Source organism: Viridibacillus soli (assembly GCF_016612995.1).
Lineage (GTDB): Bacteria > Bacillota > Bacilli > Bacillales_A > Planococcaceae > Viridibacillus > Viridibacillus soli.
The window spans coordinates 1-57,671 of sequence record NZ_JAEOAH010000042.1 but is presented as its reverse complement, the minus strand read 5'-3'; the positions used below and the strand labels follow the sequence as shown (position 1 = coordinate 57,671).

Below are 57,671 nucleotides of genomic sequence, written 5' to 3'. Positions count from 1 at the left end.
ACATTTTCATGGGTAATTCAATTTGACCAGATAAATAAGGGGTGATTTCGTAAATCTGGAAAATGCGATTGATTCCTAACCCCGCATTTGTCCAATAATATGGAGTCGAATTTATTTTCGTATTTTTATCAGCAAAGGGATATTTCTCTTTATCCGATTCTATTTCTTTTAATGTGCAAACAACCGCTGGAGTATAGGCAGCCGTAGATGGTGCTCTAAAATCGTTGGATATCGTTCTTATTTTTTCCGTTCGTACTTATACTATTGGCATTTTATTTTTCCCTACATCTATTCCTCTTATAATATATAAAAATGCTTAAAACAATCTATCTCTAGTAATATTTCCAATTAAAAATATCTCTTCTCCCATCTAAGTGCAACTCCAACAAGTGCAATTAATACGGGCACTTCAACAAGTGGACCAATGACCGCTGCAAATGCTACCCCGCTATGGATGCCAAATACGGCTACTGCAACTGCAATTGCTAATTCGAAGTTGTTACTAGCTGCGGTGAATGATAAAGCGGCTGTGACAGGATAATTTGCGCCTGCTTTACGAGAAGAAAAAAAAGATACAACAAACATGATTAAGAAATAAATGAGTAGTGGAATGGCAATTCGTACGACATCTAATGGCAATTCTATAATTTTATCACCTTTTAAAGAGAACATCATGACAATCGTGAAGAGTAATGCGATTAATGTAAATGGTGTTAATTTAGGAATTAGTACGGTTTCATACCACTCTTTTCCTTTTAATCGGATTCCAATACACCGTGTTAATATGCCTGCAGCAAATGGTATACCTAAATAGATCATGACGCTCTTAGTAATTTCCCACATGGAAATGGAGATTGATAGATTTTCTAATCCGAACCAACCTGGCATAATGTTCAAGAAGAAATAAGCAAAAACCGAATAGAATAGAATCTGGAACACGGAGTTAAAAGCAACTAATCCTGCTACATATTCATTATCACCACGTGCTAAATCATTCCATACGATGACCATTGCAATACATCGTGCAAGACCGATCATGATTAAGCCTGCCATATATTCTGGATAGTCACGCAAGAAAATGATAGCTAAGAAAAACATCAAAAATGGCCCTAACAACCAGTTTTGAACCAATGATAGTAAAAGTACTTTCCAATCTTTGAATACACGCCACATTTCTTCATATTTCACTTTTGCAAGTGGTGGATACAACATGACGATTAGCCCAATGGCAATGGGAATCGATGTTGTACCTATTGATAAAGCGTCTAATGTTTCTTTATAATTGGGTGCAACGACGCTCAGTAAAATCCCTATTCCCATTGCTACAAAAATCCACAGAGTTAAATAACGGTCTAGAAAAGATAATTGCTTTGTTAATGGTTTATTCATATTTAATTGTCTCCTTCATTTGAAGTACAAGTCGAACCACATTGTTGAAGTGTGATCGGTTCTAATGCATCAAGTACCGCCTGAATATATGGAGACTGCTTCTCATTTAATCGATAATGCTTCCATGTGCCCTTTTTTCTTTCTAAAATAATACCCGCTTCTTTTAGTTTTCGAAGTTGCTGACTAACTGCTGGTTGGGAGACTTGCAATACATCGACTAAATCGCATACACAGACTTCCCCTCTTTTTAAACAAGCGAGCAGTTTCAAACGATTTGCATCACTGATGGCCTTTAATTGTTTTTCCATTTGTGTGAGTGAACCCATATTATCACCTCATATATAATTATTCACTTATATAATCGTACTCTTATATATTATATTATGCAAGAAATAAAATAAAGATTACTACTTAGAATAAACGCATCCAAATTTCGGAACTATTTACCTTCCTAGCTCGTCCTATTAATTACATACTCTTATAGAAAGAATCCTTTGCTTTAACTTGTCTACTTGTTTTACAATAGTTAGGAATGATCTGATTTTATATTTTTTTAAATATTTGGAGGGAGGAAGGTATTGCAAATTTGCAATACCGTCAAATAAATGAAATTACTAGCAAAGCTACTGATAGGCATGGTTGTACTATTCGCTCTGATTGGTATATCTATTTATGTTTTCGTGCAAAAATTTGAAAATTCATATAACCAAACTGACAGTTCTGATCCAGCATACGTAGAGAAAAATCAAAGTGTTGAAGAGTTCATCGGCACCATAGCTGAAACAGCACGTCAACTCTCTGCTGAAAATGATCTATACGCCTCTGTTATGATTGCACAAGCTACGTTAGAAAGCGAATATGGACAAAGCGGCCTCGGTTCCTCACCGAACAATAATTTATTTGGCATTAAGGGCAAGTATAAAAACGACTCGGTGAAGCTTGAAACGTCCGAAGATGATGGCACTGGTAAAATGACAACCGTTATGGCTGATTTCCGCAAATACCCTTCCTACGAAGATTCATTAAAAGATTATGTACGTTTACTTCGTAACGGTCTTTCATGGAACAAACAGTATTATACAGGCGTTTTCAAAAGCAACACAAAAACCTTTAAGGATGCGACCAAACATTTAACAGGGTCCTATGCAACCGATTCAAAATACAATAAAAAGCTCAACAAACTCATCGCTGAATATGACTTAACGCAATACGACAAACCAGTAAAAAGTAAAAAAACCATCAAAGTAGAAGATGGCGACTCTCTTATGCTGATTGCAAAAGCCTATGATGTCAAAGTCACATCAATCAAGCAATGGAATCAACTAAACTCCGACAATATTGAAGCGGGTCAACAGCTGAACATTTATCAATAAATTAAGAGGATACCCACGAATAGTATGGGACATCCTCTTTTTTTACGTTTATAGCCAAACTTTTATAACTACATTCACTATATTACATTACCAATTAAATACATTACCAAGTTATTAAAGGTATTATTAACATATAACCATAAAGAATAAGTAGAAAAATTTTAGAATTAATAAAAAATTTTGTAAAATACATCACATTCTTCCTTAAAATAGGTTATGATAAATAAGTCCCAAAGTAATTCAGCCTTTCCCGTTACTATTGGTAAACCTTATTGAAAGTAGTGATTTCATTGAAAATAGGAAGAAAATTATTAATAGGATTTTCACTGATGGTTATTCTTATTGGTATTTCCTCAGTATTTAATGTAAAACATACGCGGGAGATTAATCACACGCTCGAAGAATTGGTGGATAACCGCTTTGTTCAAATGAAGTTAGTGGATGATATTCAAAATGAGATGGCTCTGCAAGGTTCTTATTTGCGCGGATATTTATTACAAGATCAAGGTGATTCTTTACATTCATTACGAGAGCATCAAGTCATTTTTGATGACAAATTAGCCGAATTAAAAACAATGGTAAAATCGGGTACGATGAAGAAATTAGTCGAAGATTCAATCGCTAATAAAATGGTGTTCGATCGCTATGCAAAACTAACAATAGCCGCACATCAATCCGACAATGATAAAAAAGCCATCGAGTTGATGAATGATTTTGTACAGACTACAAATGACAAAATTTTAACGAATGTACAGGATATGCTGGTATATCAACATGAGCAACTAGATAAAATACAAACAGATGCTAAAGACCAAACAGACTATGCAACTGTTGCATCAAGTGTCAATTTCATAGTGAATTTAATTGTAGCTACTATTATTTGCACTATTATTACTAAATTGATAGCTACACCTGTTCGTATGCTAACTGAAGCTGTTAAAATGGTAGCGAATGGTGATTTATCACAACCGAAAATTACAATACGTACGAAAGATGAGCTGCGTGAATTAGCAGATTCATTTAATGATATGAAAGAAAATTTACACCATTTAATTAAAGCAACGAATGATAGTGCTGAGCATTTGTCAACTTCTGCAGCTGAATTATCCTCAAGTACCGAAGAAGTATCACGAGCTACCGAAAATGTTTCGACTCGCATTGAGACGACTTCACAAAATGCTCAAATGTCTTCTGTAGCTGCCAAAGAAAGTACTGTGGCTATGAGTGAAACAGCGGTTGGCGTTCAGCGTATTGCCGAATCAAGTCAAACTTTGCATAGTACGGCTATCAATACATTAACTATTGCGGAAGAAGGACAAGCCAAACTTAGTAACGCGAAAGAGCAAATGCAGAGTATCTATGATGCAACTGTTCTTGTTACCGAATTAACAAAAAAGCTTGGGTTACAAACTGTTGAAATAGAAAATATTACAAAAGTAATTACAGATATTACGGAGCAAACGAATTTACTTGCCTTAAATGCTGCAATCGAAGCCGCTCGTGCTGGTGAACATGGTAAAGGCTTCGCTGTTGTTGCCGATGAAGTCCGAAAACTAGCAGAGGAATCAAAAACATCTGCCAACAAAATAGTCCATCTAACGGCCACTATTCAACGAGATACAAAAAATGTTGAAAATGGTGTCACACAAGGCTTGTTAACTGTTGAAGAAGGTGTCAAAATCATCGAGCAAGCGGATGTTTCATTCTGCTCGATCACAGGTGCAGTGCGTTCGATGTCCTCACAAATCGAAGACATTTCTGCTGCTTCCGAGGAAATTTCAGCAAGTGCTGAAGAAGTGGCCGCTTCTATATCAGAGATCGCCAACCATTCAGATGGTACTTCTGTGCAAATTGAAGCGGTATCTGGATCAATTGAAGAACAAGTGGCTACAATGCAGGATGTCCATAATATAGCCCAAGATTTAAATGCAAAATCGGCTTCACTACAAGAAGAAATCCATAAATTTAAGCTTTAATAGACTGGCCAAATGGAAGTTTTACTTTCATTTGGCTTTTTGTGGGGAATTATTGGTGTTTGTTGCTCAAAGTGTCATGTTTGTTGCGGAAGTCTGTGTGTTTATTGCGCAAAGTACGTTGTTTGTTGCGCAAGTTGGCTTGATTGTTATTTATCTGAATTTTCACTTCATTAAATCCCTCTATTTATTACTATCTGGAAACTTTCTGATATAAACATCTCATTATCTCAATCATTTCCTTTTACATTTCCTTTCAATCTATTTACACTAAATATCAACTACATATAATTGGGGGCGTTTGGGATGGGAAAGATTGAACAGATTAGCGAAAGTTTGTTTTGTATTGATAGTTATGATTTGGGACAGCCAAATCGAACGAGTTCATATTTACTCTTAGATGATAAGATTGCATTGATTGAAACATCTGCAAGCCCTTCTGTACCTTATATTATCAAGGGACTTCAGAAACTAGGGGTGGCACCTGAAGATGTGGATTATTTGATTTTGACGCATATACATTTGGATCATGCGGGTGGTGCTGGATTATTTATGGAGCAATGCAAAAATGCGAAGCTGCTCGTGCATCCTAAGGGCGCAAGGCATTTGGTAGATCCAAGTCGCTTAATCGCGAGTGCGAAGTCTGTTTATGGAGACAATTTCGATACATTATTTGATCCAATTTTGCCTGTTTCCGAAGAGCGTATGCGGACAGTTGAAGATGGAGAGAAACTTGAGCTTGGGGAGACGACTTTAACTTTTTATCATACGAAAGGTCATGCCAATCACCATATTTCCATACATGAGAGTGCAACAAATGGAATTTTCGTTGGCGATACGACAGGGGTTTATTATCCTGAGCTTACGGGTGAGGAGTTTGACTTAATCATCCCTTCTACTTCACCGAATCAATTCGATCCAGAAGCGATGGAACAATCGATTCAGTTATATGAGAAACTCAATGCAGACCAGTTATACTTTGGACATTATGGCGTTTACCGAAATCCTGGAGTGGCCTACCAGCAAGTACGTGAATGGTTGCCCATTTTCTTAAAGGAAGGTAAAAAGGCGATGGCTACTAAAGAGGAGTTTTCCGAGCGTACCAGAGATTTAGAATGTCGTCTGAACGCAGTAGTAAATGACTATGTATTACAGCATGGTTTATTGCTTGGTCACCCTGTTTTCAAAGTTATTCCGTTAGATACTGCAGTTTCAGCTATGGGAATTATTGATTATTTAGTGAAGATTGAAGAGTAAAAATACTAAAAGCAGGGATGCCATTGATGGAGGCACCCCTGCTTTTTCATTTCTTTTAATTTTCTTACTTTCATAACAAAGTCTTTTATATCATGCAAATTCCCATCTAAAACTCTACTTTGAATTTTGCTATTTGTTTACCTAGCTGCTCGAACCACTCTCTGTCATCCGTTTCAAGTGCTAATTCTTGTAGTTCTAGTAAATCTTGAATTTGTAAGTTGGTTTTGTTGTTTGCTTGGACCTCTTCGAATTGCGCGGTGCGGTCATATTGATGTCCGTCAACGAAAAATCTGACGACTGCCGCTGTTTTGTCTTCGTCAACAGACAAAATATAGCCATTAAGATTTTGAACAATTACCCATCTGCCAACATCTTTTTGTAATAATTTCATCTGCTCATTCCTTTCACTAGCTCGAATTTATAAAGATTCAGTGGCTGGTTACTTGAAAATATACAAAAACCCGCTAACCTATTTATGACTCCACATTCAGAATGATTTCCTTCTAAAATGATTTCAATTAAGCTAGCGGATAATTTCAGTTTTTATCGTTACTATATTCTATCATTTATTTTTTCAATAGTAAAATAATTAGCTGTTAGTATAATTACTTTATATTTATGATTACTAAAGATCGAATATTCCATTAATTACAATTGAGCTAATTGTAGTTTTAGACACCCAGTCCTATCAAGGGGATTAGTGCTTCATTCTTTCTTTATTCTCCACCAACTGTTGTAAGTGTACTTTTTATTTGGTCAGCTGATGTCTTGATTTGATCTCTACCATTTTCCTTTGCCATATATAAATTTCTATCCGCCTGTTTAACTGCTTCTAGTAATGACATATCATTTTCCAACTTTGCTACACCAATAGAGATAGTTACATGGGTCGCGATATCCTGATCAATACAAAATAGTGTCGTTCGTATCTCTTTTTGGATTGCCTCTAAATACAAAACAGCCTGCTCAAAACTAGGTTGTCCTTGATATATGATAAATTCTTCGCCACCATATCTTCCAACTTTTACAAGATCACATTCATACTTTCTAAATATGTCTGATATTTCGATTAAAATATGATCGCCTGCTACATGTCCATATGTATCATTTAACTTCTTAAAGTGATCCAAATCAGCCATCGCTAAATAATGATTTACATCTGATTTTTCCCGTTTTACTTCCACTACCTCGAAGAATTTATTTCTATTCAAAAGTTTTGTTAGTGAATCATGCCATGCAACAAATTCTAATTGATTTTTTAAATGTTCTCGTTTAATTTCAAATAAAACTAAAGCATACCAAACTGATGCTGCTCCAATAAGGGCAGCATATCGCCATATAAAAATCCTTTGAAAAATATCAAGCCCATTTGGAACAATAAAAACAATAGGGAAATCTGAAATAAACCAACAAATCGTAATAAGTAAGATTTTGTCAAAATAACAACTATCGTATTTATTTTTTTTATACACTGCTAATGTTAAAAGGGTTGGTCCAATCATCCCAAAGATAATCCCAGGAGTAGTACCAATTCCTCCTTCAAAAGAATACCAAATAGAGGAAATAACTAATACAGGAAGCGTTAATTTCCAATTACTAAAATAAGCCAAAAAAACAAGGGGAATCATTCGTAAATCTACCCGATATCCGTCAAATTCGATTGGTAAATAAAACATAGTGATAACTGCTACTGAAAAAGTCAGTACAATTAATAAGAAAAAATAATAATTCCGTAAACTTTTTCTATAATTCATTATCCTATGCACGACTAAATGTAGTAATAATATAATGGCAAGATTTGATAATATCGATTGAAGCATAAATGATACTCCTTCTATAGATAAATAGCTTCTAAAACATGAATAGAAGGCTCTTTTATATTTGTTTAGAATTACCATTTCTACATGTATGAAATAAAATAGATAGCACGTTTTTCGAGCTAGCAATAATTTGAATTAGCAACTTATTTCTTGAGAAGTTATTTTGCTAAGAAGTCATCTAGTTCGTTAATTAATTATTTAATAATACCATATAATACACTCCTCGTATATCTAAATGATAGTTATTTCGAATCATACAACCTTATAACACTACTAATTTTCATTAATTTTCATGACTTATGAACTTATTTTCAATCTGTAATCGTCGTAGAATTTATTGTGTATGCTTTTTGAATCACATAGCATATACACGATTATCTACATATGAGATACATGCATGACAAACGTCTTATTTGTCTACCTTGGAAGCATTCACCTCTCACCAATAGCTGATGCATTATTCCTAGACTTACTCGAGAAAGTTAATCTGCGTGATAAAGTGGAAGTGGATTCCGCTGCCACAAGGTCATGGTATTCTACTAGGCTTAACTATCCATAAATAAGGTGTGTTGGCCCCTTACTACACAAGTGATTTCCAGGACACATTTGACCTTTTCACAGACAGTTGTCAAGCATTTCTTGAGAAAACGCTTATAGAACATAACTTTATAAAACAATAAAAAGATCCCGCCAAAACGTTTTGGCGGGATTTTCTTTCTCAATAAATTCAGCTATTTTCCTTTTTCCTTAAATCAGAAATAACCTTTACTCTGTCCATGATTTTAAATGTTTACGCTTCGTTCCCCCATGACAATAGGTGTTAACAGAACTCCGAAGAAGATAAGTAATATTGTAGAATTTAAACATGCCTTTTTCTCGATCTTTAGTAGCTAAAATATCTGAAACTATACTTACAACAATGAATATAAAATCCGATATGACAAGAGCAATAATAATATTTTTATCCATTGATGTCGGCGTATCTACAATTGTATAACTTACCATTAGCCATAGTATCTTTGCGTACAAACGGCCCATACATATAAATCTATTGCTATAATAGCTTTATATGTTTTAACCTAGGAGGACTTTACATGGACTTTATAGCCATTGATATTGAAACAGCCAACCAATGGCGAGATAGTATTTGTTCGATTGGATTAGTAAAAGTGGTGGATGGAGAAATACAGGATACCCTGTTTACTTATATAAACCCAGAGCAACCATTTGATGAATATCATACGCATCATCATGGCTTAACAGCTGAAAACGTTCAGCATGCGCCAACGTTTAAGGAATTTTACCCAACATTATGTCAGTGGCTAAACAATCAATTCGTCGTTGCTCACTATGTTAAATATGATGAAAATGTCATTCAAGAATCATGCGAAAGTATTCAGCAGCTTCCCCCCTATTGTCAATATGGATGTACACTTGAATTAGCGCAAAAAGCATGCCCAGAGTTACCGAATTTTAAATTGGCCTCAGTTGCTTCAAAATTGTCTATTCCCCTTACTTTGGAGAATGCTGAAATTATTGCTAGAATCGTACTTGAACTTGGGAAAACAAAAAATATAACTCATGTAAAATCATTATTTGATATAAATATGACCGTCATACAAAATGCGAAACAAACCAGTAATGAACCATTTTTCAAAGGAAAAACTATTGTCTTTACAGGTGGCTTACATGGCATGACTCGAACGACCGCTGCGCAAAAGGTACGACAAGCTGGTGGCATTTTTAGTAATGTCATTTCTAAACAGACCGACTACTTGGTCATTAGTCGCAATAGTATTGAAAGATCTGAAACTGGTCACAAAAGTAGTAAATTTCAAAAAGCGGAGCAACTGATCTCTATGGGGCACTCGATTCAACTTATACATGAAGAGCTTTTTATTAAAAAATTGAAATAGAGCTAGGAATAAGTACTGAAGAAAGATTCCAATCAAACGAACATCTTATAGCGTTATTTTTCAAATATAAAAGAGCCTATTTAAAAACAGGCTCTTAATATTTTCTATGATAATTTTGCACGGATACCGTAACCAACTTTTTAACGCTGAACATTATCTAATTTTTTTAAGGATTTATTTCAGAAAAATCTCCAAAAGTATAAGTCTTCAGTCTCCTTATAGATTTCTGCTCCTGTTTTTTCTAATACCTTATGCGATGCAATATTGGCTTTATCGGTATCAGCTATAACATACATAACATCTGGCTGATTTAACAGCCAACTTTTAATATTAGAAACGGCTTCCGTCATATAACCATTTCCTTGATACTCGGGACTCGTGTAGTAGCCAATTATTACTTCACCATTTTCATTTGGGCGGCCTTTTAACATTATGCCACCAACTATACAGTTTTCTTCTCTCAATACAATTAACCAATTGGTGTACCATAAAAAATTTTGCTGATCTTCCATTACTTTTGAAAGCCTAAATTCCATAGCATGTTTAAGTTCTTTACTAAGAACTCCTTCTGATTTATTTAAAGATAACTTTATTTCCATCTCATTTTGATTATCAATTAGCAACTTCAAGCTTTCTGCATTTAATGGGATTAATCTTAATCTTTCTGTGTTTAATTCTATCATCGTTACACCCCTATCATAATTTTAACGTCACCTAAATAGACAAAAACAAAATTAAAAATAGGTATTTAATATTGGCAGCGACCCCCATGATATTTACTTCAAAATAAAGAATGCAACACACTGTGCAATCCTTTATTTAAAGTTAATTAATTCTATCATCACAAGAAGTATCTGTAAATATTTCCAAAATAAAAACGTCAGCTTGAACAATTTGTTCAAACTAACGTTTTTAAATGTCCTACTCCACTTCAACAGCAATATGCTGGAAGTTCACGACATCAAATAATCCGGTGTCTGTCAATTTAATATCTGGAATAACAGGTAAGCTGATGAATGAAAGCGTTAAGAATAGATGAAAATCTAAATCTGGGTTGAGCTGAAGTAATGCTTCATGTAATTCATTTAGTTGTTTTTCAGCAATTGGCGCTGGTTGATCGGTCATCAGTCCAGCAATTGGTAGTGGCAAAGCACTTAAAATTTCTCCATCTGCTACGACAACATAACCACCTTGCATATTTTGCAATGCTTCAACGGCTAAGAGCATATCCGCATCATTTGTTCCTAACACAAGTGCATTGTGTGAATCGTGAGCAACAGTAGTCGCAACAGCACCCTTTTGAAGTCCAAAGCCATGAGTGATACCAAGACCAATATTACCAAGTTGATGATGACGTTCAATGACAGCTAATTTTAACAGATCATCCTTCACAGATGATACGAAAACACCATTTTCAACAGTGACATCAGCTACACGCTTACTAGTCATTAACTGATTTGGCTGAATGTCGATAATATTCGCTTTTGTACCTTTATTAAAAGGGATAGTCAAATCTGCAGCTGTCAGCGCTGGAATATTCACGGATTGTAAAATAGTAGTTGGGATATGGGTTTCTCCCTCTTTTTGTTGTAGCATATGCCCATTTTTTGCAACCTTCTCGCCATTTTTCCATACGGCTTGTGGCTTACAAGTTTGGATATCTTCAAGCAGTATGAAGTCTGCTAAAAACCCTTCTGCTAATGCACCTTTATGTTGTAGCTGATAGCAAGTTGCTGCATTTAGAGTGGCTAATTGAATTGCCTGAAGTGGTTCCATCCCCTCTTTAATCGCCAGTGCAATGTCATAATTTATACTACCTTCGTGCATAAGCTCATCTAAATGTTTATCATCTGTACAAAATAGGAAGCGATGTGCATTAGTTGGCGTTACAGCTGGTAATAAGGCACGGAGATTTTTGGCTGCTGAGCCTTCACGAATTAGCACATACATACCTTGCTGCACTCGATTTCTCGCTTCTTCTGCCGTTACACATTCATGATCTGTTTGGATACCCGCTGCACGATATCCTCGAATTTGCTGTGCTGATAGTCCAGCACCATGTCCATCAACTATTCGTTTAATAGATTCAGTTTGTTCGATTTTAGCAAGCATTTTTTCATTACCTTCTAGTACAGCAGGAAAATCCATTACTTCGGCTAAGCCAAGGACATCTGGATGTGTGAGGAAAGGAGCCAAATCCTCAGCTTCCAGCACTGCTCCTGCGTTTTCAAACGCCGTAGAAGGCACACTTGATGGCAGCATCACATGAATATCCATCACCGCATTTTTAGCATCATCTAACATGTACTGAATCCCTTTTGCACCTGAAACGTTTGCAATCTCATGTGGATCCGTTATAACCGTTGTAATTCCGTGCGGCAATAATATACGGCTAAATTCCGATGGCGTTAACATGGATGATTCAATATGAATATGCCCATCTATAAGACCAGGAATGACATAACGTCCTGCTGCATCCTCTTCATGCTCTGCCTCATATTGACTATTCGAATCAATGGCCACAATATACCCTGCTGATACAACTATATCAGCCTGTCTCCATTGCAAGTTAAAGACATCTGCCACCTGTGCATTTCGTAATATAAAATCAGCCTTCACCTTCTGTTGAGAGCTTAAAATTCGGCGTTGTTTGTTCGTTAAATGTAGGTTCATCATGTTGCCTCCTTATTTATCTGTAAATACCTTTCTATATTTATACCATAATGAAAGGACTTTTGCGTAGAAATTGAAATAGAGTAGGGATTGCTGCTTTAATTTGGGTGTTTGTTGCGCAAGTGAGCTCGTTTGTTGCGCAAATCCGCCTGTTTGTTGCGCAAGTGAGCTCGTTTGTTGCGCAAGTCCGCCTGTTTGTTGCGCAAGTGAGCTCGTTTGTTGCGCAAACTCTATGGACTGTTATTTACAAGAATATTCACCTTCTAAATACCTTTTCCAACAGGCCATTTTTATTCCTAACAAAAAGGATAATTACTTTGTATTCAAAAAAAGGTAATATAGTGTAATAAAGGAGGATTTTCATGAAGAAATTATTCAAGTATTTGTTATCATTTATTATTGCTCTTACTATCTTTTCACCTACATTGCTGATAACTGAGGCCGCTTCTAAAAAAGCGCCAATTACATCTCTTCGTTATGTAAAAGTGTCTGGTAGTAAAGCCATTGCGATTAAATCCCAGGCAAAGTCATCTTCATTTAGCTATACAAAAGTACAAAATGGTGATGCAGTTATGATTACAGGAAAGAAAAAGGGACAATGGACGGAGCTTTACACGACAAACTTGCATGGCTATATCCAAACAAAGTATTTAGAAAAATCAAAACCACAGCCAAATAAAAAGTACACAAGCTACACAATGAATACATCAAAAAAATATACGTATAAAGATCTAACACCTAGCAGCTATGATCACCGAGATACGATTACAACCAATTTCGTTAAGAAAAATTACGGCATCATCAATACTTGGGTTTTCACTCAAGACCCAACGCCTTGGGGATACTTTGAATTTGAAACGAGTAGAGGTCTATATACAGGAATTGGTGAAGAATTTACATTACATTTAACAGTAAAATATCCAGTTAAGAAAAAACAGGAATTCGGAAGAGGTTATAAAGTTGTGAATACGAAAGCTACTATTTACACTAATGCCGGTACGTTTGATAATGTTATTGCTATTAAAAAAGGTAAAACAACTAACTTTTATTCACCGATTGTCGGCCGTATCCAAAGTATCAACCCTGATTATGGCTTTACACTTGTAAAATTGAAATAGTCCATTTCATAAATAAGTTCTACAATTATTTAAGACCCGTATCCATGATGGACTACGGGTCTTTCGTTGAGATTCCAATATAGATGCATTAACTTACTCGATTGTGTTTTAGCTAAATATCCACACCCTAAAAGATCCAAATTAATTCAATCGAAACCTTTTCCTCTATTGCCCGTATACAGAATAAGGAGGTTATCATATGTTAAATCAACCCAAACTACATTTCCCTCGATCTGCACTGCAAAAGACATTGGATGTTCTTGCAATCGGGGCATTTGTTGCAGCAATTATTTATGGCATTACACAATGGTCTAGTCTGCCGGTGCAGGTACCGATTCATTATAATGCATTGGGAGAGCCTGATGGATGGGGTTCTAAGTGGGTATTTTTTATTGTCCCTGCGCTTGCTGTGGCGTTATGGATTTTCTGCCATGTATTAGAGCTAAAGCCACATTTACATAATTATAGTAAATTAACAGTTGAAAATACTGAGCGGCTTTATAAGAATTCTATGCTGCTTTGTAATGTTATAAAAAATGAAATTCTACTATTTTTCGCTTATATTTCATGGGATATCATGCACATGGCCCATGGTGGTAAAAGTATACTTGGGATTTATGAGATGTTACTTTTCCTTTTAGTCTTATTTGGAACGATGGCTTTTTTTATTGTACGTTTCTATAAGCTTAGATAAATAAAAAATGTTCAACTTCCATTTATGGAGATTGAACATTTTTTTGATCCATTTTTATTTTGTATATTCCGCCAATTGAAACTTTTTCTCGCCATTTAATTTCCACATAATAATACCTTTACCAGGTGCTATATAGTAATGGGAATACGTGTTATATGCTGTATGATCCATGCGCACGATGACAACATTTTTGAACGTGCCTGCTGCTATTTTTACTGTTGCATTGACATTTTGAATTTGTAACTTATCTTGTTCACCTCCCCATTTCATGCCCTTTTTTAATGGATAGTTCAGTTGGAAATCAGTATGCCCGAGAGGCGAAAGATATGTGAAGAACTTACTATTTTCAAAATACGAAGTATACACCCCAGTGTTAGACTTTGTTTTGACACCTTCTTTTATTTTTATGAATATGTCTGTGCTTTTACCTTGATAGACACCCTCTTCATAGTAATTGTATGTATACTTACCTACTTTCGGTGCCAGTTTACCTGTCACATTTTGTACTGCTTTTGATGCAAAATAATCTGATGAAACATAGGCAGTACCCTCTTTATATTGAATTTTTGACCAGCCTTTTGATGTGCTAATCACCGCCACTCGCACATTTTTCTTTAATTGACCCAACTTTTTTGAGCTAATCGTAGCTTTTTCACGGACATTTAACACTTCAACTTTCACATATTCTATCGTTATATCTGCTTTTGCCTCAACTTTTGGTAGATTACTAAAACCTAAACTACTCATTAATAGTACAATCGTGATTACATATTTTAATCGTTTCACCATGTTACACCTCTTCTAATTTATATTTTAAGATTCTATTTATTCCACAAGCACCATTATACCCTATTTACTTCCATGAAAATCCCAATAACTTGCTTTTCTATAGTAGAGATCCTCTCGAACAAAATAATAAACCACCTACATTTCTGTTTAGTAGGTAGTTTTTGCTTGATTGAATCATACATATTTTTAAATAGTATTGATTCAAGTGACTATTATCTTATTCAATTTTATATTTAATCATTATCGTCATTGTTAACTAGTGAAAATTCTCAAATTTCCAATTATCTATTAAATAACAAAGTTAGTTGGTATATTTTCAGCTTCGCACTCCATATATTAGGTTTAATAGTTATATCAATTTGATTGAGAGGGGGAGAAAAAGTTGAAAAAGAGTTTACTAGTTATTCTATTGGTGATGAGTATTGTCTTGTCAGCATGTGGAGGTGGTGACAGTGATGCGACTGGAAACATAGGAGAGTCGACAATTGATCGCGTACGAAAAGCAGGTAAATTGGTTGTTGGTACCGCTACAGGTTATGCACCTTTTGAGATGGTAAATACGAAGGACGAATTTGTAGGCTATGATATTGACACCGCGAAAGCTATAGGAAAGGCGTTAGATGTCAAGGTAGAATTTAAAGAGTATTCATTTGATGGATTAATCGCTGCGTTGCAAGTTGGAGAAATTGATATGATCGTTTCTGGTATGACGATCACTGGTCCTCGTGCTTTATCTGTGAGTTTCCCAAATCCGTATTATCAAACAAGACAGGTAGTGCTATTGCCAGACACTAACAAAACAACGAAGTCTTGGAAGGAACTTGATAAAAAAGGAAACAAAATTGCCACTATTATTGGAACAACTGGTCAAATTTTAGCGAAATCAAATTTCAAGAATGCAGAGTTCAAAGATTATAGAGAAATGCCCGCTGCTGCTTTAGCTATGCTGACAGGTCAGTTAGATGCCGTGATTTATGACGAATCTTCTGTCCGTATATGGCAAAAGGAAAATGGAAAGTCTCGTATTTTAGATGAAGACATTTCGGCAGAAAACTTAGGGATTGCCGTTGCTCACAACGATTTAGTAACTGTACAGTGGCTTAATTCATTTCTTTATAATTATTTAGGTGGCCCTGAAGAGCTAGCTTCTCGTACTTATTGGTTTGAAAGTGATGATTGGTATGGGGATATTAATACTAAAGTGGTAGAAGAATAATAGTATTTGTCTTGTGGTGACATTGAAAGCCTTACACGCTAATTCGTTCCGTTCGTAAGGCTTTTAATCGTTTTTACGCCCTTATTTGAAGTCAGATCAATGGAGGAGATCCTGCATTATGAAATACCAACTTGATTGGAGCGTCATCACGAATAATCTCGATATCTTTTTTAAAGGTATCTATTTGACACTCGAAATTTCTGCTTTATCTTTACTATTTGCCATACCGATTGGGATTGTTTTTGGCGTTGGGCGAATTTCGAAAAATCCCATCATCCGATTTATCTCTTCTGTATATGTTGAAGTTATGCGCGGGGTGCCCCTACTTGTTATTTTAATTTGGATTCATCTCGTTTTAGGCCAATTTTTGAAACTTGGCGCTTTTTGGGGCTCAATCATTTCACTCGCTATTTTTTCGGGTTCATTTATAGCGGAAATTGTACGTGGTGGTATTCAATCCCTTCCGAAAGGTCAAATGGAGGCTGCACGTTCATCTGGTATGTCCAATTATCAGGCTATGCGCTTAATCATTCTGCCACAAGCATTCCGAAAAACATTACCACCTATGGCATCGCAATTTATCATTCTTATTAAAGATTCATCACTCGTTTCAACTATTTCAGCAGTAGATTTAACGTTAAAAGCGACAAATTTGGCAGCTCTCTCCTATCGTTATATTGAAATTTGGTCATTTGTTGCCCTGTTATATTTCACCATGACGTTTACATTATCACTAATCATCCGCCAGTTTGAAAAACGCTGGCTAAAAAGTGAGTATTAAGAAAGGAATGAGTCCATGATTTCTATTAAAGATGTCAATAAAAGCTTTGGTACTAATCAAGTTTTAGTAGATATTAATTTAGAAATAAAAAAATCAAATGTCATTGCCTTAATTGGACCTAGTGGAGCAGGAAAATCTACGCTTATCCGCGTCATCAATGCTCTTGAAGAAATTGATAGCGGAGAAATTATTGTAGATGGCACATCCATTCATGATAAAAAAACAGATATTAATAAAGCCCGCACGAATATTGGATTCGTATTTCAGAGCTTTAACTTATATCCATTTTTAACGGCACTTGAAAATGTCACAATTGCCCCTATTAAAGTAAAAGGCATTCCAAAGTCAGCGGCAGAAAAAATGGGCAAAGAGTTACTTAGTTCTCTCGGCTTAGCTGATAAAATGAATGTTCATCCGTCCCATCTGTCAGGGGGGCAACAACAACGAGTCGCTATTGCAAGAGCATTGGCTATGGATCCACAAATAATGCTTTTTGATGAGCCTACCTCCGCTCTCGATCCGGAGATGATAAAAGAAGTATTAGATGCCATTCGTAAACTTGCCAAGGAAGGGATGACGATGATTGTTGTGACACATGAAATGGGCTTTGCACGAGAAATTTGCGACAACATCGTCTTCATGGCAGAGGGACGAGTCGTGGAAGTCAATCCACCTGATATATTTTTTACAAATCCTGAATCAGAACGCGCCCAAATTTTCTTATCAAAGGTTTTAAATCATTAATGAAAAAAAGAGCAACCACTGCTCTTTTTTATGTTCTATTACTTTTTATCAACGAGTACTAATATCAGTGTTGCTATTGGGCCTAAAATTAATGTTAGTAGAAACCAGTTTAATCCTGACCGATTTTTGCCTTGTGCAATGCCGGCATTTATGAGTGTGAGTGTGCCCCATCCGACAAAAAATTCATTTTTCATTGTTTATCCCGTCCTTCTTTCATTTTATGTCCATCGTTCACGTTGGGGCTATATCTCCTCCTAAATAACACGAATATCTTCCACTCCGCTATGTTTTAATAATTGCTGCGCATTTGAGCGTACAGTATCGTTTGTAAAGCAGTTCTCATAGAAAATAATACATCTTGGTTTTTCATTCGACAAAATGTCTATTTGTTCAAGCGTCAATTCCTTTTCAAGACAAATAAATAAGGAACCCCCGTCCACTGAATAAACTATACGATCCGCTAGTAGTAGTCGTTCAACTGGCAGTGATAAATCCATGCCATACTTGATGAGAATTTCATATACGGCATCTTCTTCACTTCGTCCTTTTTTCACTGGTCCAATTTTATCTAATGGAGGTTTTTCCATATTGGATGCTACTTCATCCCACAGTACTAAATTAGTCGTATCTAATTTGAAACTTTTAAATCCTAAATCATCATTGGTATTATTTTTTAATTCCTTATTTACTCGAGTCATCCTCTCTTTGCCAAGTTCTGATAATAACGGTTTTCTACCAACACTTTTTAAATAGCTTATAAGATTTTCGGCATCCTTTTTAGCGACACCCATAAATTTTTCATGTGATTGAATGAGATCTTCATCGATTTGCACGAGTATGTAGCGAATCGATTGGTTGTTCTCTAAATTGTATCGAACAACTGCTTCACCAAATGTACCTGAACCAGAGAAGAAATCCATTACAATATCATTGTCGTTTAGAGCGACCATACTTAATAATCGATTGATCAATTTTAAAGGTTTCTTTCCATTTCGATAGTCGACAAAACCTTCATTGTCTAGTCCTGTAGTTTTAATATCTGTCCAAAGATCGCATGGGTGTACTGTTAAATAATCATCTGCAAAAAGTATTTTAATACGAGGGTAATCTACTTCTGAATTATAATGATTATTTATAAAATATAATTTTTTATTCGGCGTAGTTATAACAAATGCTCGATTTTTGTTCGCCCTCTTCTTTTCGTCGGCAATGTTCTTTCCGTTGCCTGTCATTGAAACGGTTCTAATAATTCTCCAAGCATTCGTAAATAAAAATGACTCGAATTCTGTTTTATTAACATTTTTCTTGTGAGCGTATTCGGAAACGGAGACCATTTGAAGATTTGCTAAAATAGCATCACTTCTTTTTATGTCTTCTTCAGTTCTCTCTTCATTATCACGAATTGACTTTAACTCTTCTATTTCTTCTTTGCTAACATTCGTGATGATTGTTTTATATTCATTGTCCCAAGTATGTTTTGGGATGCATATTTTCTCAAAAGTAATATTCCTTTTTTTATAGCAGAGCACATATTCTTTTAATTTCGGGATATTCTTTTTGACGTGCGTCATTTTAACGCCAGTTGGTTCGGACATTTTGACGACGATTGTTGTGACAAAATTCTCTTCCCCGAAAATTTCATTGCAAATGCGTTTTAAATTATCAATCTCATTGTCATCAATCGAGATAAAAATAATCCCATCCTCAGACAATAAATTGCGCGCAATTTTCAGTCTAGGATACATCATATTTAACCATTCTGTATGGTATCTTGCACTAGTCGATACATTCGATTTTAAGCTCTCATTCATTTTTTCTTTGTAATTTTTAATATTGTTACGGAAGTTATCCTTATAAACAAAATCATTTCCGGTATTATATGGTGGATCGATATAAATCATTTTCACTTGATTGCGGTAACTATTTTGAAGGATTCGTAACACTTCCAAATTATCTCCTTCTATATAAAGGTTTTTCGTTTTCTCCCAGTCCAAGCTACTTTCAATATTCGGACGCAAAGTTGCCGTTGTTTGTTGCTCTGCCAATTGGATTGCTGCTGCTTTACCTTTCCACGTAAAATCATAGCATTCCTTTTCAATTTCTATTTGTTCACCTAGTAACAATTGAAGCTTAGTAAAATTTATTTTATTCTCTATACAAATTTCCGGGAAAAGTTCTTTCATTTTTTCAATATTATTTTGTATATTATGAAATGATTGGCCATTTAGTTTGTCCATTTTACAGCACTCCTTTATATAGGTGAAGCTGATTTAATTGAAAATGAATGAATTTTTTCATTATATTACCACCACTATTACTGATTATACCAACTATTCAGTCAATTACCATTATTAAAGTTACTCCCCTATGAATTATCCCCGTCCCATGAATTATGCTTGAGAACAATGTAAAATATATACCATTTTAATATAATTATAGTATCAGATGACATTTTTCAAACTTATGAGTTAAGATGGTTCGTAAGTAGTTATACCTAACAATTTTTGTGCTATTGTTTGAACTGACTTGAAATAAAGGTGGTTACGCATATGATAACGACAATTGAAAACTTAAAAAACACAACACACACTACTTATTTAACGGGCAACTTTCAAGAAACACTTTCACTTGGTCATGAGTTAGTCTCCCAGGCAACGATTCAACAGGATCATGTTGGCATTCGTTATGGCTATATGTATCTCTCTGTTTCATACCACGCATTAGGTGACTTAAAAAATGCTTTCCATTATACTTTTTTATATGATGAATATTGTCAACAAAACAAAGAAGAACTGGATGATAAAGCGCAGGAAAACCTTTATTTACTATTTTTTTCTATATGAATATAATGAAAACTGGGGAAAAGCACGGGAAACAATTTTGCAAAATATCGAACTCGCAAATAAAACACATGCCACAAATACGATTAGCAATTGCTATTGTAATTTAAGCAAGGTGGCCATTGCGGAGAAAAAGTACGTTGAAGCACATGATTATGCATTGCGCAGTTTAGATATATCATTATTAGAACATGCTGATATGCCACAACTTACTTTTCAAGCTCTAGCCAACCTTGTTGAGGCTTCTCTTAATTTAGATCGCCTAAATGATGCGGCCAAGTATTTAGGGACATTATCTGCTTGTTTAGCGGATTCAAACTCTATTAAATGGCAAATCCTCTATTATCAATATGCTGGGGAATTATATTATTTAAAAGAACAATAAGAAATAAGTTTCAAAGCATTAGTTACATGCAAAGAGCTGGCTACAAAAGCAAGGAATTTAACAGCTAGGAAAAAAGTTATTTCACTTTTAATAAATCTTTGTGAGTGTTTACATCGCTATGAAGAAGGTTTTTTCTACTATAAAGAATACGTAGATATTTTACATGAGATTAAACAAGCTGCCATATATAAAACAACATTACAGTTAGAAATTCAACATCGTGTGACAGCTATTCAAGAACGAACAAACTTAGATGGTTTAACCGATATTTACAATCGCTATCATTTAGAGGAAGTAGCAGATAAATGGCTATTAGAAGCGGCTCATGAAAAGACAAACGTTACATGTCTAGTATTCGATATTGATAAATTTAAATCAATAAACGATAAATACGGTCATCTAATCGGTGATGATGTCATCAAACTAGTAGCAAAAACTTGCAAAGAATTAGCAGATCTAGAAACGACTTTTGTAGCACGTTTTGGCGGTGATGAATTTGTCATTTTACTCCGTCATTTAACTTCTACTGAAGTGATGGCATTTGCAAATACAATTAATCAAACGTTGGCTGCTTTAGAAATTCCAATTGAAGATTCCCTTCTTTCCTTTACAGTCAGTATAGGCATAGCTACAAATCGTAATGGTGAATTAAATTCATTCCGTGAACTCTTCAAACATGCTGATTCGGCTTTATACAATGCTAAAGAAAATGGACGCAATCAGATTAGGCTATATGAATGATTTCTTAGGGTAAAATATAGCATTGGTACTATTCCCCATTTTAAGATATGCTAAAAATAAACTTCTGATTCTTAATCGGATTAGGGGTTTATTTATTCATATCATGACTACATCAAAAGGAGCTAACTGAAGAATGGCTGAACTTCTAAAACACGTTTATAATGAAGCGCTTTTCAAGCAATTTTGTGAAAAATTAAAACAGGTCTATCCGTTATTTGATGAACAATATTTCATGACTCAATTATTTGACGAAGAATGGGCACAACGGGAGTTGAAACAACGAACCCGGCATATTTCCCATACATTAGGAGCTACTTTACCACAGTCGTATGCCAAAGCTATTGACATATTAAGTAACATGGTACCCGAATGCAAAGGCTTTGAATATTTATTTTTACCTGATTTTATTGAAGTTTATGGTTTATCTGACTGGGAGACGTCCATACCAGCATTAAAGCTATTTACTATCTCAATCAGCGCTGAATTTGCTGTACGTCCATTCATTGAACAAAATCCAGAAAGAATGATGGCGATTATGGAAGAATGGGCAGTAGATGACAGTGAGCATGTGCGGAGGTTAGCGAGCGAAGGGTGTCGTCCTCGTCTTCCATGGGCCGCTCCTCTAACAATATTTAAAGTAGACCCTTCTCCAATCATTCCGATTTTACAACGTTTAAAAGCAGATGATAGTGAGTATGTTCGTAAAAGCGTCGCGAATAATTTAAATGATATAACAAAGGATCATCCAGAGTTAGTTAAGGCTATCTGTAAAGAATGGATTGGGCAAAATTCTAAAACAGACTGGATTGTCAAACACGCTTCCAGAACATTACTTAGAAAAGCCGATCCAGAAACACTTTCATTGTTCGGCTTCCATCATAATCCTACTGTTCATATTAAAGACCTTACTCTGTCAACTGAACAATTAGCCATTGGTGAAAATTTTACTTTTCAATTTACAGTCAACAATCCAACCACTGATGTTATTAAACTCAGAGTAGAATACGGTATCGACTTCATGAAAGCTAATGGTATAAACAAGCGGAAACTCTTTAAAATAACGGAAAATACTTATCTACCAGGTGATTATACTTTTACTAGATCGCATTCCTTCAAGAATCTATCTACAAGAAAACATTATTCAGGTAAGCATCAGATAGCCATCGTTTTGAATGGTGTTGAAATGGCTGGAATAGATTTTATCTTAGGAGAGGAAAAATAGTAATTTAGCTGTTCTTATTTTTTATAAGCGTAGATTTGAAATAAAGATTGATTAAATAAACACTAATCTTTCAAATACACTAGTATTATGAAGTGAGAACGCTATTAAATTACGTAATATCTGTAAAAATGGAACGCTTACTAAGTTAAAACGTATAAATAATGAGGGAGTGATTGGATGGATAGTCTCGGGAGTATACTATTAATTGTAATTTGCATTTCACTTATTATTTTAGGTACAGTTTCGTTCATGCTATTTATTAGAAGGATCATTATTAATACAAGTCCGAAAAATGAATCGGCACAACTAAATGAAAAAATGGATAAAATTATAGAGTTGTTGGAGAAGCAATCAAAGTAAGTAATCGTCGTCTAAAGAAAATAAGCTGCTGATTCTCATATGAGATTAGCAGCTTATTAATTGTGATGAGATTTTTTTAGAGTTACTCCATTTCCTCGATAATGATGGTCGATTATTTTACCAAATGACCTATACTGGAATCTCAAAAAATGGAGACAGATTATCACTTGTTAGCATGTCCTTCGTGCATTGGGTGCTATTGCTAGAAATACTTGCTTTGTTGCGGAAGTCACATCGTTTGTTACTTATTTGAATATTCACGTCCTAAATCACAATAAAATACCTCTAAATCCGAAGAGTTGAGAGGTATTGAATAGTTATTTAGCAAAAATTTGCGTTCCATATGATTGGTATTGGGCTTTTGAACCTGAAATTACGATGCCAACGCCCACTTTTTGATAATTTGGTGATAATATATTTGCTCGGTGACCAGCTGAGTTCATCCAGCCATTCATGTAACTATTTGCGGTTTGATAACCTGCTGCGATATTCTCTCCTGCTGAATTAGTTCGATAGCTTGATCCTTTAAGGAGATTGTTCCAACTACCATAAATCGGACTTGTATGGCTGAAATAACGATTTTTCTCCATATCTACGGAACGAATAATAGCAAGCTTTGTTAGTTTTGGATCTTGCTTTACTGGTTTCAATTTCATTTTTTTACGCTCTTTATTTATTGAGTTAACAATTTGATCTTGCATTTTTTTATTACCTAAATCAATGTAGCTATCGACAAATTTACCAGATCTAATCCAGTATGCTTTGCTACCCTTTTTAACTTTTATCCAACCATTTGTATTTGCATTACTTACTTTATAAATACCTGGTACTAGCTTCGTTTTTGTTTTTGTTTTTGCACCTTTTACTTTTTTATAAGTCGTTGTCTTTTTTGAGAGATAGATATTATCTCCGGTAAAACCATTCTTTATCCACTTTTTATCCTTCGTTTGCATCCATTTATCTTTAGTAGTTTTGATAATCGTTACTTGCTTTTTAGCAGCTACTATTGACTTTCTACCGTATCCTCCTTTTCCAGTAAATAATCTGCTTTTTTCAGTAAGTGTTACTTGCTTAGTTTTAGGACTACTGCTTGTTTTTGCAAATGTCGGATTTGCTAGACTGAACAAAAGAGCTATTGCTACAAAAGTGATCGTTATTTCTTTAAAAATACTCTTCATTTAAATCTCTCCCAATTTATTTTCCCATCAAACTATATATTTAAGTCATACTCTCATTAGTTTTTTTGAAAAAATTTCTGTATATAGTCATTTTTTTTATATAAAATAAAAAGGAATCGGCTGACTATAGCTTTTAACCACTATATCATAACAACAAATTTTTATGGTCTCATAATCAAAATTTAGTTTTATACTATCAGTAAAATCACAGGATATAGTTCTTTTAAACCTATCGAAATAACTTTTAATATTTCTCATACTTGTTGTATACTAGTTCCAAACCATTGTAAGAAGGAGAGACTATATGATTTCCTTTATATTAACTTCAAAACGGCTATTACAGGCATTCATTCGCGCCTTTCGTCAGCCAATGTTTATTTCCTTATTTACGACTTTATTTTTCATTATTTTGTCTGGGACGATGTTTTATACGTCAGTGGAAGGTTGGTCGATTCTTGATGCCATTTATTTTTGTGTAGTCAGTTTAATTCCGAGTGGAGTAGACACTGCACTTTCACCTGACACAAATTTAGGTAAGGTGTTCACGATGTTTTATCTTGCGGTTGGCGTTGGTGTAATGTTCTTAGCATTACTAATTCTTGGCAAGACGATGATCAAGTCGACAGATGATCAGGAAAAAGAGAAACAAAATGACAAATGAATATGTTTGATTTAGAGGCTGTCTTAGAAGACGGTCTTTTTATTTGAGTTTTTTGTTGGTTAACTACAAAGAAAAGATAGAGTAAGCTTTTATTCATACTTTTACAGTACATAAAGTTAAACATTTACACTACAAAACATCTACGTTATGATAGGTGTAGTATAGTTATTTATATCTATATTTGAATGCATATAGTCACTAATTTCACAAATAATACTTCTTTGTTATTTGTTTAGTGGCATCTCTAGGGAGGGGACTAATAATATGAGTTTACTTGAAGCATTAAAACAAGCAACACCTTACATACAAATGGCTTTCAACAACGAAATTTGTATTAGTATAGTGGATCGTAAGAATAGCCAGGTTTACTTTGCTGCTCCAGGGAATAAAGTAGATATGGGGATAAAGATTGGGGATAAAATTCAAATTTCTAACGATGTACAAGCAGTATATGCTGGGAAAACAGCCGCGCTTGATATTCCCGCAGAACAATTTGGAATCTCACTTCACGCAAAAATGTACCCAATTAAGGAAGACGGTCGTGTCATTGGCCTTTTAAATTTAGTATTCTCAACCGAAAATCAAGAAAAGCTTCAATCATATATGGAAAATCTGCAAAATGTTATCCTTGGTTTACAGGATAAAGTACATCTTGTAGCCTCTCATTCAGAAGAACTTGCAGCAACAAGTACGGAAATTACTGCTCAATCACGTCAAGCCTTGCAAGATTCAGAGGCGTCACATAGTGTAACAGATTTCATCAAATCGATATCTCAACAAACGAATTTACTCGGGCTAAACGCCTCTATAGAAGCTGCTCGTGCAGGTCAGCACGGAGCAGGATTTAATATTGTTGCTCAAGAAGTCCGAAAGCTTTCTCTAGAAACAAAAACTGCAACAGAAAAAATCGAGGACTCACTGAAAAATATTACTCAAAATTTACAAGGCTTAATGGGTAGTATGAGCCAGGTCAATACCGCATCAAATGAACAAGCAGAGCTCGTACAAGATTTCAGCTCAATTATCGAAGAGTTAGGTTCTCTGAGCAGTCAGATGGGCCAATTGGTGAAAGAAACATTGCGTTAGATTTCCTCATTTTATTCGAAATAATCCAGCCCATTGAGTGTTTTGAATGCAATGGGCTATTTCTGCCCGCTTTTTAGGATTTTCAAAAATCAGCTTTAATTTAGTGCATTAGTAGGTACTAACAAATTTGCAAATACCTCCTTGTTCTATCTGCTTCTAACCTCCTCTTCTATACTTATATGCTAACTCATTTAATATTTAAAAGCATTATTAGCACCGGTAATAAAAATACTTCTTGATTTAAGGAACAAACGTTCTTATAATAAATAAAAGAGGTGAGTCGCATGGAACAACGATTAAAAAAACAGCAATTGACAACTGTTGAGAGGCACCATTTACAGTGCGCTGCAAACGAACTTTTAAACACTGCATCAAAGGATACAGTTTTATCCACTTTAGCAATTTACGCATGTTTATCCAAAATAAAAACGCCATCTACTAAGAGATAGCGTTTTACTATATTAATTTATAAATTTGGATTTTCATAACCCCTGAATGTATATGGTTCTTCTGGTTGTATCGTTTTTTCCCAGGTATCAACCTTCAGTACTGGGATATTTGCTTTAAAAGGTTGGTAGTAAACTGTAGAGATCGTACCTTCTACATTCACCCAATCATCATTTTGTAATTTCATATCATCCGGAAATTCTACTAACATACCAAAAACGCCTGAGTCTGCTACACAGTGGATGACACCAAAACGTAACACAAAAGCCTGCTTACGATCTATAACTTGCTCTTTGTATATAAACCCTTTATATGAGAGCTTTTTCCCGATAAATTCTCCAGGGAAGTTATAGATTGTCTCCATCCCTTTTAAATAATTTTCATCGTTTAAAGCAACTGTAGGCATATTAGCGAAGACACCGAGCTCTTTTTGCATAATTTCATCATATCCATCTTTTCCATAGTAAATACTAGTATCTGGACGTAAATACTGCGTTTGTACAAAAGAATCCCCTTCTTCAAAATCATCAATTGCTTTAAATGAAAAGCCTTTTGATTTTACTACAGTCGAATCTAATGTAGCTATTGGAAGAAATAAGCCTGTCACTAATGGAAAGATAAATATTGCATAGTGGAACATCCTAGTAACAAACGAGCTGTCCTTTTCATGTTTATGATCATGGTCACAGCAATCATGACTATGTTCCTCTTCCTCTTTTGACATACTGATAATTTGTACAATTGTCAGTATAGCAAAAAGTATAATTCCCATTATACATATATACTCATACTTCATATTAATATATTTCGAATTATCGCCTGATGTGTAGAGGTAATAAAAGAAATAAGTAAAGCTCATTAGTATTAATGCTCGAATCATCTCTGTTCCCCTCCCCTATACTAACATCGAGCTGATAAATACAAAAATAACAATATATATAATCAGCGTCATTATGAACTTCTTTTTAAATGTTGAAAGCATCATTAATAGGTTTTTAATATCAACCATTGCACCAAACAACAAGAAAGCGACTAACGAAGATGTTGTAAAAGTACCTCTAAATGATGCAGCTATAAATGCATCTGCTTCAGAGCAAAGTGAAAGTACAAACGATAATCCCATCATGACTAAAGAGGATGTAGCTTTCGTTTGTCCTAATTCTAATAAGAATGAAGTTTTCACGAATATTTGCATAGAAGCAGCTACAAATGCACCAATGATTAAGTACTTCCCTACCGAGAAAAACTCATCAATTGCATGATTAAGAGTACCAACAAATTTTTGAGTAAATGATTTCTTTGCTTCGTCATGATGACATTGTAATTCGGGTTCTTCTAATAACTGCGTGTCTTTATATTGAAACGAAATGATTAGTCCAATGATAAATGCAATAATAAATGCTAATCCACCACGATACCAAACCATATCCCAACTATTACCAAAAGCGATATAAGTCGAAAATAACACGATAGGATTAATAATTGGACCAGTAAGCATAAATGGTATAGCCGCATACAGTGGTACGCCTTTTTTTAATAATCTTCTAACTATTGGTATAATGCCACATTCACACGCAGGAAATAACGCACCAATTAACGTTCCATATAAAACTGCAAGTATCTTATTTTTCGGTACAATTTTGGCAATCATCTGTTCACTTACGAACATTTGAATAAGTCCTGAAATAAATACACCTATTAGAACAAATGGTAATGCTTCTATAATAATACTAATAAAAATAGTATTAAGTTGTAAAAATGTTGCCACGCTTTTATTACCTTCTTTACTTTATCAATTTAATCACTCTATGCATTGTACTCTTTTTTTTTAAAAAAAGAAACTTGAGTAATGACACAAGCTAGTTATTGATTATAACATCTTTTTGAGTGAGCTATTTTCATCTTATATATTCTAATAGATTATATTGAGTACTGCTCGCCATTCATTATAAACCGTCTGAAACTACCTATTATTCTCCAGCAGATTCTATTCTATTTAAAAATAGGAATACTGCCGTTGTACCAATATCAGAAGGTTTAAGTCAACATCTCAACCATAATTCATTGAGAACATGTGCATTAAATACTTCTAAACTTGACGTTATATAAACTTTAGTTAATTCTGATAATTACTTTAACAAAGGGTGTAAAGATTGTGAAACCAACATGTCCATATTATCCTGTAACGAATGGCGTCTTATCAACATCTAATAATCTACAATGTGGTAAAGAAATAATGAAAATAAGCCCTAAACACTTCGTGAGTGTTTAGGGCTTATTTCTAATTCAATTAAATTTAGAACGCTTAAATCAAGATTCTAATAATAAATCTTCTGGGTTTTCAAGTAATTCTTTAACAGTTTTTAAGAATCCAACAGAATCTTTACCATCGATGATACGGTGGTCATAAGATAATGCAACGTACATCATTGGGCGAATTTGAACTTCATCACCAACAGCGATTGGACGTTTTTGGATTGTGTGCATGCCTAGGATTGCAGCTTGTGTACCGTTCATAATTGGTGTTGACATTAATGAACCGAACACACCACCGTTAGTGATTGTGAATGAACCACCTTGTAGGTCAGCGATTTGTAATTTTTTGTCGCGTGCTTTTTTAGCAAGACCACCAATTGCATCTTCAATTTCTGCGAAGTTTTTACGGTCGCAATCACGGACTACTGGTACTACTAAGCCCTCTTCAGTAGATACAGCTACACCAACATCATAGAAGTTGTTTAAGTGTAATTCGTTGCCTACGATTTGAGCGTTAACGTATGGATATTTTTTAAGTGAAGCTACTACTGCTTTTGTAAAGAATGACATGAAACCAAGACGGGTACCATCATGTTTTTCTTGGAATTGGTCTTTTTTACGGCTACGAAGTGCCATAACGTTTGTCATGTCAATTTCATTGAAAGTAGTAAGCATCGCTGTATTTTGTTTAACTTCAAGTAAACGAGTTGCAATTGTTTGACGACGACGCGACATTTTTTCAACTGTCACGCGAGATTCGTCAATTGCAGGAGCAGCAGCTTTTGGTGCTTCAGCTGGTTTTGCAGCTGGTGCTTGTGGTGCTGTACCGTGAGCAGCAACATCTTGTACGCGTACGCGACCTTGTGGGTCAACTGGAGATACAGATGCTAAATCGATTCCTTTTTCACGTGCTAATTTGCGAGCAGCTGGGCTAGCAATTACACGCTCATTTGAAGATGATTCTTCCACAACTGGTGTTGGTGCAGCTTTTGGTGCTTCTACAACTGGAGCTGGAGTAGCTTCTTTTACTGGTGCTGGTGCAGCAGCTACGCCACCTGCTTCAACGATTGCGATTACAGCGCCTACAAGTACAGTATCGCCTTCTTGAGCAAAGATTTCTTTTAAAATACCTGCTTCTTCAGAAATGATTTCTGCATTTACTTTATCTGTTTCAAGTTCTACGATGAACTCGCCTTTTTCTACAGTATCACCAGGTTTTTTCACCCATTCAACAATCGTACCTTCTGTGATCGATTCTGCTAATTCCGGGACAATAATTTCAGCCACTATAATTTCCTCCTTAAAGATATTCGCGATTAGCGCGTTACAGCTTCTTCAATAATACGTGCTTGTTCTAGTTTGTATGAATCTGCATCACCTTCAGCAGGAGATGAACGTACGATACGACCGATGTAACGAACGTCTTTGTCTTCTGCTACTTCACGCATATAAGGATCTGCAAATGACCATGAACCCATGTTTTGTGGTTCTTCTTGTACCCAAGCCAATTCTTTTGCGTTAGGGAAACGTTTTATGATTGCAGCAATTTTCTCAGATGGGAATGGGTACAGTTGTTCAACGCGTACTAAGTGTACGTGATCGAACTCTTTACCGTCGCCAACTTTTTCTGCGATATCAATAGCTACTTTACCAGAAGCAAATAGAATACGCTCAACTTTTTTCGTAGCTGAACCAGTTGTTGGGTGTTCAATAACTGTTTCGAAATGACCAGAAGTTAATTCTTCAACATCTGCAGCAACGATTTGGTTACGTAATAATGATTTGGGTGATACAAGTACTAATGGGCGAATTGCTTCTGTACCTAACATCTTAGCTTGACGGCGTAATAAATGGAAGTAGTTTGCAGCACTTGATAGGTTTGCAACTGTCCAGTTGTTTTCACCAGCTAATTGTAGGAAGCGTTCTAAACGAGCACTTGTATGTTCTGAACCTTGACCTTCAGCAGCGTGTGGTAGCAGCATAACAAGACCCGATTTTTGACCCCATTTAGAGCGAGATGCTGAAATAAAGTTATCAAACATTACTTGTGCCATGTTTGCGAAATCACCATATTGTGCTTCCCAAATAGACAAGTTTTTCTCGTTTTCTAAATTATAACCATATTCATAGCCTACAATTGCAGCTTCAGATAATGGGCTGTTATAAACAACAAAAGAAGAATCTGCACCTGAAATATCGTGTAAAGGTGTCAATTCTGCGCCTGTTTTTTCGTCATGTAATACTAAGTGACGGTGTGCGAATGTACCACGTTGTGCATCTTGACCTGTTAAGCGGATTGAATTACCTTCTTGCGTAATTGTACCGAATGCTAACGTTTCAGCATGACCCCAGTCAATTTTACCTTTACCTACGAATGCATCTTCGCGACGGCTAAGGATTTTGCCTAGTTTTTTGAACACATTGAAGTCTTGTGGCCATGTTAATAATTCTTTGTTCATTTTTTCTAGACGTTCACGTGCAACACCCGTTTCAACGATATCATAGCCGTTTTTCACAGCTTCTGGCATTTCATTTTCAACATGTTGCCCTTCGCCAACTTCTTTAACATGATCATAAGCGGCTTGCATTTCTTTTTGTGTATCGGCATCTAAAGTTGCTACTTCTTCAGCTGTTAAAACGCCTTGATCTGCAAGTGCTTTACCGTATAATGCACGTACTGTGTCATGTCCGTGGACACCAGTATACATTGTTGGGTTTGTGATCATTGGTTCGTCCATTTCATTGTGTCCATAACGGCGGTAGCCTATTAAGTCTACTAAAATGTCCTTTCCAAATTGTTCACGATATTCGACAGCAAAGCGAGCTACTTGTACAACAGCTTCAGGATCATCAGCATTTACGTGGAATACTGGAATTTCATATCCTTTTGCAGGATCTGAAGAGTATACAGTTGAACGTGAATCATAATGTTCCGTTGTGAAGCCGATCATGTTATTTGCAATAATATGAACTGAACCACCTGTGTTAAAACCTTTTGTGCGAGAATAGTTCATTGTTTCAGTTACGATACCTTGACCAGCGAATGCTGCGTCACCATGAACTAAAATTGCAAGAGCAGATTTAGCATCTTGAGTTGGGGCACCTGCTTTAGAAGTCTGATCTTGTGCTGCACGAGCTTGACCTGTCACAACTGGACTAACAACTTCTAAGTGAGATGGGTTATAAGCTAATTTAATTTTCGCACCTTTTTTGCTGTTATACGTAGCACCTAAGTGATATTTAACATCGCCAAACCAGCCTTTAGTTACTTCTAAAGAACCATCTTTTGGAATGAATAATTCACTTGGAACGTGAGCAAAATCAGCAAACATCATATCATATGGTTTGTGTAATACATGTGTTATCACATTTAAGCGGCCACGGTGAGCCATCCCGATCATGACATTTTTTACGCCTTTGTCTTCTGAACGGTGAACAAGTTCATCCATTAAAACAACTAATGCGTCTAGACCTTCTATAGAAAAACGTTTTTGACCAACAAATGTTTTGTGAATGAATTTCTCGAATCCTTCAACTTTTGTTAATTGGTTTAAAACTGCTTTTTTCTCATCATTTGAAAGACCTGCGTTTAATACGCCGCTTTCAATTTTAGATTGAAGCCACTCTCTCTCCTCACTGTTAACAACGTGACCAATTTCGAAAGCAATTTTATTTGTGTAAATTGCTTTCAAATAGTTGATTGCATCTAAGCCATTGTTAACGCTTGCAGGAATATTTTTTAACAAGACTGAAGCAGGAATTTCGATTAAGTCTTGATCAGATAAATCGTATGTTTTTGCTTCAATACGAGTTGTGTCTTGTGGATGGTCTTTTAAAGGATAAATATCAGCACCTAAGTGACCATACAGACGAATGGCATCCGCATATTGAACAGCAGCTAAAACTTTCGCGAAGTTACCTGGCTCAACGCTAGCCGCTCCTACTACTTCACTAGTTTGTACTGGTGCTCCGTATTGTTCAAATAATGATACAAGTTCTGGATCAACTTCTTCGGGTGATGTTAAGTACAAATCGTACATTTCCATCACATAGCCAAGGTTGGGACCTGAAAAAGCTGTCCATGGTGAGCTTACAGGTGAAACATTGATTGACATGTAGAATTACCTCCAACTTTTTTGCCAAGTGGCAGTTCCATTAATTAAGTTAATTATTAATTTGAAAATCCACTAACTATCTTACCACTCTTCCTGCTTAAGTGGAACAATTGAATTTGTATAACAAGAAGAACATTTTTCCCCTTCAATCTTACTACTCCTCACAGAAAATACAATCGTTTTCGACAAATTTAGCAATTTTTTTCGTGAAATAACTAATAATAGTATAAAGATTGAAAAAAACGTCATTTTTCAGCAGGTAAATAGATAGAAAATGTGCTACCGTAATGAAGTTTACTTGAAACTTTAATCGTTCCTTGATACTTATTCACTAGCATGTTGACGATACTTAACCCTAGCCCAGTTCCTCCGCCATCTCGACTACGTGATGAATCTACTCTGTAAAAACGATTGAAGATATGCACTTGGTCCTCTTCTGCAATCCCTATTCCTTGATCTAATACTTCAATTTTCACTGTATGTTGCTGTTTTGACAGTCGTATTTGTATCATCGGTTGTTGTTCTGAATAACGAACGGCATTTTGCAAAAGATTACGTAAAATCTGACCATAGGCATTTTCAGAAATACGTGCCTGATAGCTTTCTCCAGGATCTACTTCCAATAGAATCGTTGTATCGTGAGAAAACCCTTTTACTTCATTCATTATATCGGTTGTAATTATAAGAATATCCGCATTATTTTGCAAATCATTTTGTTCTCTTCTAGCAAGTTCTAACATTTCCTCTATAAGCTTTTTCATACGTGTAATTTCAAGTAAAGATGTGCTCAATGATTCTTCCAAAACCTCTGGATCATCCTTGCCCCACCTTTTGATTAAAGATAAATGACCTTCTACTACTTGAATAGGTGTTCTTAGCTCGTGAGAAGCATCAGAAATGAATTGTTGTTGCTGTAGGAACGATTGCTCTAGTTCTCCCATCATCGAGCGATACACGGTTAATAAGTCGCTAATTTCATCTTTGGCATCATATTGCAGTGTGATAGGCGCTGTAAAGCCCTGCTCCGCAACCTTTATCATCTCCAGTCGCAAATCATTTAGCGGCTTCAATAAAATCGTCGCCAAAAAATACCCTATTCCTGCAGATGCAATAAGAGCACCTAAGCCTAAAATACACATCGCTATCAAAATATAACGCATTAGCGATTCAAAGGTTGAAAGTGGATGAGTCAGTTGAATAACCCCTGTAAACGGTCCAATGACTATAGGTCCCGTCGCCACAAACATTTCTGTTTTCTCTACTTTTTCTTTCGACATGGCATAACCACGAAATGGTATGGTGTCTGGCAAATCTGGCATTTTCAGAGTCGAATCATTAATACGCAACATTTCAACTGTATCCTCATTTAAAATTCGGACCGTTTGATTTTTGTCAACGATGGAATTCATGAGGCCTTTATTGGACTGGATATCATGTATTGTTAAGCGACCACCTTGTGATTCAAAGAATACCGTTAAATCATCCATTGTACGCTTTACGGACTGTTCTTGCTCATTTAAAAGCCAGGAGTGGATCGATAAGTAAAGAACCGAACAAATGACAGCAAAGCTAATGAAAATGACGACAGCGGATGTCAATGCCCATTTTCCTTTTAGTGACTGATTCGTTAAGTAAGAGCTAATTTTTTTCATTCACGCATCACATATCCGACACCGCGCACAGTTTCGATATAGACACTTGCAAATTTAGGAAGCTTTGAACGAAGATGTCTAATATACACGTCAACGACATTTGTTTCTACATCTGTTCGATAACCCCACACCTGCTCTAAAATTTGATCACGTGTACATACGCGGTTTTTATTTTCGATTAATAAACTGAGTAAATCAAATTCAGTTTTTGTTAAGCTGAGTAATCCTTCATCGACGTATGCACAATAGGCTGTTGGATCGACTGAGATTTCTTTGAAAATTAACTGTTGCGTCGCTATTTCAGTCGTTGTGACACGTCTTAAAATGGAGCGAACTCTTGCAAGCAGCTCTTCAATTGCAAAAGGCTTCACTATATAATCATCTGCCCCCGCATCAAGCCCTGCTACCCGGTCTATTACAGCATCTCTTGCCGTGATTAAAATAATAGGCACGTTAGAAGTGGCTCTAACACGTCTACATACTTCAATACCATTCAGTTCGGGTAACATAACATCGAGTAGAATGACATCGAAGTCCTGTTTTTGAGCCGCTTCTAACCCTTCACGTCCATTGGAGCAAACCGTCACCGAAAATTGCTCATGCTTTAGCTCTAATTCAATAAATCGCGCAATATTTTTTTCATCTTCTACTAATAGAACATGCTGTTGCATTGAAAACACCTTCAATCTTTAGCGTGAAAAATGATATGAGTTTTTGCCTTTTGTTTTTTTCGCAAAGTACAATGCCTCATCAGCTTTCTCTAGCAAATCATCAATCGATTGGCCTTGCTCAGGGAAACAAGAGATGCCTATAGACGACGTTGGTGAGAAATGGTGATCATTTATCGTCCAACCATTTTTTAATGTTTGTTGAATACGTTCAATTGTATTTTCTATTTGCTGCTTACGAATATTTTTCTCAGATGACATATTCGTTAAAATGACGATAAATTCATCACCACCAATGCGGCTAACAATATCTAAATCTCGGACACTGGAATCTAGTGCTACACCAAAATTACGGATAAATTCATCACCGACATCATGTCCGAAATTATCGTTCACTTTTTTAAACTTATCACCATCTATATAAAGTAGTGCAATGGAATTTTCGGAAACAATCGCTTCTTTCACTAGTTTAGAAAACTCCATTAATAAATACCGTCTGTTTGGCAGCATCGTTAAACTATCATGATAGGCCATAAACCGCAATTGATCTTCCATTTTTTTACGTTGCGTAATTTCTCTTGCAACAGTTACAAATTGATAAACTTCATCACGTTCTGCATCCTTTACTGCTGTAATATACGTTTCTATCCAGAAAGTTGAACCGTCTTTCGCTTTTATTTGCAACTCAATTTGAACTTCTCCTTCTTGTAAAAGAGTCAATTCAAATTCACTTTTTAGCAATTCTCTACTTCTATCCGCCATCATATCAAAATAGAAACGTCCCAACAGCTCTTCTTTGTCAAAGCCAAGACACTTCTCGTGATTTGGAGATACATATAATACAATGCCATCCTCGTTCGTAATGACAATCAGATCATTTGTGTTTTCAGTTATGAGACGGAACGTTTTTTCGATGTTTCGCAAATTTGTCATCATAATCTTTTTTTCAGATACATCAAAGCATACAGAAAGGAAATTTTCAATTTCTCCCCTACTATTAAAAATAGGAACAATCGTCGTATCAACCCAGTACCGGCTACCATATTTTGAGCGATTACATATTTCTCCACGCCAAATTTGACCATCTAGTAACCTTTTCCACATTTCTTCATAAAATGAAGAAGAATGAGTGCGAGAATTTAATATTGAAGTCTTATTTCCAACGAGCTCCTCAGCACTATATTGGCTCGTTTGCGCATAGCGTTCATTGACATATTCAATGATACCATCTTTATCTGTAATACAAATATTCGCCGCAGAATTCAGTGCCCCTTTATAGCTACTTAGGACATGGTTCATTTTACGTAGATCTTCTTTCAGCTGGACGTTTTTTGTTAATTCTATCCATTGAATATAAATAGCTGCAACTTGGTTATTTGTAGAAATAGGTGAAAAGCTAACAAGGAATTTACTTTCATTACCATCCGCTTTTTTATGTTTAAATAACACTGGTGGCTGCCCTTTACCGTTTAATGCATTTCTTAAATGTTCCCCGAATGACTCTAGGTCTTCCAATGCAACGAGTGGAAAATCAAAAAACGGCCTACCCTTCCAATCTTCAATTTTACAATTAAAGAATTGCTGGAACTTCGGATTACCATCAAAAAACGTTAAGTCACTTGCTAATAAGATTGTCGGATCCATCTTCATATCAAAAAGTGATTGTAGAAATAAGTTTTTTTCCTCCATCACTTTTTGTCGTGAAATCTTTTTTGTCACTGCAAGAATATACTGCTCTCCACCAAAGGAAATAGGCGTAACCATTGTCTCGCTCGTACGTTTTGTATCTGAAAATAAATAAAAATCACGATATTTTAAAGGCTTCTGTTTTTCGATGGAAGCATTATAATTTCGAACAATTAATTCGACTATTTCTTTTTCTAAACAAGCTGACAAATTTTTGCCAATTGGCGATTCATCAAAAACATCCTCAGCTTCATGATTAATGTATACGTACTGGAATTCATTATTTACTTTTTTCATAAAGAATACAAAATCTAAACAGTTTTGATAAAGCGCATCAAACTGCTCTTTGGTGATGAAATTACCACTCAAGAATGTCACCTCTTCAAGGAGTTAAAAAATAGCTGCTATTTTATTCTCTGTATAAGCAATTAATGATTCATATGCTTTTTGCTCATCTGTGTTTTTTACAGATTGCCACAACCATTCATTTTCTTTCTCATAATTTAACTCTAATTCAGCTATAAAAGTTGCATTACCAACTAGTTTTAAGTCAAAACATCCTTTGTTATTTTTCACATGGCATTGTACAAAGCCACCTGGGTTAAAGACCGTTACAGTACCCTCCTGGGCGACACCTACTATTGAAGAAACTAGTGCAGATGCTGTCATCGCAGTGCCACATGCATTAGTAAAGCCTACCCCTCGTTCATAAGTACGGACATAAATTGTTTGCGCGTCCATTGGATACACATAGCTTACATTAACGCCATCTGGACAGAAATCATTTTGCCCATTTAACATGCTTGATAATCTTTCCTGGTGAAGTGTATTGGTTATTTTATCCGGCTGCACAATGCCGATTAAATGAGGATTTGGAACGGATACTGCTGTAAAAGTTATATCATCAGCAAATTCAGCAATCATTTCATTGCGGATTTCGTATTTATTTTTGTAGCTCATTGGCAAAGATGTGAGCTCGAACGAAATCGGCGCAATTTCAACAGAATATGTTGGAATTTCTGCATAAATAGGTGCTTCTTTTTGAACTTTCAAAACGGCTTTCATCGTTTCTATAAGTGCCTCTGAAACATTATTTTTTTCACAAATATAGCGAGCAACACAGCGTAATCCGTTTCCGCACATAGATGCTTCTGATCCGTCCGCATTAATGACACGCATTTTTGCGAGTCCTTTTTTCGATGGAGCGACAAGCAATAGGCCATCTGCTCCTCCTAGATTTTCTTTTTGACAAAGCCAAATGCTAAGTTGTGACCAATCCATACTTTTTTCATCTGTTGTCTCTAATATATAGAAGGTATTGCCTGAACCATGAACCTTATGTAACTGCATTGTCATATAAATCCCTCCGTACTATCTATTTCTATCATAATTCTATTTTGTCAAGCATACAACTGTATATGTTCCTTTTAATATAGGTAATTATTACAAATTTATTTCTCCATATTTTTTTCTTTGCAAAACGGGCAAAACTTAGTATAGTAAAAGGGCAAAATAATTTCATAAAATGATTCCTATGTTTTATAGAGTCAATAGGGAAGGCAAATGGTGCGCCACCAGTAGTCATGCTGGTTCTAGTGGGTTCGATTCCCACCCCGAAATTTTTTATGCAACATTAAATGAAAAATTTCGTGGGGGCTAGAACCTGCCATTTTTTTGGACGTTCACCCCCGTATAGGAGGCGATTCGCATGATTAAGCGACGTGAATTACACGAATGTAACGATCTTTATGAGTTACTAAAACACCCATCTGTCTTCCCTTTTGTGCGTCAAAAAGCTACTAGTGCTGATGAGTACTGGTTTTTGACTAGTCAACTAATGGAGGACGAGGAAAACGGAAAGGCCGTTTCCCGTACGATTACCGATGATTGGGGACAACCCATCGGCACAATCACCGTATATGATGTGCAAGACGGTGCTGGCTTTCTAGGTACTTGGATTGGCACCCCTTTCCAAGGCAAAGGATACAATCAAAAAGCAAAGGAACAATTCCTAAACGAATTGTTTTTTGAACTTGATTTCCAAACTGTTTTCTTGCGTATCCGCTCAGAAAACACAAAATCCCTTCGCGCTGCTGAGAAAATTGGATATATAATGGATGCCAAAGAAAGCCATCCATCCCTATACGAACAAATTAATCAAAGTGATAAAAAATTTGAGCTAATGCAAATCCAAAAAGACTATTTCTACCTATATACAGCCAGTCAGAAAAAGGAAGAAGAAGAACAAGCAATGTAACACGTAAGTGCTGAAGGCGCCCGTTTAACTGCGACAGGCACTGGAGGGCTCGAAACAAAAGCATCACTTCCGCTTTTGTCCGAGAGACCGAAGTGAACCGAGCAGTTGGCGCCTGAAGCTGGATATGCGTAGTTAATACTGAATTATAAATTATTCAATATATAATGTGATTAATTGTTACAATATTAAAACTATAGTTAATTTCTATTTTGAATTTATAAGTAGAGGAGAGGTCTTATGATAGAGTCAATTACAATTAATGAATTGCAAGAGGCGCAAAAACACACTAACTTTGTAATTTTAATACCTAAATTGCCTGCTCCCTACTCTATTGAAAATATATCTTTAAGAAAAGAATCGAGTAAAGTACGTTCTTCTATCCGATTTGAAATAAAAAATGAGAAAAGAATTATAAGAATTAAACAGTTTTTTTATGATTGGGCTATACCTGTGATAACTGCTGATACTAATTTAATACATCAAGGTCAATCTTTTAATATAGATGGAATCGTTGGGTTCATAGGGATAGATTATAAAGGGAATCAAGCAGCATGCTTTGCAAGGTGGTTTACTAATATTGAATTATCTGTTTTAAAAGGGGTTTATGATGAAGAAGAGATTTTGTTAATTTTAAAAATGTTAGAGCCAGTCAATGAATCTTTTATAGAGGGTTTGGGCAAGCAATCATTTTCTACTAGCAGCTTTACTTCCCGTTTTAAAAAACCAAAGTGGGATAAAGAGGATGAAGTTACGCGAGTTTCATGGTTCGAAAATGATATTACATTTCTAAAAGAGTTGCTGCTAGAAATCCCTATATCTCCTCCTCACAGATATGATGATTATTTTTTAGACTCCATAGGATATCAAGATCACCATACAGGTACAGAATTACATCTTTTATATAGGTCTCAATTAAATTATACGGATGGATTATGGCTTTGGATTGCACCCAAAAGTTTATCTGACCCTTTACCTACCCGTACTGGAAATAAAATTGGAAAAAGGCAGAGTTGGAATATAAAAAAGATAAGTTGTGATTTTTTAGGTGTTCCAATTCAAGAAATTTTTTTATGTAGACAAAATACTTCTTATAGTGGTTGGGCTATACATTGGGAAAGAGACAAATACACTTATCACTTATATATAAGACCTTCTACTGTCTTTAAACTTAGCCAGATTAAAGATTTTTTAACTTTATTACATACCTAAATATTTCTAAAAGAGCCAAACTCCCCCGTTAAGAGTAAATTGGCTCTTTTATATGTAAAGGACGTAGAGTAGGCAATCCTGAAGAATATAACCCTTCAAACTTATATTCTCCAAGAAAATTAACACGCTCCCACCCTAGAGGCAATACATATAGCATTAAATCTACCCTAAACTTCTCCCTTTTCTACTAGATATGAAGATATTCGCCAAGTTTCTTACATTTAATTTAAGATAAAAATTTCACCTTATTAATTCCTAATTATTTAGTCTTTCAAAAAGGTCATTATCTACATATTGTAGATAATGACCTTTTTTTAGAGACGACTTTTACTATTTAGCATACTCCAAAATCAACTCAACCATTTCATCCGGTGTTTTTGGTGATTCTGTTTCGCGCATTTGTTTGATTAGTCCTTCTTTGTGTTCTTCAAGGCTAAGAACGGCTTCCATAAACGTTTTGTTTGTTAAATCTTCTTCTTGTAGTATTTCTGCTAATCCTTGTTCTGAAAACAGCTTAGCATTTAAAATTTGGTCTCCACGTGATTTTTGCAGAGAAAGAGGAATGAGTAACATCGGCTTTTCTAATGCTAAAAATTCAAATATTGAATTTGATCCTGCTCTTGAAACGATTAAATCAGATGCGTGTAAAAGATCTGGCAATTCAGTTGTAACATATTCAAATTGCTTGTAACCAGGCATACTCACTAATGCTTCGTCTATATGTCCTTTACCGCATAAATGGATAATATTATGCTTCTCTAAAAGTTGCACAATATTAGAGCGCACCGCATCATTGATGAATTTTGAACCTTGGCTCCCTCCCATAATTAGGATGACTCCTTTCGATTCTTTAAATCCACATAACGCTAATCCTTTTGCTTTACGACCTTCAAATAAGGCCGGGCGAATGATGGAGCCCGTGCAAGATGCTTTATCGGCAGGTAGATGCTTCAACGTTTGTTTAAATACGGTGAAAATATGTGACGCAAATGGTAGCGATAATTTATTGGCAAGTCCTGGCGTTACATCTGACTCATGAGAAATAACTGGCACACCTGACATTTTAGCAGCCATAACTACAGGGACCGATACAAACCCACCTTTAGAGAAAATGGCTACCGGTTTTATTTTACGAATAATTGTCAAAGCTTGTGCTACACCCGCTAAAACGCGGAACGGATCTGTGAAGTTTTTCATTGAAAAATAACGTCGAAGTTTACCGCTTGAAATTGCATGATATTGTAAATCAGGGAATGCCTGACCGATAATTTCTTTTTCAATGCCCTCTTTTGAGCCAATATAGTGAACGCCATAGCCTTTGTCAAGGAAAGATGGTATTATTGCCTGATTGAGTGAAACGTGGCCAGCTGTACCTCCACCAGTTAATATGATTGTTTTGTTTGTCATTATAATTCTCCTATTCTGCTAAAACAATGTATGAACTGCTTTTGATTTATAAGAACAGCTACTTATTTTACTATACGAATCTACAATAGAAAAGATGTCAATTTATACTTGGAGGCTAGAAACATGCATGAAACAACTACGATGAGAGCGAAATGGACAGTCATGCTGAGTATTGTGCTTCCGATCTTAATTACCCAAATTGCTTTATATTTGATGTCGTTTTTCGATGTCTTAATGTCAAGTAAATATAGCACTGCTGACTTAGCAGGTGTATCCATTGGTTCTTCTATTTGGTTACCTGTTTATACAGGTTTATCTGGGATTCTCTTATCCATAACCCCTATTGTAGCACAACTAGTCGGGGCAAAAAGGCAGAAAGAAGCGACATTTTCAGTTCAACAAGGATTTTATGTTGCGATTGCTTTAGCAATCATTATATTCGGATTATTAATGGCAAGTATTAACCCATTATTAAATATGATGTCATTGGAGCCTGAAGTACACCGCATAGCACATGATTATTTAGTAGCGATGTGTTTTGGTTTAGTTCCTTTATTTATTTATAGTGTGTTACGTTGTTTTATCGATGCACTTGGCAAAACAAGAATTTCAATGTTTGTTACTCTACTTGCAACGCCTGTCAATATTTTCTTTAACTACTTATTAATTTTCGGGAAATTTGGTTTCCCAGAGCTTGGTGGGGTTGGTTCGGGTGTTGCTTCCGCTATTACGTATTGGATTATTTGTGCAGTAGGGATTGTCATTACGATGAAGGCGCAGCCATTTGAAGCATTTCAATTGTATGCGAATTGGCCAAAACTTCAATTGGCCAAATGGCTAGAAATATGTAAAATTGGCGTACCAATTGGGTTATCTATTTTTGCAGAGATAAGTATATTCTCAGTTGTGACGATTATGATGAGTAATTATAGTACAGCTGTTATTGGTGCCCATCAAATTGCGATGAACTTTGCGAGTCTCGTCTATATGATTCCTTTAAGTATTTCAATGGGAGCGACGATTTTAGTTGGTTTTGAAATTGGTGCAAAGCGTTGGAAAGATGCACGCATATACAGTTATCTATCCGTTATAATAGCAGTTGGATTTAGTTTTATTTCTGCTACAATTTTAATCATTTTCAGAGAACAAATAGCTGGTGTTTATTCAACTGATGCACAGGTCGTAACACTAGCCACACAGTTTTTAATTTACGCTGCTTTCTTCCAACTGTCTGATGCCATTCAAGCACCCGTGCAAGGCGCTCTACGGGGCTATAAAGATGTAACTATTACATTCATAATGGCGATCATTTCATATTGGGTCATCGGATTGCCACTAGGCTATGTTGTAGCAAATTACACAGATCTAGGGCCATTTGGTTACTGGATCGGCTTAATTAGTGGCCTTACTGCTGGGGCAGTGACACTTAGTGCTCGCCTTCTCATTGTTCAGCGGAAAGCTCAAAAACACACACAAGAAAATCCTTCTACTTAAGTAGAAGGATTTTTTTGGAATATCGGTAAGGACATTATGTATAAAGCCCCAAAAAACCAGCTCTCAATTAAGAGAACTGGCTTGTATTTCTAAATTATTTTGTTTTAATAAATTGTTGTGTCCAGTAATGTCCAGTCGCTGCGTAGCCTACACCAATATGAGTAAATGTTGTACTCATAATATTAGCACGGTGACCTGGTGAATCCATCCAAGCTTTAACTACTTCTGCTGGTGTTTTTTGACCCATAGCAATATTTTCTCCAGCTGCACTATATTGAATACCAAGTGCTTTCATGCGGTCAAATGGTGAACCAAATGTCGGGCTTGTATGTGAGAAGTATTTATTTTTTTGCATATCTAAAGATTTCTCACGTGCCGCACCCATTAAAGCTTTGTCAGATTTAAATGCAGCTAATCCCGCTTTTTGGCGTTCTACGTTTGTTAATTCGATCACTTTTTGTTCGAATTGATCTGCAGCAGTTTGAGCTGAATTATTTGAACTATCATTAGATGGTTTATTCTCTGGTTTGGTTGTATTGCCACCAGATGAATTATTCCCTGGCTTATTCGTATTAACATTACCGTCATTCGGCAATTTGTGTGAATGGTTTTTTATCTTACAATTTGATTTATAAGACTTCCATTCTTTTTGAAATACCTGCGTTTGCTTTGTTGTATCGGATGATTTTGTGGAATATGATGCTTCCACCGTTCCCGCCTGTACGCTAACTAGCATAACTAGACTCATTGGTAATAACCATTTTTTCATGTTTTATTCCTCCTTGTCTGTAAATATAGTAACGCGGGGTTTTTGTAATAAAAGGCCCAATTATTGCTACTTTGTCCAAGTAACAATAAAAGGGCCTTGATTTCAATCTTATATGGGTTTTAAAATTGTGTAATTTTAGTAATCTATCGTTTTATTACTAGAAGGATTGGGTTGACACCATATAAAATGGCTAGTTATGTTACAAACTGCCGATCACTTCGAGCTCATTGACATCTTCACCTATAATGACAATATTAGGGGGCATCTGCATATATTCAGGCATCCATTGTGTTAAACCATATGCATATTGGAAGAGCATTGGGTTTTTCATCCCTCTAATAGGAACATACCCTTTCATACGATAAATAGTAGAAGGAATTGTACGCAGCCATTCTTCAAATTGTACTTGTTCCATTGGTTCAGTGAATGTAACTAAGCGTGAGCTCAAATGCAGTTTACCAATCGGCGCCGATTCAAGATTAGATGGACGAGCAGTTGCATGTAGGGTTTGTAAATACTTTAGCGGTACTCGCCCCCTGGTAGTTTGTAAAAGCAAGGCATGTGGGTTTAGGGCTTGGATTTCAAAAGTCACCTTTGCACGTTCTTCTTCAGTTAGTAGATCCGATTTATTTGCCAAGACAAGGTGAGCGTGACGGATTTGCTCTAAAAATAGTGAGCGTACTTGAGGTGATAATTGATCGCGCTCTAACCAACGTTTACTATCAGCTACTGTGACAATCCCTTTAATATTTAATTGGTCAGCAAATAGAGGCGAATAGACAGCATCCAATGCTTCTACTGGATGCGCAGCTCCCGTTGTTTCAATAATTAGCACATCAAATTCTGATTCTGCTAGCAGAGTTTGAATTTGTGCTTCTGTTTTTTCAGCTCCTGAGCAACAAATACAACCATTTAGCATTTCTTTTAATGGCACGTCCTCCTCAACTGCTTGTGAGTCAAAGTTTAACTTGCCAAGTTCATTCATTATAATTGCCGGTTTAAGATTTTGTTCCTTTAGTTGACGGATTACATCTGTCAGCATAGATGTTTTACCACTTCCTAAAAAACCACTAAATAGATATACATCGATCATGTAAATCATCCTTTCTTCTGTAAACGCATGAAAAAGCTGACCTTATAGTATGGTCAGCTCTCCATGCGCATTTTTATAATGAGTGTTTTGCTAGTTATTCTTTACTATCTGATCCAATTTCTTTCTTCATTAATTTCTGTGCTTTTAGTAATTGTGGATCGTCTTTTTGAATTTTCTGGCGAAGTTCTTTCATTAATGCGAAAGTTGTTTCACCTTTTAAAACGCCTGTTTCTTTCAGCTTATGATCTTTTTGGAATGCTATCACTGCTGCTTTCGTTTTTTTATCAAAAAGTCCTTCTACTTTACCTGGTGAGTATCCAACTGCTTTTAACATTTCCTCAGCAGCCTTCACTTGGTCTGATAGAGAGCCTTCTTTCATTGCTTTTTCAGGGTCAAGGTATGGTAATGAAGCATAAGAAGGATAATCTACTGAAACAGTAGGTTTGATACCTTTTTCATGAATCCAGTTACCTTCTGGTGTTAACCATTTAGCTGTAGTAAATTTCAAGTTTGAACCATCTGTAAGATCACTTGCAGTTTGCACTGTACCTTTACCGAATGATTTTTCACCCACTAATTGAATAGCAGCAGATTCACTTAGTGCACCGGCTAAGATTTCAGAAGCAGAAGCACTGCCGCCATCGATTAATAACGTTACAGGTACATCCACTTTACGACCACCTTGTGCTTCAATCACTTGTTTTTTGCCAGTTTTGTCTTCAATTTGCATGACAGGCTCGCCTGTTTTAATAAATAGACTTGCGATATTAACAGCCGAATCGAGTAAACCACCTGGATTTTGACGAACGTCAACAACAAGTGCTTTCATACCTTTACCTTCCATCTCATCAAGAGCTGTTAATAATTCTTCATATGTGTTCTTAGAAAAGCTAGTAATAGAAATATGCGCTACTTTTCCACTTAGCATTGCACTATAAACTGTTTCAACCGGGATATCGTCACGAACAATTTTTACTTTAATTTTTTTATCGCTATCACCGCGAACGATTTCAAGCGTTACCGATGTTCCTTTTTCACCACGGATTAACTTTATGGCTTCAGAAGAACTCATACCTGCAATACTTTTACCATCAACTGTTGCAATCATATCGTTTGGTAAAATACCTGCCTTTTCAGCTGGTGAGTTTTTAATCGGTGAAACAACTACGATGTTGCCACTTTGCTCTTGGATTTCAGCACCAATTCCTTGAAAACTTGAAGAGATACTTTCATTGAATTTAGAAGCTTCCTCTACATTCATATAATCTGAATAAGGGTCACCGAGTGCTTCAATCATACCTTTGATTGCACCGTTTACGGCTTCGTCTGTATCAATATCTTTGTAATAGTTTGCTTTTAATTCATCAAATGCGTTAAATAGTTTTTGGAATTCTGTATGAGTTGGTGTGCGTACTTCTACAACTTTTTTCTCCCCAAAAGTTAGCGCAAAAATCGTTAAACCAGAAGTACATAATATTAAAACAATTACCATCATGATGAGCCCAAAAGGTTTAATACGTATGTATTTCCCTGCTGGCTTTATATCCTCTTGTTTTTGCTGGTCATCTGTTGGTTGATCATTTTTTTCTGGTTCCATTTTGTTCTGCTCGTCCATTCATTTCACCACTTTCAATCTTCAAGTGTTTTTCACACTATTACCATAATAAAGCACGGCTCTTTTAACGTCAATCAAGCGATTACATAGATGTTAAATTATCAATAGTATCATTCATCCCACCTCTATTAACCTCTCTCATAATAATTCATTATATTATACTGAACTGGGGGAGAAAATAGGGGTACTCAAAATTAGAAGTAGTTACTAAAAAAACAAACGTTTTGCAGGCATGCTACATAAACTAAACCCTTCTTATCTATATTGGGAGAGCTGCAAGAACATTATCTACAGTAAAAGTACGCTTTGCTTGTCTAACGAAACCAAATCCTTGGAACGATTCAGCTATTATTTTAATGTTTTTCCCACAACTTTTAGTTACCTCTCCACCTTCCACATATACATTAAATCAATAGCTGATTACACTGCACTGCTTTTACTTTCTATTCATTCACGGTGTTCGCTCCTTCTTTTTCGTATCCAGAACACTTATTATTATGGAATATAAAAAAAGAGCCCTGGCAGCCTTTAGTAGCAATCTAGTCAAACTATGAACGGATATTCAATTTTTGTTCTCGGTTTAATTCTTCAGCTGTTATAATCCGCTCGATATTCTTTAATTCTTAACGCATTCCTTTTTCTATGTATTCGTACTCATCTCCTCGCATTTCAACTGCTATTACATCTACATCCGTTTCAAATTCTACTTCTCTCCCGTCTCAGTAAATGATTATTACTCTATATTTTTTATCCATGGGTACTCGCATCTAGTCCCCTCACTTTTTTAATGTTGTATTCAACAAAAAAATGTTCCATTTTATTTTGACAAATAAAAAGCCTATCACCAATTAAGATGATAGGGAAAATTAATACATATTTGTTTTTTATAAAGGAACAAAAATTAAGTAATAAAGATGCAACGACCATTATCAATTATCTCTCTTTTTAATATTCCAATCTAATTTAGAAGTCTGTGTCATGTTTATTTTCAGCTTTTTGCACCAAAACCCTCTAGACTATCTATTTCTATTAAATTGTACTTAAATTAAATAGCTTTCCATAACGATAAGGCAAATATCCAGTCTGGAGCGCCGTTTCCTTGATAGCTTTGAACCGCTTCATAGTTTTTTCCCTGATGTTCTACTCTATCACCCTTTGTATATGCTTTATACGGATTCCATTGTTCATAAGATGAACTCTGCACTTTTGTTGTCACAGTAAGAATATTACTTTTAATTGATTCATTTCCTGCTGTATCAACTGCTGTAACTGTGTACTTATATGTTGTATTTGATTGTAAGCTCTTGTCCATAAATGATGTAGTGTTGGATGTTCCAACTGCTATCATTTGTCCACTTGATGTTTCTCTGTATACAACATAATGGTCAACTGCTATATTGTCTTCTGATGGACTCCACATTAAATCTACACTAGATGATGTTTGCCCCATACTATGTAGTCCTTTTGGTTGAGTTGGTGCTTCAGTATCTGGAACTTTATTTCCTGTCTTTGCAACAACAGCTTCACTTTCTTGTGAAACATTTCCTGCTGCATCTATGGCCTTCACTGTATATTTATATTTTGTATTAGCCGTTAATTTTCCATCTGTAAATGTTGTTCCTGGTACCGTTCCAATTACTTTTCCATCACGTAATACTTGATATTCTTTTACCCCTACGTTATCTGTAGAAGGCTCCCAGTTTAATTTCACACTGTTTTCTGTAACTTTCGCTACATGTAATTTTTGTGGTTGTGTTGGAGCTTTTGTATCCGGATTTGCATTATTTATTAAATTAACATCGATTACACTATAGAAAGCGTTTGAAGTATCAGCTATATCCCAAACAGCCAAAATCACATGGTATCCACTTCGATCTGTTGGTACGTTAATTTTATGCGATGGATTATTAGATGCTGTAGAACCGTTATGTTGGACTTCTCCAATCGGATCAAGAACAGCACGAGTTAAAGGTTTATTAGGATTCCAGCCTTTTTTTGTAATATAATAGTGCCATTTGCTCGTTGCATGCAGTGCAGTATATTTCCATGTGAAAGTATTTTCACCACCAGTGATCGTATTCTTAAACCAGCGATCTGTAGTTTGTTGGTCAAGAATTCCACCAAACATACCACCAGCTGAAGCAATTGTTCCGTCTGCCGGCCCATTTTGTGGGAACCCTTTTGGTGCTTCTAAACTCTGCGGTTCATACATTACATTTCCACAACTCAAGTTAAGCGCTCCATAATTTGAACTACATAACGCAGCACGGCTAACAGGTTTTTCAACAAATCCATGTGCACTTACATTCTCAGGTATTAAAGTGGTCCCCATAATACCCGCTGCTAATATAAAAGCGCCTACTCCCGTTTTTCTTATTGTCATTTTTGTAAAACCAAATGGAAAATTATTATTCATCTTATTAGTCCCCTTTACTTATCTACTTGTTACATGACAAACAAATTTATATGTGCGAGGATTTTGATGCAAAAAGCTAAAAATAAAACTATATTAATATATACCTTATCTTTAGTCTGCCACATTGAAAATAGAAGGAAATTCAAAAATATCCCCTCTAACGAATTAGTTTCTCTAACTATTTTGTTGTAGCATCAATGCGAGTAGTAATAATGGCACACTTCAAAATCTTATTTTCATAATTATAGTACTATCCTCCCTTTTTAAAAATCACTCTACTAACATCTATATACATATCGGATAAAATCCTCAAAATTTTATAGATATAGTTAAATTAGTAAATTATTTTTTCTACGGCGAATTATTCTTTGAAGATAGTACTGTGAATGAAGGTAGAAAAGATGCGAGACCGAAAGAACGTAATAATTGATGGAGATAAGTGGCAGGTAATAGAATTTTTATTTAAAATTGGATAATAATTATGATATTACAAGAAATTAGGTGTATGAAAAAATGGACTATAAACCTTCATTTTGATGATGTCAGTGACAGAATGAAGAAAAGTCTCTGGGAATATACGTAATATGTCTACTCACTAACATTTCATTATTTTTATATGGCATTTCAAGACACTCGAAATGTTCAATAATTTTATTTTGTGCATAAAAAAAGGCCTTTATATGGATGTACAGGTGGTAACGCGTCCAAATCCACTAAAAAGAACAATATCATGGACAAGAATAAACTAAAAACATCATTGAACAATGGTTTTCACTGAATAATATCCCGTCCATGTTCACTCCTTTCGTGGTACTATGGCTTCTGCTGACTTCTGATGATTCAGCTATCTATCACTAGATAGGTTCTGTTTCCAGGTATTCATCAGATCTCCCGGGGTAAGTCCGCCCACTTTCACCTCATCTATCCGTCACATTTATTGCTCTGATTTCCGTGGATATTTAGGATTTCGATTTGTTTTGCAATTTCGTCCAAACAGAACAACCTCGAATGTGATTCGTGTACCTCGGACCAAGGTTTTGCCGCCAGCTTCCTTCAGATTCCGCGTCGCCACGGACACCCTTGCTCTTGGCTAGTGGTTCGCATATCCCAACGCCCACAGTGAACTTTCATCACCTAGTTGACGAACATGCCCGGCACACAAAAAATCCCCTAATTTCAAAATTAGGGGATAAAATGTCTTTTCTCAATTGTTGGAACTATAATGTGTTTGTTTGGGTTGACTGTAAACCGAAATATTGACCTGACTGATTAAGTAAATACATATAAAAGTAATAAAAATCCAAAAGTACTAACCAATAGTGTGTATAACATTCTAAACCGAATATTTTTAAGCGACGCAAACGCAGATCTATAAACTTGAATAGTCATAATTCCCACTATTGAAAATATAACAATCGATAAATAATCTGTATGAATTACAAGTGTTTTTTGACCTTCTGCTCCTCCTACTGCTAATGCAAACAAGAAGAAGCCCATAAATACACTTGTGAACATCAGATACAAAAACAAAAATATGGTTTTTGTATCCATTTCTACCTACCTCCTTAAGTTAATTAATAATTTTTTTCGCATTTATTGTTTTATTTCGATGGTTTTAAATTCCATATATACGCTGTACCTACCCCACCTATTAAGATAGTGAGATCAACAGCACCGAAATTTGCTTTTAGTAAAGCTTTTGTTAACCCTTTTTTTCCTGCTTTTCTTGCTAACTTCTTGGCATCTTTCATTAGTAATTTTCTATATGAAGATTGACTTACTATAGAATACCGCATTGATTCATATAAAGCTTGGCTTAATGCCTTTTTATAGAGCTGTCTGCTTGCATAAACAGCTCTTACAGAATTAACGATCCTTGAAATGTGCGCACTTATAACTACAACTGCCGCTCCGGCATCTGACCATCCCATATATTGAGAAAATAAAAGTTGAAATCCCCATCCAATTGCATTCTTTAATCTAGTCCATGAAAGCCATTGTGATTGTTGACCATTATGATCTACATATTTGTTAGGGTTATTATTTCCATAAGTATATCCATTCTGCGACAAAGGCTCGTCATTATCTCCAGGATGTGGATCCAATGCTAAAAACGCTCCATTTCTCGGGTTATAATAACGAGCTTGCAAGTAATAATTCGCTGTTTCTTCATCATAGTAATATCCTGCGTAACGAATTGGGTTGACTTTTGCGATGTCGCCTTCCATCGATAAGATATTACCATAGGCATCATAGCTATAAGAACCGACTTCATTATCATTTTCATCACGAATACTTAATATATCTCCACGGTGGTTCGTAATGAATTGATATGCTTTTTTTATTCCATTTTCTTGGACAATCATGCCAAGTGGCGCATAGCCATCCCATTCATAGTAACGTGTACTTGTTACTTTACCGTTTTGTTTCACAACTTCCATGTATAATACTTCATCATTGTATAAGTATTCATGCGTTGTATTACCAACCGTTTTTGTTAAACGAAGTCCATTTTCATCATATGTGTAGGATGCAACTTTTTCTCCTTTTAACGTTTGAATGGTCGTTAATTGTTGAGATACATTATACATATACACATAATTTTCATCATGTGTTAAATTACCATCTGCATCATATTGATACGCAATCTTGTCTTTTGTTTGAATTTGGTTCGCATCATTATACGTATAAGTCGCCTTTTTTCCGTTCACTGTGGCTGCAGTTCGATTTCCTACAGGATCATATTCATACGTATTGGACTCACCATAGGCAAACGTTTCTTTTGTCAGTTGATTGTTTAGATCATATGCATAAGTTGTTGCTTCACCTTGAACCGATTCTTGAAAAATGTTGCCATTTTTGGTGTGGTCATATTTGATTTCAAATGGCGTTTGAGTTTTTGTTGTATACGTTAAGGATTTTAATAAGTTTCCATCGTCAAACTGTGTAACTCGTTTTAGCAGGTCTTCATTTACAGTAAAGTTTATATTATTATCAGCTTTTTTTTCTTCAAATACATAGGTATGAAGAGGTCGTTCTTCTGAAGTATATTGAACTTGCTGAACGTCATCCGAACTCTCTTTATAAGTTGTTGTTTCTTTTACTGCAAAATCATTCTGGTAGTTTGTTTCCCGCTGTGTAACTCGTTCTTTATCATCATAACTATATAATTGTGTAAATAAATTCAGCTCATATTTTGCTAAAAAATTGCTTTCTGGTGTGTAACTAAACGATTTAATTTCTTTGCCGTCTTCTGAAATAGTTGTTAAATTATTTAAATCATCATAGCTATAGTTAATAGATTTAAATTTATTTTCTTTTTTATCGAATACATTGATAGTATCAAGTGAATTACTCTCGTTAAGAATATATTGTTTCTGAATTCCTGAAGGGAGAGTTTCTTTACTTAGTTCACCATTTATATCATATTCATATTGGAACTTCATCAACGGCATAATCGTTTGGATTACTTGATCATTTTGATTATACGTAAATAATTTTCTATGTCCTAATGCATCTATAAGCGAACTTAAATTGTTGTTTGCATCATATGAGTATTCTGTTTTGTGTCCATTACCATCGGTCACAGATGTCAATGTATCAAAATACAATGGATCATACGTATATTTCGTTGTTTGTCCTTCAGCATCGGTAACTTCTTTTCTTTGACCAAAAATTGTGTATTGAACCGATGTCGTATTTTCTTTTTTATCGATAACTTTTTTTGTATATACGTCATCATCGTATGAGATTTTTTCAAATGTATTATTTGGATAATTTGTTTTAATTAAACGACCAAATGAATCATTCGTAAATACTGTTGTTTCTTCATTCACCGTGCTGGAAACAAGAAACGGCCCTTCATATTCGTTCGTTGTTGTTTCTCCATTGGCTGCAACTGTCTTTACGAGTTGATTATTGTCATTGTACGTTTTTACAATTGTACCGTCAGTTGATTTTGATGTCAGCACATTTCCATTTGAATCATACGAATTTTTATCCGTTGTACCATCAGGACGTGTGACTTCTAAAACACGATAATTTTTATCTAAATCATAAAGTTCTGTTGAATTTTGGTTTTCTTCTGATGGAGTTGTTACTTGGGATACTGCATACGTATTATTTTTTATATCGCGTTTATAAATCGTTTCTGCATCATCTGTTGAAATAGACTTAAACTCATTGTCTTTTACGTTAAATTGATAAGTATTTGTAACAGATAATTCCTCATCTTCTGCTTGTTTATCAAAGATTTTCAGTTCATTTTCGGCATAGGAGAATTCTGTTGTATTATTATTCCCATCTGCATATTCCACTAATTGATTTTGACTATTGTATGCAAAGTTTTCATCAATTGCACGTGAAGTCTTATCACTACCAATGGTAGTCTTAACTAGTAAATCCCCGCTATACGTAAATGTTGTCCAGTGATCTGCATACTGAATTTTACTGATTTTATTCCCTTGATAACTAATTTCTATTTTTTCTTGCTTATCAATTCCTTTAGCTTCTTCCACTGTAATTAATTGACCTCTCTCATTACGTACAAAGTCAATTTGGTTTTTGTAGTTATCTGTATAAGAAGCAATTAAGAAGTTAGATGAATCTTTAATTAGTTTAAATGTCTGAGCGAAACCGTCCGGATCAGTTAAAGTCCAAGTTTGCTCATCTTGTTTCACTAATTTTTCATAAATACCGTTTGGAGCTACATATTCCGCATCTTTATAGACAAAGGTATGTGTGGTTCCATCTTCATCTGTATAAAGAATATCTTTATTCGAGAGAATCTCCAATTGCTCATTCCCGATAAATGTCCAGCCCGTTCCTAGTACTGATGCTTTATTTGAACGAGAATTATACGTACGTATAAAATCAAATCCTAAAACACTACGTGTATAAAGAGATTCATCGGTAAATTGAAGGTTCATGTTACCAGTAGTTACATTGACATTAGCGGTTGCTCGGCCAAATGAATGTTGTTCGAAAGTAAAGTAATCTTCCAAACCTATTAAATCTAATTGTTGATTCGGTTGTGTTACAACTGAAGTGGATTTAGGACTTAAACCTCGTTTCCCTGTTATTTTTCCATCCTCTGTTTCTGAAGCTGTATCATCATCATCATAATATGCTTGGACACTTACTGTATATTTCTTTTGAAGGTCATATTTTGCCTTTGTTGTGTAAGAAGTTTTTCCTTTAACTTTTATAACTTCATCCGTTTTTCCATCATTTAAGATAACATCATAATATTTAGCGCCCGCGGATGCTTTCCACGAAATATCGAAACTTGTTTTGTTCTGTACCAGGTTATCGTTATTGGCAGTCATCTTCACATCTTTTGGTGCGTAAAGAGGTATATATCCGTAGTTAACATCAGATGTTGGTGAATCACCAGCAGCTGACATAGCTATAACACGGACACTGTAGCGTTTTGATGAATTACCATAGGTTGTACTTGGATCGATTGGTAATTCTGCTCCTTTTCCTATACTTGAAGTCTTATCTAACTCAGCTTGATGTAAATCGATTTTTCCTGCTTTAATTTCAGCATCTGTTGGCCAGATTTTTTTGCCCTTTGTACTAACTGATAATGTATCTTTTCCAACAGTAAAGTTTTCGTATTTGACACCATTCCAAATACGAACTTTATAGCCTGTCGCATTGGCTACTTTATCCCATTTAATATTAAGCCATCCACGGCCTTTATTGGTCGTATCTGTTTCCGAATAGTTTCCTGATGTCACCGTAGGTAAATTAGGTTCACCTGTTGGTACAGGAATTGCTTTTGACACAGTAGCAGAAGTGGGGCCATTGCCTGTTGGATACTTAGGAATCACACGGAACTTATACACTTTTGATGTAACCGCTTCCCCTGCCTTCACAGAATAAAACGCCGTCGGATCTAAAGGTAATTCAACACCTGCTTTACTTGTACTATATGTACTGGTTGTCTTATACGGTGCTTTTGGAAATACTTTTTGTCCTTTAGAATTCCAACTAGTTGCTGTTCCTTGATAAATACTTTGATAGCCCTTGCCATCAAACATCTGTAAATCATAGCCTGTCGCACCGTAAATCGATTTCCATTTGACAGTCACCGAACCGGTCTTAGAAGCCAAATCATCCGCAGTAGCGGTCATAGTCGGTGTTTGCATTTTCTCATAATGATACGCAATAACTATTTTAGCTTTTTTAGCACTTTCTGCAGCCGTGATTTTTTTCCAATAGGTTTGACCATTTCCGTTAGTATGGAATTTAAATCCATAGTTAGAACGCTCTCCTGATACCCAGGCTTGAATAGTATCCGTGACATTAAAATGTGCCCATTCATCACGACCGACAGAGGTAGAAGTAATTTTTGTCGAAGAAGGCTTATTGTTCCAAGTTAATTCATTAGCTCCCCAAGAACCTTTTACCTCATCTACCCATAAACCATTTTTTTGAGTAGCATAGTAAGCATGCGTCACATAAGCTTGTAAATCTGCGCTATCAATTGTGGCTCCTTTTAAATCGCCTACAATACTAAATTTAATAAATGGATAGTTGGTACCTGATGTACTATCGTAATACCCTGTTTGCAATACATATTCACCTTGTGAAGGGTCCCACTGCTTATTAAAATTAGCAGTTGGATATTTACTAGAGACATATGTATCTCCTAATGCATTGATAGACACTGATGGATCAATATAAATTGGAAAAACTCGTTCTGATGATTCTAACCATTTTTTATCTGCAGTCAATTTAAGTTCATAAAGCCCTTTTTCAGTAGACGTTAATTCATAATATAATTTGGTAGAACGAGCACCATCTCCTAATGTATCATTATAATTTGAATCAACCATTACAGGCTTTGGTAAAGAAAAAACTAATGACGACTTAGCTTCATCTTCATAAAATCCGACTGATCCATCTTTTTTTACTTCCCCATATAAATCCGTTTTAATTGAATAATTAAATTCATTAATGCCTGTAAATTCACGTACAATCCAATCTTCTTTTACCTCATTATTTAAAGCGATATGACGTAAATCAATATTCGGATAAACTTCTTTGTAATTTAAAGTGTTATCATTTTTTTCTAGATTTGGATTCTCTGATGGTTCAATAGTATTATCACCATCAGAAGCATTTGTTATGTTAATTGATAGTTCGTGATTCCCAAAACGATAGATTAAAGGTTCATCATCAGATATTTTTTCGGGAAACATTGATTCCAAATTGGTTTCTTCTGTAGTCACATAACCAGTTTGGCCATCTACTAAATCTTCCGAAATTTCTTGATATACTCCATCTACTTTATTATGTACTTCTTCTGGGTACAATTCCTTAAGAAAATTACCTTTTCCATTTGTAAATGTTTTTGAGTTAGCGGTCCTTTCTTTAATAATCTCATTAAAATCTTTTGTCACTTCTAAGTGTTCTGATGATTGAGTCTTTGTATCCGGTTGGTCTTCATTGAATGTTGCACCAACATATTCAGGAATTAAACTAACAATCATTATAAATATAAGAAATTGTGCTATATACTTCTTGATATTCATAAATACCCCTCCCTTTTTTTGTTACAAGGATTAGTATATAGTACTTAATATTTATTAAATATAATATTTTATTATCAATATATTTGAAAAATAATACATTATTCAGTTAATTAAACCTATTCCTTTAGTGCGAAAAGTATATTTATAGTATTTTATGATATTATTTGAAATGTAAAAAGGGTAACATTTCAAACCATGAATATCATTAGATAGAGAATAAGTAATAAAACGAGAAAAAGCTAACCAGAATTAAGTGATTAACCTTTTGTATTACCAGCACCTCTATAAAAAAAAGAAACCGGACTTGTGTATTTGAAAACCGAAACCACGGAGAAGAACAAAAAATAACCCACCGTTACAACGGCAAGTTAAGTGACTCCAAAAGAAAAGCGACAAGGAACAGTATTCACTAACTTCACTTAATAATAAATATAAATATTCCCTAAATTGCAATATTAAATGCAACAAACGATAAACCTTGATAAACCGGTGTTTTCTATACATATGGCATGAGAGTTTGGATATAGAGATACTAACTCGCTACTTTACTTGGAGTGGCGGGCATGATAGCCTTTACAGGCCCAAGCCAGTATCATTGAGCTGGCTTCATGGCTTGGAACTTATGCACGCAGAGGCTCCATGGCAAGTAGCTGAAGATGGTACCCTGCCTATCAACCAATCAAGAGAGAGTTCCTCATGGAAACATTCTTCAGGTGTTCGGTATCCAAGAATTTTACGTGGCGGTTGGTTACACCATTTTTCAACGTGTGAAATGGTCTCACTAGAAACCTCGGCAATTGCCTTTCCTTTGGGAATGAAACGTCGAA

The 57,671-nt window shown here is 35.4% G+C and carries 47 protein-coding genes and 1 pseudogene; 21 read left to right on the top strand and 27 right to left on the bottom strand.

Features of this window, described 5'->3' with window-relative positions; genetic code table 11:
* Window positions 1–348: 348 nt before the first annotated feature.
* Together arsB and JFL43_RS18825 are read right to left on the bottom strand one after the other, a co-directional pair.
* The gene (gene arsB, locus JFL43_RS18830; protein ID WP_200750224.1) at window positions 349–1,389 is read right to left on the bottom strand and encodes an ACR3 family arsenite efflux transporter; all 1,041 of its coding nucleotides are present in this window, start codon (window positions 1,387–1,389) and stop codon (window positions 349–351) included.
* 2 nt (window positions 1,390–1,391) lie between these two features.
* Window positions 1,392–1,715 (bottom strand): ArsR/SmtB family transcription factor, encoded by a 324-nt coding sequence (locus JFL43_RS18825; protein ID WP_100797007.1) that lies wholly within the window; start codon window positions 1,713–1,715, stop codon window positions 1,392–1,394.
* A gap of 279 nt (window positions 1,716–1,994) precedes the next feature.
* Between JFL43_RS18825 and JFL43_RS18820 the strand changes: the two genes are divergently transcribed.
* From JFL43_RS18820 to JFL43_RS18810, 3 genes are all read left to right on the top strand, one after another.
* Complete coding sequence (locus tag JFL43_RS18820; RefSeq protein ID WP_100797006.1) at window positions 1,995–2,762, top strand: glucosaminidase domain-containing protein; 768 nt, start codon at window positions 1,995–1,997, stop codon at window positions 2,760–2,762.
* 281 nt (window positions 2,763–3,043) lie between these two features.
* Window positions 3,044–4,738: a methyl-accepting chemotaxis protein gene (locus JFL43_RS18815; protein WP_325166711.1), complete on the top strand. Its 1,695-nt coding sequence runs from the start codon at window positions 3,044–3,046 to the stop codon at window positions 4,736–4,738.
* 303 nt (window positions 4,739–5,041) lie between these two features.
* Window positions 5,042–5,992: an MBL fold metallo-hydrolase gene (locus tag JFL43_RS18810; RefSeq protein WP_200750222.1), complete on the top strand. Its 951-nt coding sequence runs from the start codon at window positions 5,042–5,044 to the stop codon at window positions 5,990–5,992.
* A 106-nt stretch (window positions 5,993–6,098) separates the two neighbouring features.
* Here JFL43_RS18810 and JFL43_RS18805 read toward each other — a convergent pair whose 3' ends face one another.
* Both JFL43_RS18805 and JFL43_RS18800 read right to left on the bottom strand, forming a co-directional pair.
* Window positions 6,099–6,383 (bottom strand): hypothetical protein, encoded by a 285-nt coding sequence (locus JFL43_RS18805; protein WP_100797003.1) that lies wholly within the window; start codon window positions 6,381–6,383, stop codon window positions 6,099–6,101.
* A 325-nt stretch (window positions 6,384–6,708) separates the two neighbouring features.
* Window positions 6,709–7,812, bottom strand: coding sequence for a GGDEF domain-containing protein (locus JFL43_RS18800; protein WP_200750221.1), 1,104 nt, complete (start codon window positions 7,810–7,812; stop codon window positions 6,709–6,711).
* A 397-nt stretch (window positions 7,813–8,209) separates the two neighbouring features.
* Between JFL43_RS18800 and JFL43_RS23250 the strand changes: the two genes are divergently transcribed.
* Entirely contained in the window at window positions 8,210–8,371 is a 162-nt protein-coding gene (locus tag JFL43_RS23250; protein WP_325166710.1) for an arsenate reductase/protein-tyrosine-phosphatase family protein, read from the top strand.
* Between the two features lie 206 nt (window positions 8,372–8,577).
* On the opposite strand, the gene JFL43_RS18790 is transcribed toward JFL43_RS23250, so the two are convergent.
* Window positions 8,578–8,817, bottom strand: a complete 240-nt coding sequence (locus JFL43_RS18790) for a hypothetical protein (RefSeq protein ID WP_200750220.1) — start codon at window positions 8,815–8,817, stop codon at window positions 8,578–8,580.
* An 89-nt stretch (window positions 8,818–8,906) separates the two neighbouring features.
* Between JFL43_RS18790 and JFL43_RS18785 the strand changes: the two genes are divergently transcribed.
* Window positions 8,907–9,728, top strand: a complete 822-nt coding sequence (locus JFL43_RS18785; protein ID WP_200750219.1) for an exonuclease domain-containing protein — start codon at window positions 8,907–8,909, stop codon at window positions 9,726–9,728.
* Between the two features lie 179 nt (window positions 9,729–9,907).
* Here the strand turns inward: JFL43_RS18785 and JFL43_RS18780 are convergent, their stop codons facing one another.
* Window positions 9,908–10,411 (bottom strand): GNAT family N-acetyltransferase, encoded by a 504-nt coding sequence (locus JFL43_RS18780; protein WP_200750218.1) that lies wholly within the window; start codon window positions 10,409–10,411, stop codon window positions 9,908–9,910.
* A 238-nt stretch (window positions 10,412–10,649) separates the two neighbouring features.
* Entirely contained in the window at window positions 10,650–12,401 is a 1,752-nt protein-coding gene (gene ade, locus JFL43_RS18775) for an adenine deaminase (protein ID WP_200750234.1), read from the bottom strand.
* Window positions 12,402–12,763: 362 nt separating this feature from the next.
* Here ade and JFL43_RS18770 point away from each other — a divergent pair, with 362 nt between their 5' ends.
* Together JFL43_RS18770 and JFL43_RS18765 are read left to right on the top strand one after the other, a co-directional pair.
* The gene (locus tag JFL43_RS18770; RefSeq protein WP_200750217.1) at window positions 12,764–13,519 is read left to right on the top strand and encodes a hypothetical protein; all 756 of its coding nucleotides are present in this window, start codon (window positions 12,764–12,766) and stop codon (window positions 13,517–13,519) included.
* Between the two features lie 199 nt (window positions 13,520–13,718).
* The gene (locus tag JFL43_RS18765) at window positions 13,719–14,213 is read left to right on the top strand and encodes a DUF1648 domain-containing protein (protein ID WP_200750216.1); all 495 of its coding nucleotides are present in this window, start codon (window positions 13,719–13,721) and stop codon (window positions 14,211–14,213) included.
* Between the two features lie 54 nt (window positions 14,214–14,267).
* On the opposite strand, the gene JFL43_RS18760 is transcribed toward JFL43_RS18765, so the two are convergent.
* Complete coding sequence (locus JFL43_RS18760; RefSeq protein ID WP_200750215.1) at window positions 14,268–15,002, bottom strand: SH3 domain-containing protein; 735 nt, start codon at window positions 15,000–15,002, stop codon at window positions 14,268–14,270.
* Window positions 15,003–15,384: 382 nt separating this feature from the next.
* Between JFL43_RS18760 and JFL43_RS18755 the strand changes: the two genes are divergently transcribed.
* The 3 genes from JFL43_RS18755 (at window position 15,385) to JFL43_RS18745 (ending at window position 17,743) form a co-directional block, all read left to right on the top strand.
* Entirely contained in the window at window positions 15,385–16,218 is an 834-nt protein-coding gene (locus JFL43_RS18755; RefSeq protein ID WP_234447889.1) for a transporter substrate-binding domain-containing protein, read from the top strand.
* Window positions 16,219–16,336: 118 nt separating this feature from the next.
* On the top strand, window positions 16,337–16,999 hold the full coding sequence (locus JFL43_RS18750) for an amino acid ABC transporter permease (RefSeq protein ID WP_200750214.1): 663 nt from the start codon (window positions 16,337–16,339) through the stop codon (window positions 16,997–16,999).
* Window positions 17,000–17,014: 15 nt separating this feature from the next.
* Window positions 17,015–17,743 carry an amino acid ABC transporter ATP-binding protein gene (locus JFL43_RS18745; RefSeq protein ID WP_200750213.1) on the top strand — a complete coding sequence of 243 codons (729 nt, stop codon included), beginning with the start codon at window positions 17,015–17,017 and terminating at the stop codon, window positions 17,741–17,743.
* A 38-nt stretch (window positions 17,744–17,781) separates the two neighbouring features.
* Here JFL43_RS18745 and JFL43_RS18740 read toward each other — a convergent pair whose 3' ends face one another.
* Window positions 17,782–17,937: a hypothetical protein gene (locus tag JFL43_RS18740; RefSeq protein WP_200750212.1), complete on the bottom strand. Its 156-nt coding sequence runs from the start codon at window positions 17,935–17,937 to the stop codon at window positions 17,782–17,784.
* 60 nt (window positions 17,938–17,997) lie between these two features.
* A complete protein-coding gene (locus JFL43_RS18735) occupies window positions 17,998–19,980 on the bottom strand; it encodes a site-specific DNA-methyltransferase (RefSeq protein ID WP_200750211.1) in 1,983 nt (660 codons plus the stop codon).
* 312 nt (window positions 19,981–20,292) lie between these two features.
* Here JFL43_RS18735 and JFL43_RS18730 point away from each other — a divergent pair, with 312 nt between their 5' ends.
* The 5 genes from JFL43_RS18730 (at window position 20,293) to JFL43_RS18710 (ending at window position 23,291) form a co-directional block, all read left to right on the top strand.
* Window positions 20,293–20,586, top strand: coding sequence for a hypothetical protein (locus JFL43_RS18730; protein ID WP_200750210.1), 294 nt, complete (start codon window positions 20,293–20,295; stop codon window positions 20,584–20,586).
* A 37-nt stretch (window positions 20,587–20,623) separates the two neighbouring features.
* Complete coding sequence (locus tag JFL43_RS18725; RefSeq protein WP_200750209.1) at window positions 20,624–20,968, top strand: hypothetical protein; 345 nt, start codon at window positions 20,624–20,626, stop codon at window positions 20,966–20,968.
* Window positions 20,969–21,190: 222 nt separating this feature from the next.
* On the top strand, window positions 21,191–21,709 hold the full coding sequence (locus tag JFL43_RS18720; RefSeq protein WP_200750208.1) for a GGDEF domain-containing protein: 519 nt from the start codon (window positions 21,191–21,193) through the stop codon (window positions 21,707–21,709).
* A gap of 133 nt (window positions 21,710–21,842) precedes the next feature.
* Window positions 21,843–22,931 carry a DNA alkylation repair protein gene (locus JFL43_RS18715; RefSeq protein WP_200750207.1) on the top strand — a complete coding sequence of 363 codons (1,089 nt, stop codon included), beginning with the start codon at window positions 21,843–21,845 and terminating at the stop codon, window positions 22,929–22,931.
* Between the two features lie 177 nt (window positions 22,932–23,108).
* Window positions 23,109–23,291, top strand: coding sequence for a DUF4083 family protein (locus JFL43_RS18710; protein WP_100796989.1), 183 nt, complete (start codon window positions 23,109–23,111; stop codon window positions 23,289–23,291).
* Between the two features lie 317 nt (window positions 23,292–23,608).
* On the opposite strand, the gene JFL43_RS18705 is transcribed toward JFL43_RS18710, so the two are convergent.
* Complete coding sequence (locus JFL43_RS18705) at window positions 23,609–24,469, bottom strand: CAP domain-containing protein (protein WP_200750206.1); 861 nt, start codon at window positions 24,467–24,469, stop codon at window positions 23,609–23,611.
* 304 nt (window positions 24,470–24,773) lie between these two features.
* Between JFL43_RS18705 and JFL43_RS18700 the strand changes: the two genes are divergently transcribed.
* From JFL43_RS18700 to JFL43_RS18690, 3 genes are all read left to right on the top strand, one after another.
* Window positions 24,774–25,130 (top strand): potassium channel family protein, encoded by a 357-nt coding sequence (locus tag JFL43_RS18700; protein ID WP_100796987.1) that lies wholly within the window; start codon window positions 24,774–24,776, stop codon window positions 25,128–25,130.
* Between the two features lie 264 nt (window positions 25,131–25,394).
* Window positions 25,395–26,216 (top strand): methyl-accepting chemotaxis protein, encoded by an 822-nt coding sequence (locus JFL43_RS18695; protein ID WP_200750205.1) that lies wholly within the window; start codon window positions 25,395–25,397, stop codon window positions 26,214–26,216.
* Window positions 26,217–26,500: 284 nt separating this feature from the next.
* Window positions 26,501–26,665, top strand: a complete 165-nt coding sequence (locus JFL43_RS18690; protein ID WP_200750204.1) for a hypothetical protein — start codon at window positions 26,501–26,503, stop codon at window positions 26,663–26,665.
* Window positions 26,666–26,682: 17 nt separating this feature from the next.
* Here the strand turns inward: JFL43_RS18690 and JFL43_RS18685 are convergent, their stop codons facing one another.
* The 8 genes from JFL43_RS18685 to dapF form a co-directional block, all read right to left on the bottom strand.
* Complete coding sequence (locus JFL43_RS18685; RefSeq protein ID WP_200750203.1) at window positions 26,683–27,543, bottom strand: TIGR03943 family putative permease subunit; 861 nt, start codon at window positions 27,541–27,543, stop codon at window positions 26,683–26,685.
* 15 nt (window positions 27,544–27,558) lie between these two features.
* Window positions 27,559–28,431, bottom strand: coding sequence for a permease (locus JFL43_RS18680; protein ID WP_200750202.1), 873 nt, complete (start codon window positions 28,429–28,431; stop codon window positions 27,559–27,561).
* A gap of 542 nt (window positions 28,432–28,973) precedes the next feature.
* Window positions 28,974–30,206, bottom strand: coding sequence for a 2-oxoglutarate dehydrogenase complex dihydrolipoyllysine-residue succinyltransferase (gene odhB, locus JFL43_RS18675; RefSeq protein WP_100796983.1), 1,233 nt, complete (start codon window positions 30,204–30,206; stop codon window positions 28,974–28,976).
* Between the two features lie 29 nt (window positions 30,207–30,235).
* On the bottom strand, window positions 30,236–33,034 hold the full coding sequence (locus JFL43_RS18670) for a 2-oxoglutarate dehydrogenase E1 component (protein ID WP_200750201.1): 2,799 nt from the start codon (window positions 33,032–33,034) through the stop codon (window positions 30,236–30,238).
* 245 nt (window positions 33,035–33,279) lie between these two features.
* Entirely contained in the window at window positions 33,280–34,686 is a 1,407-nt protein-coding gene (locus tag JFL43_RS18665; protein ID WP_200750200.1) for a HAMP domain-containing sensor histidine kinase, read from the bottom strand.
* Entirely contained in the window at window positions 34,683–35,357 is a 675-nt protein-coding gene (locus tag JFL43_RS18660; protein ID WP_200750199.1) for a response regulator transcription factor, read from the bottom strand. Before JFL43_RS18660 ends, JFL43_RS18665 begins: the two co-directional genes overlap by 4 nt.
* A gap of 18 nt (window positions 35,358–35,375) precedes the next feature.
* Window positions 35,376–37,409, bottom strand: coding sequence for a PAS domain S-box protein (locus JFL43_RS18655; RefSeq protein WP_200750198.1), 2,034 nt, complete (start codon window positions 37,407–37,409; stop codon window positions 35,376–35,378).
* Between the two features lie 21 nt (window positions 37,410–37,430).
* Window positions 37,431–38,396: a diaminopimelate epimerase gene (gene dapF, locus JFL43_RS18650; protein ID WP_200750197.1), complete on the bottom strand. Its 966-nt coding sequence runs from the start codon at window positions 38,394–38,396 to the stop codon at window positions 37,431–37,433.
* A 352-nt stretch (window positions 38,397–38,748) separates the two neighbouring features.
* Here dapF and JFL43_RS18645 point away from each other — a divergent pair, with 352 nt between their 5' ends.
* Both JFL43_RS18645 and JFL43_RS18640 read left to right on the top strand, forming a co-directional pair.
* On the top strand, window positions 38,749–39,297 hold the full coding sequence (locus JFL43_RS18645) for a GNAT family N-acetyltransferase (protein WP_200750196.1): 549 nt from the start codon (window positions 38,749–38,751) through the stop codon (window positions 39,295–39,297).
* 237 nt (window positions 39,298–39,534) lie between these two features.
* Entirely contained in the window at window positions 39,535–40,506 is a 972-nt protein-coding gene (locus JFL43_RS18640; RefSeq protein ID WP_200750195.1) for a hypothetical protein, read from the top strand.
* Between the two features lie 330 nt (window positions 40,507–40,836).
* Here JFL43_RS18640 and JFL43_RS18635 read toward each other — a convergent pair whose 3' ends face one another.
* Window positions 40,837–41,913 (bottom strand): undecaprenyldiphospho-muramoylpentapeptide beta-N-acetylglucosaminyltransferase, encoded by a 1,077-nt coding sequence (locus JFL43_RS18635; RefSeq protein WP_200750194.1) that lies wholly within the window; start codon window positions 41,911–41,913, stop codon window positions 40,837–40,839.
* A 123-nt stretch (window positions 41,914–42,036) separates the two neighbouring features.
* Here JFL43_RS18635 and JFL43_RS18630 point away from each other — a divergent pair, with 123 nt between their 5' ends.
* Complete coding sequence (locus tag JFL43_RS18630; protein ID WP_200750193.1) at window positions 42,037–43,407, top strand: MATE family efflux transporter; 1,371 nt, start codon at window positions 42,037–42,039, stop codon at window positions 43,405–43,407.
* Window positions 43,408–43,501: 94 nt separating this feature from the next.
* On the opposite strand, the gene JFL43_RS18625 is transcribed toward JFL43_RS18630, so the two are convergent.
* From JFL43_RS18625 to JFL43_RS22785, 7 genes and pseudogenes are all read right to left on the bottom strand, one after another.
* Complete coding sequence (locus JFL43_RS18625; protein WP_200750192.1) at window positions 43,502–44,176, bottom strand: CAP domain-containing protein; 675 nt, start codon at window positions 44,174–44,176, stop codon at window positions 43,502–43,504.
* A 199-nt stretch (window positions 44,177–44,375) separates the two neighbouring features.
* Window positions 44,376–45,269 carry a CobW family GTP-binding protein gene (locus JFL43_RS18620; RefSeq protein ID WP_200750191.1) on the bottom strand — a complete coding sequence of 298 codons (894 nt, stop codon included), beginning with the start codon at window positions 45,267–45,269 and terminating at the stop codon, window positions 44,376–44,378.
* A gap of 94 nt (window positions 45,270–45,363) precedes the next feature.
* Window positions 45,364–46,884, bottom strand: a complete 1,521-nt coding sequence (locus tag JFL43_RS18615; RefSeq protein ID WP_200750190.1) for a lmo1851 family serine protease — start codon at window positions 46,882–46,884, stop codon at window positions 45,364–45,366.
* 1,045 nt (window positions 46,885–47,929) lie between these two features.
* Complete coding sequence (locus JFL43_RS18610; protein ID WP_200750189.1) at window positions 47,930–49,300, bottom strand: lytic polysaccharide monooxygenase; 1,371 nt, start codon at window positions 49,298–49,300, stop codon at window positions 47,930–47,932.
* Window positions 49,301–50,569: 1,269 nt separating this feature from the next.
* Window positions 50,570–50,851 carry a hypothetical protein gene (locus tag JFL43_RS18605; RefSeq protein WP_200750188.1) on the bottom strand — a complete coding sequence of 94 codons (282 nt, stop codon included), beginning with the start codon at window positions 50,849–50,851 and terminating at the stop codon, window positions 50,570–50,572.
* Between the two features lie 50 nt (window positions 50,852–50,901).
* Entirely contained in the window at window positions 50,902–56,844 is a 5,943-nt protein-coding gene (locus JFL43_RS18600) for a DNRLRE domain-containing protein (protein ID WP_200750187.1), read from the bottom strand.
* Window positions 56,845–57,450: 606 nt separating this feature from the next.
* Window positions 57,451–57,671 (bottom strand): annotated as a pseudogene (locus JFL43_RS22785) (hypothetical protein); the annotation flags it as partial.

Coding starts and splice junctions, on each gene's coding strand:
- arsB (WP_200750224.1), bottom strand. CDS start 1,389: ATGAATAAACCATTAACAAAGCAATTATCTTTTCTAGACCGTTATTTA.
- JFL43_RS18825 (WP_100797007.1), bottom strand. CDS start 1,715: ATGGGTTCACTCACACAAATGGAAAAACAATTAAAGGCCATCAGTGAT.
- JFL43_RS18820 (WP_100797006.1), top strand. CDS start 1,995: ATGAAATTACTAGCAAAGCTACTGATAGGCATGGTTGTACTATTCGCT.
- JFL43_RS18810 (WP_200750222.1), top strand. CDS start 5,042: ATGGGAAAGATTGAACAGATTAGCGAAAGTTTGTTTTGTATTGATAGT.
- JFL43_RS18805 (WP_100797003.1), bottom strand. CDS start 6,383: ATGAAATTATTACAAAAAGATGTTGGCAGATGGGTAATTGTTCAAAAT.
- JFL43_RS18800 (WP_200750221.1), bottom strand. CDS start 7,812: ATGCTTCAATCGATATTATCAAATCTTGCCATTATATTATTACTACAT.
- JFL43_RS23250 (WP_325166710.1), top strand. CDS start 8,210: ATGACAAACGTCTTATTTGTCTACCTTGGAAGCATTCACCTCTCACCA.
- JFL43_RS18790 (WP_200750220.1), bottom strand. CDS start 8,817: ATGGTAAGTTATACAATTGTAGATACGCCGACATCAATGGATAAAAAT.
- JFL43_RS18785 (WP_200750219.1), top strand. CDS start 8,907: ATGGACTTTATAGCCATTGATATTGAAACAGCCAACCAATGGCGAGAT.
- JFL43_RS18780 (WP_200750218.1), bottom strand. CDS start 10,411: ATGATAGAATTAAACACAGAAAGATTAAGATTAATCCCATTAAATGCA.
- ade (WP_200750234.1), bottom strand. CDS start 12,401: ATGAACCTACATTTAACGAACAAACAACGCCGAATTTTAAGCTCTCAA.
- JFL43_RS18770 (WP_200750217.1), top strand. CDS start 12,764: ATGAAGAAATTATTCAAGTATTTGTTATCATTTATTATTGCTCTTACT.
- JFL43_RS18765 (WP_200750216.1), top strand. CDS start 13,719: ATGTTAAATCAACCCAAACTACATTTCCCTCGATCTGCACTGCAAAAG.
- JFL43_RS18760 (WP_200750215.1), bottom strand. CDS start 15,002: ATGGTGAAACGATTAAAATATGTAATCACGATTGTACTATTAATGAGT.
- JFL43_RS18750 (WP_200750214.1), top strand. CDS start 16,337: ATGAAATACCAACTTGATTGGAGCGTCATCACGAATAATCTCGATATC.
- JFL43_RS18745 (WP_200750213.1), top strand. CDS start 17,015: ATGATTTCTATTAAAGATGTCAATAAAAGCTTTGGTACTAATCAAGTT.
- JFL43_RS18740 (WP_200750212.1), bottom strand. CDS start 17,937: ATGAAAAATGAATTTTTTGTCGGATGGGGCACACTCACACTCATAAAT.
- JFL43_RS18735 (WP_200750211.1), bottom strand. CDS start 19,980: ATGGACAAACTAAATGGCCAATCATTTCATAATATACAAAATAATATT.
- JFL43_RS18730 (WP_200750210.1), top strand. CDS start 20,293: ATGATAACGACAATTGAAAACTTAAAAAACACAACACACACTACTTAT.
- JFL43_RS18715 (WP_200750207.1), top strand. CDS start 21,843: ATGGCTGAACTTCTAAAACACGTTTATAATGAAGCGCTTTTCAAGCAA.
- JFL43_RS18710 (WP_100796989.1), top strand. CDS start 23,109: ATGGATAGTCTCGGGAGTATACTATTAATTGTAATTTGCATTTCACTT.
- JFL43_RS18705 (WP_200750206.1), bottom strand. CDS start 24,469: ATGAAGAGTATTTTTAAAGAAATAACGATCACTTTTGTAGCAATAGCT.
- JFL43_RS18700 (WP_100796987.1), top strand. CDS start 24,774: ATGATTTCCTTTATATTAACTTCAAAACGGCTATTACAGGCATTCATT.
- JFL43_RS18695 (WP_200750205.1), top strand. CDS start 25,395: ATGAGTTTACTTGAAGCATTAAAACAAGCAACACCTTACATACAAATG.
- JFL43_RS18690 (WP_200750204.1), top strand. CDS start 26,501: ATGGAACAACGATTAAAAAAACAGCAATTGACAACTGTTGAGAGGCAC.
- JFL43_RS18685 (WP_200750203.1), bottom strand. CDS start 27,543: ATGATTCGAGCATTAATACTAATGAGCTTTACTTATTTCTTTTATTAC.
- JFL43_RS18670 (WP_200750201.1), bottom strand. CDS start 33,034: ATGTCAATCAATGTTTCACCTGTAAGCTCACCATGGACAGCTTTTTCA.
- JFL43_RS18665 (WP_200750200.1), bottom strand. CDS start 34,686: ATGAAAAAAATTAGCTCTTACTTAACGAATCAGTCACTAAAAGGAAAA.
- JFL43_RS18660 (WP_200750199.1), bottom strand. CDS start 35,357: ATGCAACAGCATGTTCTATTAGTAGAAGATGAAAAAAATATTGCGCGA.
- dapF (WP_200750197.1), bottom strand. CDS start 38,396: ATGACAATGCAGTTACATAAGGTTCATGGTTCAGGCAATACCTTCTAT.
- JFL43_RS18645 (WP_200750196.1), top strand. CDS start 38,749: ATGATTAAGCGACGTGAATTACACGAATGTAACGATCTTTATGAGTTA.
- JFL43_RS18640 (WP_200750195.1), top strand. CDS start 39,535: ATGATAGAGTCAATTACAATTAATGAATTGCAAGAGGCGCAAAAACAC.
- JFL43_RS18635 (WP_200750194.1), bottom strand. CDS start 41,913: ATGACAAACAAAACAATCATATTAACTGGTGGAGGTACAGCTGGCCAC.
- JFL43_RS18630 (WP_200750193.1), top strand. CDS start 42,037: ATGCATGAAACAACTACGATGAGAGCGAAATGGACAGTCATGCTGAGT.
- JFL43_RS18625 (WP_200750192.1), bottom strand. CDS start 44,176: ATGAAAAAATGGTTATTACCAATGAGTCTAGTTATGCTAGTTAGCGTA.
- JFL43_RS18620 (WP_200750191.1), bottom strand. CDS start 45,269: ATGATCGATGTATATCTATTTAGTGGTTTTTTAGGAAGTGGTAAAACA.
- JFL43_RS18615 (WP_200750190.1), bottom strand. CDS start 46,884: ATGGACGAGCAGAACAAAATGGAACCAGAAAAAAATGATCAACCAACA.
- JFL43_RS18610 (WP_200750189.1), bottom strand. CDS start 49,300: ATGAATAATAATTTTCCATTTGGTTTTACAAAAATGACAATAAGAAAA.
- JFL43_RS18605 (WP_200750188.1), bottom strand. CDS start 50,851: ATGGATACAAAAACCATATTTTTGTTTTTGTATCTGATGTTCACAAGT.
- JFL43_RS18600 (WP_200750187.1), bottom strand. CDS start 56,844: ATGAATATCAAGAAGTATATAGCACAATTTCTTATATTTATAATGATT.